We start from the raw sequence: 57671 nt of genomic DNA on the forward strand, positions 1-57671 counted from the left end.
ACGGAAAGCCACGTGATGCTCGTCGATCTGCGCGCCAAGAAGATCACCGGCAAAGCGGCGGAAGCGGCGCTCGGCGCCGCGCATATCACGGTCAACAAGAACGCGATCCCGAACGATCCGGAAAAGCCGTTCGTCACGAGCGGCATTCGTCTCGGTTCGCCCGCGATGACCACGCGCGGCTTCGGCGTGAAGGAAGCGGAGTTCGTCGGCAATCTGCTCGCCGACGTTCTGGAGGCGCCGGAAGACGCCGAGACCATCGCGCGCGTGCGCGAGCAGGTCGCGCAACTGACGAAGCGTTTCCCCGTGTACGGCTGACGCAGTCTCTCCGTCCTTGACGGAACGCGGCCCGCGACGCACTCGTCGCGGGCCGTTTTGTTTCGTGCGATGACGCAGTGCGCTTGCTTCCGTAATGCGCCTGAAAGCGCGATGGCTAGGGATGACCCGTAATTGCCGAAATGAGATAGTGCTCAAAAAAACGGCCTCCTACAGTGGCATCGACCTGCAACGGTAATCGAAGGCTCGATGCGTTCGGCCCCTTAGGAGACTGATCATGGATGTGGAAAAGCGCAGTATCGAATTCATTCCGCTCAACGAGCGATACGGCACGCCCAAACGCCTGTTCACCATCTGGTTCAGCGCGAACATGCAGGTGACGGCGCTGGTCATCGGCACGCTGGGCATCGTCGCCGGACTGGACCTGTTCTGGACCATCGTCGGGCTGGTGCTCGGCAATGTGATCGGCACCGTGTTCATGGCCGCTCATTCGGCGCAAGGGCCGCATCTCGGCATTCCGCAGATGATCCAGAGCCGCGCGCAGTTCGGCGTGTTCGGCGCCGCGTTGCCGCTCGCGATCGTCGTGCTCGCCTACATTCTTTTTGTGGCTGCAGGCGGCGTCGTGATGCGCGACTCGATCAAGGCCATCTATCCGATGAGCGACAACGCGGCCATCATCCTGTTCGGCGTTCTCACGTTCGTCATCAGCTATATCGGCTATGAGCTGATCCACAAGATGGGCGCGTACATGACGCTGCTCTCGTGCGTCATCTTCTTCGCATCGGCGGCGCTCGTGTTCTCGCAGCCCGACATGCTGACGAAGATTCATCATGCGAAGCACGGCTTTTCGGCTGGCGCCTTCAATCTCGTCGTGGCGCAGGCAGCTTCGTGGACGCTAGGCTTCGGCCCGTATGTCGCGGATTATTCGCGTTATCTGCCCGTCAGCGTGAAGACGAAGCACACGTTCTGGTACACGTATCTCGGCGGGCTGCTCGGCTCGCTGCTCGTGATGATGCTGGGCGCGCTGCTCGCCACGGTCACGCCTTCCATCGCCAACGATCCGGGCACGGGCATCGCCTCGATGTTCGGCGGCTGGTCGCGTCCGGCGCTCGTCATCATCGTGCTCGGCGTGCTGGAATTCAACGTGTTGAGCCTTTACAGCGCGTATATGTCCACCGTGACCATCTTCAGCGGCTTTCGCAAGATGACGCGCGTGGGCAAGCTCACGAAGTTCTCCGTGCTCGCGGTGACGGCCGCGATCGCAACGGTCATCGGCATCGGCACGCAATACCACTTCAACGACTACTTCGCCGATATCCTCAACGCGCAGATCTATGTGCTCGTGCCCTGGAGTTCGATCAATCTCGTCGATTACTACCTCGTTCGACGCGGCGACTATTCGGTCACGGAGATGTACGACTCGCGCGGTCAGTACGGCAAGTTCAATCTGTCGACCATCGCGATCTACTGCCTGGGCATTGCCAGCACGCTGCCGTTCATGGACCTCTCGTTCTATCACAGCTACTTCGCGAAGATAATCGGCGCGGACGTGAGCTGGATCCCGAGCCTGCTCGTGCCCGGCATTCTCTACTACGTCGCGAATCGCGGCGTCTCCATGGAATCGCAGGCGCTGACCAGCTGAGCTTTGCATGACACGAGCGGTCGCGTCGCCGCCTTGCGGCGCGACCGCTCTCTCACTCGACACCGCCGCGAAAATGCTAGCATCGGCGAAATCGCAAGCTCGCAAAGTGGTCGGACCAGTGAGAGACGCCATGCATGAAGACAGTACGGAAGACGCGCAGCAGATCGCGGATGTCGTGGCCGGACGCATCGAAAGCCTGATCGTCGACGGCGTGCTGAAGCCCGGCCAGGCTCTGCCTTCGGAGCGGCGGCTCACGGCAAAGCTCGGTGCGTCGCGCTCCGCGGTGCGCGAGGGGCTCAAGGTGCTGCGTACGCGCGGCATCATTGAAACCTCGCACGGGCGCGGCTCCTTCGTCGCCTCGCTGACCGCGCAACCCGCCCTCACTCCGATGATGCATCTGCTCGGCTCGCAACCGCGCACGCTCTACGACATCTTCGAAGTGCGCGAGATGCTCGAAGCCGAATCGGCGCGTCTGGCCGCGCTGCGCGGCACGCAGGCGGATTTCGCGCTGATCACGCGCCGTTACGAGGAAATGCTCGCCGCGAACGAAAGCGAGGTGGGCGAATCGACCCGCGCGCGGCTCGACTACGCGTTTCATCTCTCGATCAGCGAGGCTTCGCACAATCCGGTGCTCGTGCACACGTTGAGTTCGCTCACTGACCTGCTGTTGAGCTCCGTTTTCGCATCGGTGAACAACCTCTACCATCGCGCAGCGGAAAAGCGCGTGATCGATACGCAGCACGCGCGTCTCTACAAGGCCGTGCTGGGCAAACAGCCGGAGCAGGCGCGGAAAGCCGCGAGCGCGCATATCGCCAGAACGACCGCGTGCCTGCGGGAAATCGAGGCGGAAGAGCAACGTCTCGTGCGCGCGACCCTGCGACTCAAGGGCTGGACGTGATGCAGAACGCCCGTGCCGGTACGGGCGTGCGGAATCCTGTGCAGCCGCGCGGGCGTTGACCGACGCGCTCAACGCCTTCTGGCACGGCATCAAGAAGTGGTAGGACCAGTGGTTCGGCGTCTCGACAGGCTCCTGCTGTCGGGGAACAATGCGCTCCAGCAAAGCCAGTTGCCGGCGCAAAAGCCGCACATGAATCAGGAGACTTTCGATGAATCCGCACAGCCCATCGGGCGCATCCGCCGCCCGCACCCCCACCGACACGACCGCCTTCGAAAACGCCATTTACGCGAAAGTGACCTGGCGTCTGCTGCCGTTTCTTTTCATCTGCTATGTCGCGGCGTATCTGGATCGCGTCAATGTCGGCTTCGCGAAACTGCAGATGTTGAACGACCTGAAGTTCAGCGAGTCGGTGTACGGGCTCGGCGCGGGCATCTTCTTCATCGGCTATTTCGTGTTCGAGGTGCCGAGCAATATCCTGCTGCATCGCGTGGGCGCGCGTGTGTGGATCAGCCGCATCATGGTGACGTGGGCCGTCGTCTCGGCGCTGTCGCTGTTCGTCAAGACGCCCGCGATGTTCTACACGCTGCGCTTTCTGCTGGGCGTGGCGGAAGCCGGATTCTTTCCGGGCATCGTGCTTTATCTGACGTACTGGTATCCGTCCTCGCGACGCGGCCGCATCAACGCGCTGTTCATGATGGGCATTCCGGTCGCGGGCGTGCTCGGCGGTCCGCTGTCGGGCTGGATCATGCAGGCGTTCAACGGCGTTCACGGTTTGTCGAACTGGCAATGGCTCTTCCTTATCGAAGCCGTTCCGTCACTGGTGCTCGGCGTCCTTACGCTCTTCATGCTGCCGAACGGCATTCGCGTCGCGAAGTGGCTCGATGACAGCGAAAAGCAGCTTCTCGAAGAGAACATCGCACGTGACGAACCGGCGGGCGCGGATCATTCGCTCAAAGCCGTCGTCGCGAACGGCCGCGTATGGAAGCTCGCGGCGATCTACTTCTGCTGCATGATGGGCCTCTATGGCGTGAGCTTCTATCTGCCCACGCTGATCAAGGCGGCGGGCGTGAAGGATGCGCTCGATGTCGGCCTCCTGACCGCCGTGCCCTACGCATTCGCGATCGTTTCGATGATCCTCGTCGCGCGCAGCTCTGACCGTCGCAACGAACGCCGCCGCCATCTGGCGCTCGCGGCAGTGGCCGCAGCCGTGGGCTTCTATGCGAGCACGCTGCATACGGGCAATCTCGTTATCGCGATGATCACGCTGTCCGTCGGCACGGCGGGCGTGTTGTCGATGATGCCGGTCTTCTGGACCTATCCGAGCAGCGTGCTGACCGGCACGGCCGCCGCCGCCGGCATCGCGATGATCAACTCCATCGGCAATCTCGCCGGCTTCGTCAGTCCTTCGATCATCGGCTGGATGAAGGACGTGACGCACAGCACGAACGCGGGTCTCGTCGTCGTCGCGGCGGCGCTGCTGCTCGGGGCTGTCCTTACGCTGACGCAACGCGCGGGCGCGTCAGGCGCTGCGGATGCGCCGGCTTCGGAACCGCATCGCGCGTGAGGCCGCCATCATGTCCGATGCTGCTCAAGCTTCGATTGCGCTCGATGGCACGGCCACGACGCTGATCGCCTCGCTCGGCGAGATCGTCGGCGCTCGCAACGTGCTCACCGGCGATGCGCAAACGCGCCGCTATCGCACCGGCTACCGCTTCGGCGCGGGCCGCGTGCTGGCGGTGGTGCGCCCCGGCACACTGGTCGAGCAATGGCGCACGCTCGTCGCGTGCGTGGCGGCGCGCGTGATCGTCATCACGCAGGCGTCGAACACCGGGCTCACCGGCGGCTCGACGCCCGATGGCAACGACTACGACCGCGATGTCGTCATCGTCAGCACGACGCGCATCCGGCGCGTCCATCTGATCGGCGGCGGACGGCAAGTGGTCTGCATAGGGGGCACGACGCTCGATCAGCTCGAACGCGCGTTGAAGCCGCTCGGCCGCGAGCCGCATTCGGTGATCGGTTCATCGTGCATCGGCGCTTCGGTGCTGGGCGGCATCAGCAACAACTCGGGCGGCTCGCTCGTGCGTCGCGGACCGGCCTATACGGAGATGGCGCTGTTCGCCGCCGTCGATTCATGCGGCGTGCCGCGCCTCGTGAATCATCTGGGCATCGAGCTCGGCGGCGCGCCCGAGGAGATTCTGTCGCGCATGGAAAGCGGCGCCTTCACCGATGCCGATGTGCGCGAAGGTGCGGCGGCTTCCGATCATGAATACGCGACGCACGTGCGCGACATCGACGCGCCCACGCCCGCGCGCTTCAACGCCGACCCGCGCCGCCTGTTCGAAGCATCCGGCTCGGCCGGCAAGGTGATGACGTTCGCGGTGCGGCTCGACACGTTCGAGACGGAGAAAGGCGCGAAGGTGTTCTACATCGGCACGAACGATACGAGCGCGCTCACCGATATCCGCCGTCACGCGCTCGCGAACTTCACGCATTTGCCGCTCGCGGGCGAGTATCTGCATCGCGATGCGTTCGATGTCGCGCGCAAGTATGGCAAGGACCTGTTCGTGATCATCGACAGGTTCGGCACGGACCGTCTGCCGCTGTTCTTCAGCCTGAAGACGCGCTGCGATGCGTGGTTCGAACGTCTGGGCTTCATGCCGAAGCATCTCACCGATCGCATGCTCCAGTTCGTGAGCGAGCTTCTGCCCGATCATCTGCCTGCGCGATTGAAGGAATATCGCGAGCGGTACGAGCATCATCTGATGCTGAAGGTGCCGGCCGCGGGCGTCGAGGAAGCGCGCGCGTATCTTTCGGCGCGATTCGCGGATTCAGGCGGCGCGTACTTCGAATGCACCGAAGACGAAGGGCGCAAGGCGTTCCTGCATCGCTTCGCGGCGGCGAGCGCGGCGGTGCGATATCGCGCGGTGCATCATCGCGAAGTGGAGGATATCGTCGCGCTGGATATCGCGCTGCGGCGCAACGATCGCGACTGGTTCGAGCGGCTGCCTGAGAGGATCGAAGCGCCCGTGATCTTGAAGCTGTATTACGGGCACTTCCTGTGTCACGTATTCCATCAGGACTACATCGTCGTCAAGGGCAACGACTGCATGGCGCTGGAGCACGAGATGCTCGAATTGCTCGACGAACGCGGCGCCGAATATCCCGCCGAGCATAACGTCGGGCATTTGTACGAAGCGAAGCCGCAGCTCGCCGCGTTTTACAAGGAGCTCGATCCTTGCAACTGCTTCAATCCGGGAATCGGGAAGACGTCGAAGTTCGCGGCGTATCGCGAGTAAGGCAAGCGACGCTACCCCGCCTTTAACACCCGCAGCGGCGCTCCGCCCGCCGCCTCGCTTTCCGCGGTCTGCTTCGCTTCGCGCATCGACAGATAGCGCAGGCAGCACACGCGCAAGAACGATGCGAAGTTGGTCGGAACCTCGCCACGCAGCGCGATGAGTTCGTCGTAGAGCTTGACGGCGAACTGGCTGGTGGTCAGATTCTCGCGACCGGCGATTTCCTGCAGCACGTCCCAGAACAGATTTTCCAGCCGGACCGTGGTGATCACGCCATGAATGCGCAGCGAACGCGTGCGCGATTCATACAGGATCGGATCGGCGTTGATGTACACCCGACACATGAGCTCAGCCTCCAGGAAACGGGCCGTCGTGCTTGTGCACGAATACGCACGACGGCCAACCAAAGAAACTACTCCGCACGCTTCATAACGGCAATTGCATCAAACCCTGTGCTGCTTCATCTGGCCCGCAATGTAATCGGCCTGACGAATCGCCAGCGTGACAATGGTGAGCGTCGGGTTTTCGGCGGCGCCGGTGGTGAACTGGCTGCCATCGGAGATGAACAGGTTCGCCACTTCGTGCGTCTGACCGTGCGCGTTGCACACGCCGTCGTCGGCTTTCGCGCTCATGCGCGCGGTGCCGAGATTGTGCGTCGACGGATAAGGCGGCACGAGATACGTCGCCTTCGCGCCTGCCGCTTCGTACACCGCGCTGCCCTGCCTGTAGGCGTGCGCGCGCATCGCTTCGTCGTTCGGGTGATCGTCGAAGTGGACGTTCGGCACCGGCATGCCGTACTGGTCTTTCACCTGGCTGTTGAGCGTGATGCGATTCGATTCGCGCGGCATGTCCTCGCCGACGATCCACATGCCCGCCGTGTACTGATAGTGATCCATCGCCGCCGCGAAGTTGGGGCCCCACGCGCCCGGATCGAGGAACGCGGCATAGAACGGCAGGCCGAGCGAGACCGTCTCCATGTGATAGCCGCCTGCGAACCCGCGCGAAGGATCGAACTTCGCCTCATCCTCGATGATGCCCGCCATCGTGGTGCCCTTGAACATCTCGACCTTGTCGTTGAACACGCCGTACACGGAACCGGTCGTGTGCCGCATATAGTTGCGCCCGACCTGTCCCGAGCCGTTCGCGAGGCCATCGGGGAACTTGCTCGAGTTCGAGTTGAGCAACAGGCGCGGCGTTTCGATCGAATTGCCGGCCACCGCGACCACGCGCGCCTTCTGCCGCTGGATCTTGCCGTCCTTGTCGAAATAGACGACGCCCGTCACCTTGCCGCGCGCGTCATGCTCGATCTTCACGACATGCGACTGCGGACGCAATTCCATGTGCCCGGTCATCTGCGCGTGCGGAATCTCGGTATAGAGCGTCGACCACTTCGCGCCCATGCGGCAGCCCTGAAAACAGAAGCCGCGCTGGAAGCAGTGCGTGCGGTCGTCGCGCACCGTGCTGTTGATCGCCATGTGGCCGGTGTTGCATTCCTTGTAGCCGACCTTCATCGCGCCCGCGGACATCACCTTGAAGTTGTTGTTGCCCGGAAGTCCCGGCAAGCCATTGGTGCGCGTCACGCCCATCTTCTTCTCGGCGCGGTCGTAGTACGGGTCGAGATCCGCGCGCGTGACCGGCCAGTCGAGCAGATTGGCGTCCTTGATGTCGCCGTATGTGGTTTTCGCCTTGAACTCGTACGGCTGAATGCGCAGGCTCGCGCCCGCCCAGTGGACGGTCGTGCCGCCCACGGTCTTGCAGATCCACGCGGGCAGATTCGGAAAGTCCTTCGCGACGCGCCACGTACCCGATGTCGTGCGGTTGTCGAGCCATGAGAGCTGCTTGAAAGCGCTCCACTCCTCCGTCGAAAAATCGCCTTGCGTGTGCATCGCGCCCGCTTCGAGCACGACCACGTCGATGCCCTTCTGCGCGAGTTCGTTGGCCAGCGTCCCGCCGCCCGCGCCCGATCCGATGACCACCACGACGTGTGCGTCGTTGTGTTTGAACTGCACCTTGTTGTCCGTGTACATGTCTGTCTCCGTTTTCCGTCAGATCGCTCGATTGGGTCAGCCGTCTTTCGGAATCGGGCCGCTGTCGGCCGCGGGCGGATCGGGCAGCCAGGAGAGATTGTTGAAGCCCTGATAGAGATAGCCGCCATCGCCCTGAGCCGCGCCGTAGCCGAAGTGCGTGTAAGCCATCGCGTTGCTGTACAGGGAAACCACGGCGGTGCTTCGAACCGTGTTGAAGAACGGCGTGCCCGCGAGCGCGGCGACATCCTGCGCGCGGTCGTGTTCACTGCGTTTGGTCCAGTCGGAGCCGGTTTTGGCGTCGAGCTGCTTGACGCCGTCGGCGAGTTGCTGACGCACGGCGGGATCGGCTTTCGCCTTGGCGTCGAGGTCTTTCACGACCAGCGCGTACACGGCGTCGTCGAGCGTGGCGTGCGGATAGATCTGTCGCGTGACCTGCAGCAGAACCTCGCCCTGATGCGTGTCGAGCCCCTGCATTTCCAGCGCCCAGACGCGGCTCGGCGCGAGGCTCGCGAAGATCGACGTCGCGGCGATCGTGCCCACCAGCACGCCGGTGCCGCGCAGGAATTCGCGTCGCGTGAGCGCGATCTTTGGGGGTGTGGCGGCAACTTCATCGTGGTCGTGATGATGCCCGCCATCGTGCGCGCGCCGCTGCGCGACGATCGGGATGATCGTGTCTCGCATGTCTCTCTCCTTGTGGGGTGCTTCAACCGCTTATGTGTGTAGTGCCGCCCTACCGCATTACCGCCGTGCCACCGTGCTGCGCGGATTGCCTATTCGTAATGTCCGTGTCGTTCGAGCACTTCTATCTTGTATCCGTCCGGGTCGAGGATGAAGAAGAAGCGCGCGATCAACTGGCCGTCGTCGCCCTTGAACTCCTTCAGGTCGAGCGGCGCGAGACCGAGCGAGATCATGCGCTCGCGATCCTTCTTCGCATCCTCGACGCTCACCGCGACGTGGCCGTAGCCATCGCCATGCGTGTACGGCTCGGCGCGTCCCTTGTTCCAGGTGAGCTCCAGCTCGGCGTGGGTTTCGTCGTTGCGCAGATAAGCGAGCGTGAAGTCCGGAAAGTCGAGCCGGTGCGCCACGCCCAGGTTGAACGCCTTCTGATAGAAGTCGAGCGAGCGCTGCAGGTCCTGCACGCGAATCATCGTGTGAATCAGCTTGGCCATGGGTGCCTCCTCCTTTTGAAACAAGTTTAGGAAGGAGCCGGGGCAAAGGGTAATGGCCGGTTAAATCCTAGGAGTTCTCCTGAGAGAGGAATTACCGACCAGCGGCCGATGCGCGCAAACGAACAATATCGAGCGAGAACGAAACTATTTGTCGCATGAATCGCTCGCGTTCGCGTGTAGTAGTACGATTAATTCCGCATTTTCGATATCGAATGTTCGAATTCGATCAACACATAAGACAGGGCGCGCGCACGGCCGCGCTTCGCGCCCGCCATGAGACGGAGACTCAATCTTGAAAAAAGTCATCGGCTTGCGCTGGTGGATCATCGCGCTCGTCTGCGCGGGCACGATCGTCAACTACCTTTCGCGCAATGCGCTCGGCGTAATGGCCGCCGAGCTGAAGACGCTCATGAACATGAGCACCCAGCAATACTCGTATGTCGTCGGCGCCTTTCAGATCGGCTACACGATCATGCAGCCCGTGTGCGGGCTGATCATCGACCTGATCGGGCTGCGGCTCGGCTTCGCGCTGTTCGCGTGTCTCTGGTCGGCCACCGGCATGGCGCACGCGCTCGCCACCGGCTGGATATCGCTCGCGGCGCTGCGCGGGCTCATGGGTCTTTCGGAAGCCGTCGCCATTCCCGCCGGCATGAAGGTCGTCGCGGAGTGGTTTCCGAACCGCGAGAAATCCGTCGCGGTCGGCTATTTCAATGCGGGCACGTCGCTCGGTTCGTTGTTCGCGCCGCCGCTCGTCGTCTTTCTTTCGCTGCGCTACGGCTGGCAGAGCGCCTTCGTCGTGACTGGCGCGATGGGCTTCGTCTGGGCCGCGTCCTGGTACTGGCTCTATCGCGCGCCGGGAGCGCATCCGCGCATCGGTGAGGAGGAACGCCGCGCGATCGCCGAAGGGCAGACGCCCGTGGCGCAGCATCCGCGCACCCGGCGGCGCATTCGCGAAGTGCTCGGCACGCGGCGCTTCTGGGCCATCGCGCAGGCGCGCTTCTTCGCCGAACCCGCGTGGCAGACATTCAGCTTCTGGATTCCGCTCTATCTCGCCACCGAGCGGCACATGGACCTCAAGCAGATCGCCATGTTCGCGTGGCTGCCGTTTCTCGCCGCCGATCTGGGAGGGCTCTTCGGCGGCTATCTGTCGCCCTTCCTGATGAAGCGGCTGCGCATGCCGCTGGTCGCATCGCGCATCACGGGCGTGGTGCTCGGCGCGTTCATGATGATCGGCCCGGCGTGCATCGGGCTGGTCGCGTCGCCTTACGAAGCCATTGCGCTGTTCTGCGTGGGCGGCTTCGCGCATCAGATGATCTCCGCGCTCGTCAACACGCTCGCCGCCGATGTCTTCGAGCCCGGCGACGTCGGCACTGCCGCCGGCTTCGCGGGCATGGCGGCGTGGATCGGCGGCCTCGGCTTCTCGCTGATGGTCGGCGCGCTGGCCGATACCGTCGGCTTCACGCCGCTGTTCGGCGCGCTCGGCGCGTTCGATCTGATCGGCGCGGCGCTGCTCGTCGTACTGATGCGCGGCGTGAAGGTCGATGCCAAACCGCCTGAATCCGCGCTGCGCGCGTGAGACCGAACAACCCGGGTACATATCATGGCCAACCTCAAGAATCGTCCGCTCTTCAGCCTCTCGCACGCGGAGCCGCATCGGCTCACGCTCACGTCGGCGGAGGGCTGCCGCATCGAAATCTTCCATCTCGCCGACGACATCGTCCGCGTGCTGGTGCTGCCGCATGGCGAATTGCGCGGGCCGCGCACCTGGTCGATCGCGCCCGGCGCCGAAGACGCGCCGCTCGAAGGACGCGAGCGCCTCGACATGAGCGGCTTCGAGCCGCCTCCCGCGCGCGTGCTTGAGCATGAGCACGAGATCGTCCTCGAAACGCCGATGCTGCGCCTCACGATCACGCTCGACGGCGGCTTCTGCGCGTGGGACATCAGGCGCGACGGTCACTGGCGCAACGTGATGAACGACCGGAGGACGCAGGCGTACAACTTCGGCTGGTGGGACGCGCGCGTGTATCACTACATCGAGCGCAAGCCGGATGAGATGTATGTCGGCCTCGGCGAACGCGCCGGCACGCTCGACCGCGCCCATCAGAGCTACGAGATGCGCAACATCGACGCGATGGGCTACAGCGCGCGCACGACCGATCCGCTCTACAAGCACATTCCGTTCTACGTGACGTGGCAGCCGCACGCATCGACGGGCTTCGGGCTTTTCTACGACACGCTCGCCGACTGCCGCTTCGACATGGGCCGCGAGCTCGACAACTATCACGGGCACTATCGGCACTTCGTCGCGGAGCATGGCGATCTCGACTACTACTTCATCGCGTCGCCCGACACGCCGCTGCACGCCGTGCGCCGCTTCACCTGGCTGACCGGCCGCCCCGCATGGATGCCGAAGTGGGGCCTGGGCTACTCCGGCTCGACCATGAGCTACACCGACGCGCCCGACGCGCAGGCGCGCATGGGCGAATTCATCGCACGATGCCGCGAGCACGACATCCTGTGCGATTCGTTCCATCTGTCGTCGGGTTATACGTCGATCGACGGCAAGCGCTATGTGTTCAACTGGAATCGCGACAAGTTCCCCGACGTCGATGGCTTCGTCGCCGGCTATCTGCGCGAAGGCGTGCGCCTGTGCCCGAACATCAAGCCGTGTCTGCTGCAGGACCATCCGCTGTTCGACGCCGTGTCCGAAGCGCGCCTGCTCATCGAGACGGCCGGCGGCGAGCCGGCGTGGGTGCAGTTCTGGGACGAAGTCGGCGCGTATCTCGACTTCACGAATCCCGCGACCATCGATTGGTGGAAAGCGCGCGTGAAGGACAGCCTGCTGCGCCACGGCATTGCCGCGACCTGGAACGACAACAACGAGTTCGAGATCTGGAGCCCCGATGCGATCGCGCGCGGCTTCGGCAAGCCGTTTCCGGCGCGCGAAGCCAGGGTCCTGCAAACGCAACTGATGATGCGCGTCTCGCGCGACGCGCAGCGCGAGCACGCGCCCGGCGCGCGGCCGTTTCTCGTGTCGCGCTCGGGCGGCGTCGGCATGCATCGCTATGTGCAGACGTGGTCCGGCGACAACTACACGTCGTGGGAAACGCTGCGCTTCAATCTCAAGATGGGACTCGGTCTCGCGATGTCGGGCGTGTCGAACAGCGGTCACGACATCGGCGGTTTCGCGGGCCCCGCGCCCGGTCCCGAACTGCTCGCGCGCTGGGTGGCGTTCGGCATCTTCCTGCCGCGCTTCTCCATCCACTCGTGGAACGACGACGGCACCGTCAACGAGCCGTGGATGTATCCGGAAACGACCGGGATCATCGCCGGGCTGATCAAGCTGCGTTACCGGCTGATTCCGTACCTCTACGAGCTTTTGTGGCGCTCGCATCGCGACTATGAGCCAGTGCTGCGGCCGATGTTCGCCGAGTTCCCCGACGACCCGCGCTGCCTCGCCGATGGCGACGACATGATGATCGGCGCCGCGCTTTTGGCCGCGCCCGTCGTAGAGCCGGGCCGGAGCGCGCGCGAAGTCTATCTGCCGAAGGGCGCGCGCTGGGCGTCGTACTGGAGCGGCGAGGTTTTCGAAGGCGGCGCGACCGTGACGCTGCCCGCGCCGCACGAGCGCCCCGTCATGCTGATCCGCGAAGGTCATGTCATCGCGCTCAACATCGCGGAGCAGCACTTCGCGCAACCCGCCGACGAACGCGCGTTCATCGCGCTGCCGTGCGCGGGCGCGGGCGTCGCGAAGGGCGAATGCGTCGAGGACGACGGCGAGAGCGAAGCATGGCGGCACGGCGCGCAGGGACGCTGGCGCGTCGTCATCGAAAGCGATGCACAGAGTCTGCTTATCGCGATTCATCGCGACGAGCCGATCCCGCATGCGCAAAACGACGTACGCATCAGCGTGCCCGCATCCGATACGCGCCGCGCGGTCTGCGCGACGGGCGAGCTGGTCGCGGAGCGCATCGCCGACGGCTGGCGTCATCTCACGCTGCGCATGCTGCCCTGACGCCCCCGCTGCACGTCGCACATCGAACACACAAGGAAAACGACCAGCAATGAAGTCTTCGAAACGCGCCCGGACCGGCGCGGGGGCGCTCGCGTCCCTTTCTCTCGCCGCCGCGGCATTTTCCGGCACGGCCGCGGCGCAAGGCAGCGTCACGCTGTATGGCGTCGTCGATAACGCGTTCGCGTATGTCAACGATCAGCGCGGGCATTCCAGCATCTACATGAGCCAGGGCAATCTGCAGGCGAGCAAGTTCGGGCTGCTGGGAGCCGAGGATCTCGGCGGCGGCACGCGCGCGATCTTCCGGCTCGAAAGCGGCTTCAACTCACTGACGGGCGCGCAAAGCAGCCCGGGAACGATCTTCAACCGGCAGGCCTACATGGGCCTCGCCAACGACCGGTACGGCACGCTCACGCTCGGCCGCCAGTACACGCCTTATTTCAGCATGGTCGGCGCGCTCGGTCCGACGGGCGTGCTGACCGGCGCGACCGGCGCGCATCCAGGCGATGTCGATGCGCTCGACACCACGCTGCGCTTCAACAACTCGATCACGTATGCGTCGCCGGCCATCGGGGGTCTCGCGTTCAGCGCGCAATACGCGCTGGGCGGCGTGCCGGGCAGCGTCGCGAGCGGCGGCAACCTGAGCGCCGCGCTGCGCTACGACTATCGGCCGGTGTCGATCGCAGCGGGTTACGTGAAGCTGAAGGACATTTCGACGAGCCCCGCCCTGGGCACCTACGCGATCAATTCGCCCGTGAACAACGGCTATGCGAGCGCGCAAAGCGCGCAACTGATCGCGGCCGCCGCGCGCTACACGTACCGGAATCTGATGCTCGGCGTGAACTACTCGAACGTGCAGTACGCGCCCGGTTCAGGCTCGCGCTTCACCGACACGGCCGTGTTCAACAGCTACGGCTTCATCGCCACGTATCGCTTCACGCCGGCGGTGAATGTCGCGGCGGGGTACGGCTATACGCGCGCGAGCAAGGCGAACGGGATTGCCGACCCGGCGCAGTATCACCAGGTTTCGTTCGAGGAAACCTACGATCTGTCGAAGCGCACCACGTTCTATGCGCTGCAGGCGTATCAGCGGGCGCGCGGCAAGTCGCTCGTCGCGGGCGGCGGCGCGGGCGGCACGCTCATCGCGAATGCGGTGGCGGTCGTCGGAGACTCGCAAAACACGACGCCTTCGTCGGGGCCGTCGCAATTCGTCGCCATGTTCGGCATCCGCCACGCGTTCTGACTTCGCTGCGCGATGACACCGGCGACGTGCCTCTCACGCTTCGCCGATGTCACGACAGCATCCAGCGGCGCGCGAACGCGTCGAAGCGTTCGGCTTCGGCCGCCTGCCACTGCGCCGTCTTGCCCAGCTCCTCCGCCACGATCCGCGCGACTTCCGGCGCGGCGCGGCGCGCGGCGGCCGCATCCAGAAACAGCGCGCGATTGCGCCGCGCGAGCACATCCTCCACATCGCGCGCAAGCTCCGCGCGGACCGCGAAACGGACCTGCGCCTCGGTCAGGCCGCTCGCCGGGATCAGCACCTTGTCGGCGCCCGGCAGCCGCTCGATGAGCGCGGCGTCGGAACCGTACTGGCCGCGCTGCTCCGCTGTCGATCCGTGCAGCGCCAGCGTTGCCGTGCGGCACGGCGCGGCGGGCAGCAACTGCTTCGTCACGGCGAGATCGAGCACCTGTTGCGCCATCAGGCGATACGTCGTCCACTTGCCGCCGGTCACGGTGATCATGCCCGTCGCGTTCATGACGATCGTGTGCTCGCGCGAAAGCGCCGCCGTCGATGCGCTGCCCTCGTCCTTCACGAGCGGCCGAAGACCGGCCCAGACGCTCGACACGTCATCGCGCGTGGGCTTGTCGGACAGATAATCGGCCGCCGTCGCGAGAATGAAGTCGATGTCCTCGTCGCTCGCCTGCGGATCGAGCGGCAAGTCGCGGCGCGGCGTGTCCGTCGTGCCGACGATCGCGTGGCCGTGCCACGGCACGATGAACAGCACGCGGCCGTCCTTCGTCCGGGGCACGAGAATCGCGTCGCGGCTTTGCAGGAAGCGGCCGGGCAAGGTCAGATGCACGCCCTGGCTCGGCGCCACGATGGGACGCGCGCCCGGCTCGGCCATCGCGCGGATCGAATCCACCCACACGCCCGCCGCATTGACGAGACAGCGCGCGCTCACCGCGAAACGCGCGCCGGTTTCGGCGTCTTCCACCGCGAGCCGATGATGTCCCGCCGCGCGATCGAAGTCGATTCCGCGCACGGCCGCATTGTTCAGCGCGACCCCGCCGAGATCGAACAGCGTGCGCATCAGCGTGATGGCGAGACGCGCGTCGTCGAACTGGCCGTCGAAGTAGAGCGTGCCGCCGCGCAGCGCGCGTCCGTGCAGGCTCGCGGCGAGCATCGGCGAACGTTCGCGCGTTTCGGCCAGGCCGAGACTGCGGCTCGCGCGAAGGTTCAGCGAGCCGGCGAGCCAGTCATAGATCTTGAGGCCCGCGCCGTACACGAGCCTGTCGCCGCCCTTGTAGGCCGGGACGATGAAACCGAGCGCATGCACCAGATGCGGCGCGTTGCGCGCGAGCAGGCCACGCTCGCGCAGCGCCTCGCGCACCAGCGGAATATTGCCCTGCGCGAGATAGCGCACGCCGCCGTGCACGAGCTTGGTGGCTTTGCTGGAGGTGCCCTTGGCGAAGTCGCGCGCTTCCAGCAGCAAGGTCCGGTAGCCGCGCGATGCCGCATCGACCGCCGTGCCGAGGCCGCTCGCGCCGCCGCCGATCACGACGACGTCGAAAAGCGGGTTCTGGTCCAGTTCGCGCAGCAGCGATGCGCGGGTGTCGGGCGTTCTGGTTTGCATGTCAGTTCGTGCAGGCGGTGTGTTCGGCGGGGCGCTCCCACGCGCGGGCGCGGTCGATGGCGCGATGCCATCGCTCGATATGCGCCTCGCGTTCGTGGCGCGGCATGGCGGGTTCGAAGCGCCGCGCGGCGGGCCACGCGCCCGTGAGTTCGTCGCGGTGCGCCCAGAACCGCGCGCCGATGCCCGCGAGAATGGCCGCGCCCAGCGCCGTGGTTTCGGTGACCGCCGGACGCACGACGGGGCGATCGAGCAGGTCGGCCTGAATCTGCATCAGCAGATCGCTTTGCGATGCGCCGCCGTCCGCGCGCAACTCGCTCACCGCGATGCCGGCGTCGGCCTCCATGGCGACGAGCACATCGACCGTCTGCAAGGCGATGGCTTCGAGCGCCGCCCGTGCGACATGCGCGCGATTCGTGCCGCGCGTCATGCCGAGCAGCGTGCCGCGCGCCCACGGGTCCCAGTACGGCGCGCCCAGTCCGGCGAAAGCAGGCGCGAGCACCACGCCTTCGCTCGACGCGCATTGCGCCGCCAGCGTGCTCACCTGCGCCGCGCTCTCGATGATGCCGAGCCCATCGCGCAGCCACTGGACGATCGCACCGCCCATGAAGACCGCGCCTTCGAGCGCATAGGTCCGCGCGCCGTCGAGTTGCCAGCCGATGGTCGTCAGCAGATCGTGTGTCGACGCGACGGGGCGCGCGCCGGTGTTCATCAGCATGAAGAGGCCGGTGCCGTAGGTGTTCTTCACGAGCCCGGGTTCGACGCAGCCCTGACCGAACGTCGCGGCCTGCTGATCGCCGGCGACGCCGGTGATGGGTATCGGCGCGCCGAACAGCGCGGCATCGGTATGCGCGATCATGCCGCTCGAAGGCACGACTTCGGGCAGCACGGCGCGCGGGATGTCGAAGAGCGACAGCAGCTCGTCGTCCCATGCGCAGGCGTGGATGTCGAACAGCGCAGTGCGCGAGGCATTCGACACATCCGTGACGTGCCGGCGGCCGCCGCTCAGTTGCCACACGAGCCAGCTATCGACCGTGCCGAACGCCAGCTCGCCCCGCCGTGCGCGCATGCGAAGGTCCGGCGCGCTGTCCAGCAGCCATGCGAGCTTGGTCGCGGAGAAATACGGATCGGCGCGCAGGCCGGCCTTGCGCGCGATCAGCGCCTGCGCGCCGGATTCGATCAGCCGCGCGCAGTGCGCAGCGGTGCGGCGGTCCTGCCAGACGATCGCGGGCGCAACGGGCGCGCCCGTGCGCCGGTCCCACAGCAGCGTGGTTTCGCGCTGGTTCGCGATGCCGATCGCCGCGATATCCGCGGCCTGCGCGCCCGCCTCGCGCATCGCGTCACGCGCGACGGCCAGCTGCGATTGCCAGATGTCGGCGGGATCGTGCTCGACCCATCCGGGCTGCGGAAAATGCTGCGCGAACTCGCGTTGCGCGCTGGCGCTGACGCGGCCCGCGCGGTCGAAGAGAATCGCGCGGGAACTCGTCGTTCCCTGATCGAGCGCGAGAATAAAACGTGGGTGGCTCATGCCGCCGCTCCAGGCTGCCGGTTCATTTGATGTTCGAAAATGAATCTTCGAATTCGTTTTCAAACATCCTAGCATCGGGCGCGGAACGCGAAAAGTCCGCTGTTTCGCGGACAAAAGTGGCATATTGCGCGTCTTTCGTTGGTCTGTGGCGCGTTTCGTCGTACACTCGCCCCTCGATTATTTTCATTTTTTTTCGATTTTGCGCAAATCGATGACATCCGATCAAGCACTCAACGGCCGCCAGCGGGCCCTGCTCGACCGCGTCGCCCGCGACGGCTTCGCGACCATCGACGATCTCGCCGCGCAATTCCAGGTCACGCCGCAAACCATTCGCCGGGACGTCAACTGGCTGTCCGAGCGCAATCTGCTGCGCCGCTATCACGGCGGCGCGAGCGCGCTGACGAGTTCGGAGAACACCGCGTACACGGCGCGCCAGCAGATGTATCTCGACGAGAAGCGGCGCATCGCGAAGCGCGTCGCCTCCGAGATTCCGAATCACGCAACGCTTTTCATCAACCTCGGCACGACCACCGAGGAAGTCGCGCGGGCGCTATGTCAGCACACCGGCCTGCGCGTGATCACGAACAACCTGAATGTCGCGAACATTCTCGCGGACGAATCGGACGCCGAGTTGCTCGTCGCGGGCGGCAAGGTGCGCGCGCGGGACAAAGGCGTGGTCGGCGAACAGGCCGTCGATTTCATCCGGATGTTCAAGGTGGACTTCGGGATCATCGGTATTTCGGGCATCGACGAGGACGGCACGCTCAGGGACTTCGATATCGCCGAAGTGCGCGTCGCGCAGGCGATCATCGAACAGTCGCGCACGGTGTTTCTCGTCGCGGATCATTCCAAGTTCGGCCGCGCCGCGCTCGTGAAGCTCGGGCATCTGGATCAGATCGACGCGCTCTTCACCGATGCACCGCCGCCCGAATGGATCAGCGAGAGTCTGCTCGCCGCCGAGGTTGCGGTGCGTGTCGCGGAGTGAAGCGGAGGGTCAGGGCCGCTCGATCGGCGTCCCATCCTTGCGCACGAATCGGCCGTCGGCATTCGCGCTCATCATGTCGACATCGGAGCAGGTCGTGAGGTCCTCATACACGCGGCTGCCGACTTCCAGATACATCGCGGGCGCCCGCGACCGGTTCACCATGTGATGGCCATTGCCGGTTCCCTTCGGAAACGCCGCACAATCACCAGCGCGTAACGTCGTTTCGCCATCGTCCTCGATCAGCACCAGTTCGCCTGCCAGAACATAAACAAACTCGTCCTCGTGCGAATGCCAGTGACGTTGACTCGACCAGCCGCCCGGCGGCAGATGCATCAGATTGACGCCGAAGTCCGCGAGCCCGCCAGCCTCGCCTAAACGCTGGCGAATGCGTTCGGCGCAACGCGCATCGAAAGGCGGCGGATAGCCCGAGCCCTTCACCTCGGGCACGGCGCTGAGATCGATCTTGGGCATGACAGGCCTATGTATTCGCCATGAGCAGCTCTTCCGCATTGTCCGGCGGACGCAGCCCATCTGTTCTGTCGGTGAAGTAGCGTTGCGTCAGATCCGCAGCCGGGATGTGCCGAGCGTCCCTGAAGCCCGCGTCGAGCGCAAGCGCCTGAATCTCCGCGGGCCTGAAGAAGCTGATGAACGGCGTGCCGCTCGCACGCGCGCCCTTCTCCGCCATCTCCAGACCCGGGCGAACCTCGGCGTCCGCGAGTTCGAGCGGCAGCAGGAAGGTCATCGCGAACGTCGATCCCGGAGCGAAGCCCGCGACTTCGCGCAACGTGGCCGCGTTCGCTTCCTTCGTCAGATACATGCTGACGCCGGTCGACACGATCACCGCAGGCTTGTCCTGGTCGAAGCCGCTTGTCACGAGCTTCTCGCGCCACGACTCGCCCGCTTCGAAGTCCACGGGCACGAAGCGCAGCCAGTCCGGCACGCCAAAGCCCAGCTCGTTCAGACGCTGACGCTTCCACGCCTGCGGCCCCGGTTGATCGACTTCGAAGATCGTGAGACGCGACGCAATCTCGGGCCTGCGTTGCGCGAAGCTGTCGAGACCCGCGCCCAGGATCACATATTGCGTGACGCCATCACTCTGTTGCTGCACGACGAGATCATCGATGAAGCGCGCCCGCGCGACGATCGATGCGCGAAAGGGCCGCGTGAACTGCGGGTTCATATCGCCGCGCTCGCGCCAGTTCGCCTCGGGCGCGAGCATTGCAAGACCGATGGTGTCGTCGAGCACATGTGGCGGCGCGTCGGCCTCGACGTGCAGCGCGCGCCACATCGCGACGCGCGCCGCCGTGCTGTCGGGCGCCATGTCGAGCTTGTCGTTCATTGTTCTTCCCGTTTGATCCACCAGCGGAGAATGTCGCACACTTCGCCGTCGACGTCGCGAACACTACAATCGACAGGCACACAACCACGAGGACGCGAGACATGGCGCAGGCGCCGCAGGTCGATCGGGAACGGGGCACATCCAGCCAGCGCGAGCGCCGCTGGCTCACGACCTTCGGCCCCGTCATATTTCTGCTGCTCTGGTCGGCGGGATTTCCGATCGCGAAGACCGGCCTGCACTATGCGTCGCCGCTGACTTTCCTGTCGATACGCTTCGCGCTGAGCGTCGGCGTGCTGCTTGCCGTATGCATGTTCAAGCGCCCGCAATGGCCAGGCACCGCGCGCGCATGGACGCATCTCGTCGTCGTCGGCTTTCTCGTGCAGGTGATGTACTTCGGCCTGAGCTATCTGTCGATGACGGCGGGCATCGCGACTTCCGTGCTCGCGTTGATCGTGTCGTTGCAGCCGATCCTCGTCGGCGTGCTCGCGCCGAAGTTCGTGGGCGAACGCATTGGCGCGCGGCGTTGGGCCGGTCTGCTGCTCGGACTCGCTGGCGCGGCGGGCGTGATCGTCGCGCGCGGGCCCCTGCATGCCGAATCGCTCGGGCCCGTGTTGCTCGCGGTGGGCGCGCTCATCGGCATCACCGGCGCGATGCTCTATGAAAAGCGCCTCGGCACGGCGCAGGACCCGCTGACGTCGAATCTCGTGCAGTACAGCGTCGGCTTCGTGTTCTGCGCGCCCATGGCGCTCGCCTTCGAGCACACGCAAGTGCAATGGACGCCGACGCTCGTCGCAACGCTCGCGTATCTCGTGATCGGCAATTCGCTGATCGCCATCACGCTGCTGCTCGCGATGACGCGCGCGGGCAAGGTCTCGCAAGTGGCGTCGCTGTTCTTCTTCGTGCCGCCCGCCGCCGCCGTGCTCGCTTATTTCTTTCTCGGCGAAGTGCTTCCGTCAATGGCATGGTGGGCGATGGGCGTCGCGGTGCTCGGCGTCGCCATCGCCACATGGACACCGCGCAAGTAGCGGCTCAGTGCGAATGCTTCGGCACTTCCGCGCCACGGCAGCCGACGAGAAAGTCGAAGTCGCAGCCTTCGTCGGCTTGCAGCACGTGCTCGACATAGAGCTTGCGATAACCCGTCCGATCCTCCGGAATCTCCTCGCGTGACGCGGCCCACGCATCAAGACGCGCGCGGATTTCATCGTCGCCAATGTCGATGTGCAGCGTGCCGCTGTCGCAATCGAGCTCGATCCAGTCGCCGTCGCGCACGATGGCGAGCGGCCCGCCCGCCCGCGCTTCCGGCGCGACATGCAGCACCACGGTGCCATACGCGGTGCCGCTCATGCGCGCATCCGACACACGCACCATGTCCGTCACGCCCTGGGCCAGAAGCTTCGGCGGCAAGCCCATGTTGCCGACCTCCGCCATGCCCGGATAACCCTTCGGCCCGCAGTTTTTCATCACGAGCACGGAGTCGGCGGTGACATCGAGATCGGGATCGGCTATGCGGCGCTTGTAATCGTCGAAGTCTTCGAACACCACCGCGCGGCCGCGATGCTTGAGAAGCGCCGCCGTCGCCGCCGATGGCTTCAGCACCGCGCCGTTCGGCGCGAGATTGCCGCGCAGCACGCACAAGCCGCCATCGGCGACGAGCGGTTTCGCGATCGGGCGAATCACTTCGTCGTTATAGAGCGGTGCGTCCTTCACGTTTTCCCATAACGTGTGGCCATTCGCGGTGAGCGCATCGGGATGCGGAATCAGCTTCGCTTCGCCCAGACGCCGCAGCACGGCAGGCAAACCGCCCGCGTAATAAAACTCTTCCATCAGGAAGCGCCCCGAAGGCTGCAAGTCGACGAGCGTCGGCGTGCCGCGGCCAATGCGCGTCCAGTCGTCGAGTTCGAGCTTTACGCCGATGCGCCCCGCGATCGCCTTCAGATGGATCGCCGCATTGGTCGAACCGCCGATCGCCGCGTTGGTGCGGATCGCGTTCTCGAACGCTTCGCGTGTGAGCAGCTTCGAGAGCCGCAAGTCCTCGAGCGCCATCTCGACGATCCGCATGCCCGACAGATGCGCGAGCACGTAACGGCGCGAATCGACGGCGGGAATCGCGGCATTGTGCGGCAGCGTGACGCCGAGCGCTTCGGCCATGCACGCCATTGTCGATGCGGTGCCCATGGTGTTGCAGGTGCCCGTCGAACGCGACATGCCCGCTTCCGCCGACATGAATTCGTGAATCGAAATCTTGCCCGCCTTCACCTGCTCGCTCAATTGCCACACGACCGTGCCCGAGCCGATATCGCGCCCTTCGTGCTTGCCGTTCAACATCGGGCCGCCCGATACGACGATCGCCGGGACATCGCAGCTTGCCGCGCCCATCAGGAGCGCGGGCGTGGTCTTGTCGCAGCCCACGAGCAGCACGACCGCATCGACGGGATTGCCGCGTATCGCTTCCTCCACGTCCATGCTCGCGAGGTTGCGCGTGAACATCGCGGTGGGCCGCAGATTCGATTCGCCGTTGGAGAACACCGGAAACTCGACAGGAAAGCCGCCCGCCTCGAACACGCCGCGCTTCACGTGCTCGGCGAGCTTGCGAAAGTGCGAATTGCATGGCGTCAGTTCGGACCACGTATTGCATATGCCGATGATCGGCTTGCCCGCGAACTCGTGATCCGGAATGCCCTGATTCTTCATCCAGCTTCGATACATGAAGCCGTTCTTGTCGGCGGTGCCGAACCAGGCTGCCGAGCGAAGCTTGGGTTTCGATTCAGGGGCGCTCATGGTTTTGCTCACTCTGTGAGAAAGACCTATAAATAGCATGACTATATGGACAGCACGTACCGGGAAAACGCTAATCGAAACGTCAAAACACACTGCATATAGTTTGTCTATTGAAGTCGACGCGCGGGATACGCATATCCCAATTACTAGTTGAAAACGCGCGCTTCTCGAACCATCCTCTCGCACATTTGTTCGCATCGTCATCCGCGGCTGTTTCGCCTTTCGATCATGAAAGGCGCAGGCGGATGACGTGCCGTGAAAACCCAGTATCTGAACGCGATCGACGCATGAGTCGACCCATCGACCAACGAAGAAGAGACCGGAGGAACACATGGCGCAGAATCGGGATGACGACGCAAAGGACGGCAACAGCCTCATCAGTTCGGGCCGGCGCGGGCTCATGCAGGGCGCGGGCCTTGGCGCCGCGCTGTCGCTGCTCGGCGGCGTCGCGGGCACGGGCGGCCTGATCTCGTCCGCGCAGGCGGCCGAAGCGGCGTTTCCGCAGCACAAGAAATGGAAGATCGTGTTCGTCAATCACGTGACGACGAATCCGTTCTTCGTCCCCACGCAATATGGCATTCAGGACGCGTGCTCCATGTTCGGCATGGACTATCAGTGGACCGGCTCGGCCACGTCGGATGCGGGCGAAATGGTGCGCGCGGTGAACTCAGCGATCGCCGCGAAAGCCGATGCGATCGCGGTGCCTATCGTCGATCCGAATGCATTCGACAAGCCGATCCAGGCGGCGCTCGACGCAGGCATTCCCGTATTCGCTTACAACGCCGATGCGCCGCGCGGCAAGAGCAATCCGCGTCTCGCGTATATCGGCCAGGATCTGTATCTGTCTGGCTATCAGATGGGCGAGCGCATCGCGAGCCTGATCGACAGCGGCATGGTCGCGCTGTTCATCGCGACGCCGGGGCAGTTGAACATCCAGCCACGTCTGGATGGCGCGAGCGACGCGATCAAGAAGTCCGGCAAGAAGATCGACATTCAGACCGTGGCCACGGGCGCGACCGTCAACGAAGAGCTTTCGAAGATCAAGTCCTTCTATCTCGGCCATCAGGACCTGAAAGGCATGTTCGCGGTCGATGCGGGCAGCACGCAGGGTGTCGCGCAAGTGATGAAGGAATCGAACCTGCCGTCGAAGGGCGTGCACGGCGGCGGCTTCGACTTGCTGCCGCAGACCATCCAGCTCATTCACGAAGGCTTCCTCGATTTCACCATCGACCAGCAGCCGTATGTGCAGGGCTTCTATACCGTGATGGAAGCGTTCGTGTTCCTGGCATCCGGCGGTCTCGTGGGTCCCGCGAACATCAACACGGGTCTCAAGTTCGTGACGAAGGACACGGTCGAGCCGTACCTCAATACGTCGACGCGTTATGAAGGCAAGACCACCAAGCCGCAAATCGTCCCGATGAAAGGCGCGATCAAGTCGTAATGAATACAGCGAACGAACCTCGTAAAGCTGAAGCGCCCGCGCGGATCGAGCGTCCGCGCGGCGCGTGGATGTCACACTGGGCGCCCGAGTTGCGCATCCTGCTGGTCGCCGTGCTGCTCGCGGCGTATTTCCAGTTCGTCAATCACGACTTCCTGCTCTCCAACGCGAGCCTCGTCAATCTCTCGCAGTATGTTGCGCCGGTGGCGATCATCGCGTTCGGCGAAATCATGCTGATGATCGGCGGCGATATCGATCTTTCCGCGGGCATGGTGTTCGCGTTCGCGCCTTTCATGATGGTGTTCGCGAACGATGCGGGCGCGCCCATGTGGCTTTCGGTCATCGCAGGGCTCGTCGCCGCCGCGATCATCGGCTTCGTGAATGGGGCGGTCACCGTGTATCTGCGCCTGCCTTCGTTCGTGACCACGCTCGGCACGCTGTTTCTGATCAACGGCATCACGCTGACGGTTTCGCGCGGCACACCCGCCGCCACGCCCGGCTCGCCCGAATTCGCATCCGTCATGGGAGCGTGGGGTTACAGCGAGATCATCTGGACCGTGGCGATCGCGTTCGTCATGCACGTGCTGTTGCGGCACACGCGCTGGGGTCTGCATACGCAGGCGGCGGGCGCGAATCCGCTCGGCGCGAGCGAAGCGGGCATTCACGTGAACCGGCTGCGTCTCGGCAACTTCGTGCTCGCGGCCGTGCTCGCGGGCTTCACCGGCGTGCTCGAAAGCTTTCGCATCACATCCATCGATCCGCAGGCCGGCGGCAATCAGATCATGTTTCTCGCGGTCGCCGCTGCGGTAATCGGCGGCACGCCGTTGACGGGCGGCTCGGGCACGATCGTGGGCGGTCTGCTGGGCGCCGCGGTGCTCGGCATTCTGAGCGACGGCTTCACGCTCATCGGCATCAATGCGTTCACGTTCAACATCATTCTCGGAGCCGCGATTCTCGCCGCGATGATCTTCAATATTCACGTCGGCCGCATTCGCCGCAGGGGAGCACGGTGATGGCAGAACCGCAAACCGCTCCTGTTTCCACGGCGGATCTGGCGCTGCGCGGCGACAATCTCGTCAAGCGTTTCGGCGCGGTCACGGCGCTCGACGGCGTGTCGCTCACGCTCGGCAAAGGCGAGATTCTCGGCATTCTCGGCGACAACGGCGCGGGCAAATCGACGCTCGTGAAAATCCTCACGGGCTTTCATCAGCAGACCAGCGGCACGCTGCACATGCACGGCGAGGAAACGCTGCTCAAGTCGGTCGACCATGCGCGCACACTCGGCATCGAATGCGTGTATCAGGATCTCGCGCTCGCGAATTCGCTGTCGATCTACCACAACATGTTTCTCAATCGCGAGATCCTGCGGCGCGGACCGGCCAGTCTCCTGCGTCTCGTCGATCACAAGCAGATGCGCGAACGCGCGGCGCATCTGCTCGAAGATATCGGCGTGCACGTGCCTTCGGTCGATCTGCCCGTCGAGCGCTTGTCCGGCGGGCAACGGCAGGCCATCGCGGTGGCGCGCGCGGTGCATTCGAACGCGAAGATCCTGCTGCTCGACGAACCGCTTGCCGCGATGGGCGCACGCGAGGCCGCGCTTATCATCGATCTCGTCATGCGCCTGAAGGAGAAAGGCGGGCTCTCGATCATCATGATCATGCACAACTACGCGCAGACGCTCGATATCGCGGACCGTATCATGCTGATGCAGCGCGGCCGCGTGACCTACGAGCAGCGCAGCGCCAATACATCGGTCGCGGAGCTGATGGATATCGTGAGGCGGGAATATCGGGCGATGCGCGCAACCACGGCGCATTAGATATCTTTCAAGCCGCAGCGCATGGATTACCGCAATCCCAAGCAACGCAAGAGCATGCACGGACGCATCGTGCAGGAGCTCGGCATGCAGATCGTGAGTGGCGCCATCAGGCCTGGCGAGCGGCTGCCCGCCGAACCCACGCTGTGCGAAACCTATGGCGTGAGCCGTCCGGTGCTGCGCGAGGCGACGCGCGTGCTGGTCGCGAAGGGGCTGGTCGTGTCGAAACCGCGCGTGGGCAGCGTCGTGCGCGCGCGCGAAGAGTGGCACATGCTCGACCCCGACGTGCTGGTGTGGACCATCAGCCATCTTCCCGAAGGCGAATTCTTCCAGTCGCTCATGACGGTGCGGCAGATCATCGAGCCCGCCGCCGCCGCGCTCGCGGCCATCTCCGCCACTGACGAAGACATTGCGCGCATAGGCGCTGCGTTCGAGCGCATGGAACGCGCGCAGACCGCCGCCGAACTGCTCGATCCCGACCTCGCGTTTCATCGCGCGATCATGACGGCAACGCATAACGACATGCTCGGGTACATCGGCAACATGCTGTCGCTTGCGCTGACCGAGTCGATCAAGCTCACGAGCCGTCATCCGAACACGCATGCGCTGTCGTTGCCGCGTCACAAGGCGATCTTCACGGCGATCGCGAATCGCGACGCCCTCGCGGCGCGGCAGGCGAGCGTCGTGCAACTGGATAACGCGCGCGCCGACGCGAATTCCATTCTTGGCGGCGCGCCGCTCGGGGCCGATCGCACATCGTCCACGTAAGAACGACCGGATTTATTCCGTCGTAACGTTTTCGCGCGGAAGTTTTATCTCAAGATTTCCGCCTCCCCTCCGTAAACCCTATTGAGACCGGCTTGAATGCGGTCTCATCTTCGCCCCTTCCTTCCAGCAGCACCTCTCGTGGAACGGCTCTCAGGGGTTCTTTCGACGAGCATTCCACACGTCCTCGCGCCCGCGCGGGATGAAGGTCCATGACCGGTCCGTTCGCTTCAGGCTGACGACCCGGGAGACGTGCGCCTACTTCGTGGACAGCGATGTTGACCATTCAGTAGCGCGTGTTGCAATGACGACCTTCGTTCATACCGGTGATCCGGCTTTTCGTTTCATTCGATCTTTCAAGGCCGTGGCGATGGCCGCCGCGTTGAGCCTCGTGCTCGCAGCCTGCGGCGGCGGCGGCGGCAGTGACAGTGCAAGTACGAACGCCGCTTCGGCGTCGGACACCGCGCGCAGCGGCAGCGCGTCGGCATCGGCGTCGTCGGTTGCGGGCGTCCCTGCAACGGACACCGCATCCACGACCACGCCCGCAGCAGCCGACACGGGAACGTCTAAGTCCACGGCGAGCACGGCGGTCGTGGGCAACGCCGCGAACGCGCCATCGACGAACACGGGAGCCACGAGCGGCGCATCCACGCCCGCAGCAAGCGCGCCCGATGCGGCGTCCAGCGTCACCAGCACGCCGATACCCCCGCAGACCGCGCGCCTCTTCTACGGCGTCAACGGCCACAACAACGAGGGCGGAGCGTACGACATCTCCTCCACGGCGCTGCAGCTTGCGCAGTTGCAGGATCTGGGTGCGAAGTTTTATCGCAACGAGGTGTACAGCCCGGGCACCGCGAACAAGCTCGCGGGCATCGCGCAGATCATGGCGGCGGGCGGCGTGACGATCTATCCCGTCATGCTGATGGGCATCGATCTCGTCAACAACGAAGACGAGGCCTACAACGCGGGCTTCGCGCTCGGCCAGGCGACCGCGAATTCGCGCCGCTACCCATACTACGAAGTCACCAACGAACTCGGATCTGGGGCGCTCGTCGGCAATGTCGATGGCGTCTATCCGCAGCAATACGACATGGCCAAGTTCAGGATGATGCGCGGCGTCATTCGCGGCATGATCGCGGGCATCAGGTCCGTGGATACATCGGGCAAGATCGTCATGGGCGGCGAAACGTGGCTGCATTACGGCTTCAACAAAATGCTCGCGCAGGGCATGGAGCCGGATGGCAGCATCGGTCATCCCAAGGTCGACTGGGACATCACCGCGTGGCACTGGTACTCGGAAATGGGCGACATCACCAACGCGTGCGGTGGCACCGGCTGCCACAACGTGCTCGCCGAGCTGAAGAAGTTCGGCAAGCCCATCTGGATCAACGAATTCGGCGTGCGTCCGAACTTCGGCACGGATCAGCAGATCGCGGACTATCTCGTCGGCAACCGGATGATGGCGCAGTTCGTCGCGCTCGCGTCAACCTACGATATCGAATCGATCCAGAGCTACGAGCTCTACGACGATCCGCCGACCGGCGAAGGTCCGTTCGGCTTGCTGAAGAACGACGGCGTCACGCAAAAACCCGCTTATAGCGCATACAAGAACTTCGTAGCGACCCATCCTATGTGATGGATTCGTCATCGATCACGACGCGCCCGTCTTCGATTCGAATCGCGACGCGTTCGAGACGCGCACCGAGACACGGCCCGTCGATGCACTCGCCGTCCTCGAAGCGGAACATCGCGCTGTGATGCGCGCACATGAGCAAGCCGCCGCCGTAGGTCCAGAACGCGTCCGGCTCGTAGTTGAGCGGAATCGAGAAATGCGGGCAGACGTTGCGATACGCCCACGCTTCATCGCCGCGACGCAGCACGAGAATCGCGGGCGCGGCTTCATGGCCGCCGCCATCGGGCACCTCGTGCAGCGCGCAGATGGCATGCTTCGACGCGTTCACATCCGCTCCTTCGCGATCAGCGTGAAATCGCGCGCGACCTCGAAGCCGCCGTCCTTCGGCACGTAATCGATCACGAGCGAAGGCTTCACGCCGAACACCGCGTCGGACTTCACGTAGGGATCGTCGGCGGAATAGAGCGCGGTCGTCAGTGGATCGTAGCCGGACGCGTCTATGCGAAAGTGAATATGCGCCGGACGCATCGGATGACGGCCCGTCGCGACCAGCATCTGACCCACTGGTCCGTCCGTCGGAATGGGATAGCTCGTCGGCTTGATCGAATGAAACGCGTACGCGCCCCGTGCATTCGTGCGGAATCGACCGCGCAGGTTGCCTTCCGGCTGCTCCGGGTCCTGGCCTTCATACATACCATTCGGCGCGGTCTGCCACACTTCGATCAGCGCGCCTTCGACCGCCTCGCCATTCACGCCGCGCACGACGCCATGAAAGAACGTGGGCTCGCCGTCGCTTTGCGCGATGTTCGCGCCGAACGCCGACTCCCTCACGCCGTCGCGCCAGAACGGTCCGAGCAGGCTGCTTTCGGTAGCCGCATCGTCGTGATGCCGGTTGATGTCGTCGAGCACGATGGAAAGCCCGAGCGTATCCGACAGCAAGATGAACTCCTGCCGGATGCCATCGCACTTCTTGCCGGTGGCGGTCAGAAACTCGATGCCGCGCCGCCATTCATCGTGCGTCAGATTCACTTCGCGCGCGAACGCGTGAAGATGGCGCACGAGCGCGGTGAGCACGTCCTTCGTGCGCGCATCGGCGCAATCGCCGAAGGATTCGGTCACGGATTGCGTAAGAGACTCGTTCATCTTCATCGCTCTCAGTTGGGGCTACGGCCTTCGTATGCGGCTTCGAGCAGCGCACGCAACGGCGCGCGCTCGATCGGACGCGGATTCCAGTACGGGCTTTTCAACGCGACATCCACCGCGATATCGATATCGCTCTCCTTCATGCCGATGTCCTTTAGCGCCGTGGGCGCGCCGTTCTTGCGCGCGAGCTCGAACGCGCCTTGCGCCGCATCGTCGGACCCGAGCGCGCGTGCGATTCGTTGCATCGCTTCAGGCGCGGCCTCGCGGTTATACGCAAGCGCGTGCGGCAAAACGATGGTGTGCGTTTCCGCATGCGGCAGATTGAAGGTGCCGCCGAGCGTGTGACACAGCTTGTGATGCAGCGCCATGCCGACGCTGCCCAGCACCGCGCCGCATAGCCACGCGCCATACAGGCACTCGCTTCTCGCTTCGAGATCGACGGGGCACGCGCTCACTCTTCCGACGCCCTCCGCCAGCGCGCGGATGCCTTCCTCCGCCATCAGGCTCACAACGGGATTCGCGTCCTGCGCATACAAGCCTTCCGCCGCGTGCGCGATCGCGTTGATGCCGCTCGTCACCGACAGCGCGGCGGGCAAGCTGATCGTGAGCTCCGGGTCGTAGATCACGGTCTTCGGCAACACGCGCATGTCGCGGCCCGTCTTCTTCAGGCCCGCTTCGGTGAGGCCGTAGATGGGCGTCATCTCCGAGCCGGCGTAAGTGGTGGGCACGGCGAGTATCGGCAGCGACGATGTCAGCGCGATGGCCTTGCCGAGACCGGTCGTCGATCCGCCACCGATGGCGATCGCGCAATCCGCGCCGATGCGTTCCGCATAGTCGCGCGCCTCGCGTGCGGTTTCGACGGGCACATGCATCACCGCTTTCGCAAACACGCCCGCCGCGCGCAGCCCGATGCGTTCGGCGAGCGCTTCAGCCTGGTCGCGCTGTTGCGGCGTTGCGAGGATGAGTGCGCGTTGCGCGCCCAGAAGATCGATTTCGCGTTCGAGATGTTCGATGCTCCCCGCACCGAACACCACACGCGACGGCATGCCCTGATAGACGAACGATTGCATGGTTTTGTATGCGCTTGACGCGCTCAGCGTGGATAGTAAGGCGGAATGTTGGCGTCGACGTTCACCCACACCGACTTGGCCTGAGTATATTCGCGCATCACTTCGAAGCCCATTTCGCGGCCATAACCGCTCGCGCCGACGCCACCGAACGGCGAGCCCGGACTCACGCGCTTGTAGCAGTTGATCCACACCATGCCGCTCTTCAGTTGCCGCGCGAAGAGATGCGCGCGTTGCAGGTCGCGCGTCCAGAGTCCCGCGCCGAGGCCGTATTCCGTGCCGTTGGCGATCGCGAGTCCTTCCTCATCGCTCTTGAACGTGCTGACCGTGACGAACGGACCGAACACTTCTTCCTGCGCGACGCGATCGGTCGGCTTTGCCTGCACGATGGTCGGCTCGACATAGCAACCCTTCGCGAGCGCGGCGGCATCCGGCGCCTTGCCGCCCGAGAGCACGCGTCCGCCCTGCTCGCGCGCGATATCGACATACGAGAGCACGCGATCGCGATGCATCTGCGACGTGAGCGGCCCCATCTCCGTCGAAGGATCGAGCGGATCGCCGATGCGGATCGAGCGCGCGAGCGACGTGAAGCGCTCCAGCAGATCATCGGCGATGGATTCATGCACGATCAATCGCGATGCCGCGATGCACGCCTGCCCCTGGTTATGGAAGATGCCGAACGCGGAGCCTTGCACGACGGCGTCGAGATTGGCGTCGCTGAACACGACGTTCGCGCCCTTGCCGCCAAGCTCGAGCTGAACCTTCTTCAGATTGCCGCTCGATGCCTGCACGATCTTGCGCCCCACCGCCGTCGATCCGGTGAACGCGACCTTGCCGATCTCCGGATGCTCCGCGATGTATTGCCCGGCCACATGCCCCAGTCCCGGCAGCACGTTCACCACGCCCGGAGGAAAGCCGACCTCCGCCATCAGTTCGGCAATCGCGAGGCTCGATAACGGCGTGAGTTCGGCGGGCTTCATGATGACGCAGTTGCCCGCCGCGAGCGCTGGCGCCATTTTCCAGCTCGTGAACATCAGCGGAAAATTCCACGGCACCACTTGCCCGACGACGCCCACCGGCTCGCGCGTCAGATAGTTCAAAAAGCCCGCTTCGACCGGAATCACCGAGCCTTCGAACTTGTCGGCCATGCCGCCGAAATAGCGGAACGTCGCGGCGGTGCGCGGCACGTCGAGATTGCGCGTGTCGCGAACCGGATGACCCGTGTCCATCGATTCGAGGCGCGCGAGCCGGTCGGCGTTCGCTTCGATCGCATCTGCGAGCTTGAGCAGCAGGCGTCCGCGATCCGCGGCCGCCATCGCGCTCCAGGCGGGAAATGCCTTTTTCGCGGCCGCCACCGCGCGGTCGATATCCTCGCGGCCGGCCATCGAGACTTGCGCAATCTCGCTGTTGTCGTGCGGATTCAGGGTCGCGAGCGTTTCGCCGGACAGGGCGGGCACGAAGCGGCCGTCGATGAAGAGTTGCGTTTGCATGTCTTGCTCGTGTCGAAGATTGAAGACGAAGCCCTCCCCGCGACGCCTGTGTGCAAGGCGCCGTCGTGAAGCGGCACAACGTGAAGGTTTAGAACGCGACCGGATACGGCGGCAGCTCACCGCTTTCGTAGCGCTTCGGCAAATCGGGCGTGGCGTTCTCCCAGACGAGCAGCATCGAGCGCTTCTGCGAGTAGCCCTTGTGGCGAATGTCGGCGGGCATCGCGGCGATATCGCCGGCGTTCATCGTGATGCGCGCGCGCGGCTCGCCGGTGTCCTTGTCGGCCACGTCCCAGATGATCTGATCCGACAGTTGCAGGAACCATTCGACGCGATCGTTGCCATGAAAAACCGGCAGCACGAATTCTTCAGTGGTCGGGCAGAAGAGGCTTTGCTTGCACACGGACGTCACCGACGGATTCCACGTCACGTCCGAGCGCGACAGATATTTGAAGAGGCTGAACGCGTGCAACTGGCCTTCGAATCCAGGCTCCGCGTGAATCTCGGGTTCGTCCTGCGATACATCCGCGAACTGGCGATTCACCGGCAAGTCGTCGCGCAGCGGCGAGTCGCCTTCGAGGCCCGGCATGCGCTTCGTCGCGATGCGAATGCGGTCGATCGCCGCGATGTTGTCGCCGTGCTTCGCGCCGAATGCCGAGCCGGTTTCCTCGGGCGCCGCGAACGGATCGAAGCCTTCGTTGACCCAGTCCTTCAGGATCGCCTTGAAGGTCGCCATGATGACCGGCGTTTCGAACTGCTGCGTGTAATCGACGCCGGCATCGCGGAAGCTCGCGTTATAGGCGCCCGCATACATGTCGACCTTGCCGTAATGATTGCGCGTGCCGATCACTTCGTCGAAATTGACCCAGCCGTAGAAGAAGCCCCACGCGACGTCGCGCATCATCGCGCGCAGGAAGTCGTCGGCGTGCATCTGATGCGAGCGCGTCTGGCCTTGCGCCGGCCACTTGACGGTGACGAAGTACGCGTCGCGGCTGAATTCGAAATCGCCGAGCTTGAAGGTGCGATAGCCGGTGGTCGCGTCGGGGTCGGTGGCAACGACGCTTTGCAGGAATGCGGCCTGATCCATGATGGTGTGCTCCGTAGTCTGGAAGTAGGTGATGTTCAGTGGATGCAGATATCGGCCCATTTCTCGACTGACGCCGCACCGGCGATCGTCTGCACGAGCAGCACGCCAGTCTTGCGCGCTTCGAAGCGGTACGCCGCGCCTGCCGGAAGCAATGCCTGATGACCACGACGCAGACGCACGAAGCCCATCTTCTGACCCGACGGCTCGCCTTCGAGGATCACCGTGCCTTCCGTCTGTTCGCCGACGAGCGGGCCATCGGAGGGCTTGATGAAGTGCACGTCGATTTCGCCGTCGAGCGCGACCACGAATTCATCGTGCGAGGCGCTGAACCACGACGACACGCCTTCCGCGCGAAGCGTCTCGATCACGTACTTGAGGTTCTTGCCGACCACTACTTTTTCATACGGCGCCGAATGGCTCGCCACTTCGAACACGTTGGACATCACATAGTGTTCAGCACGTCCCTTGATGATTTCAATGCTGCCTTTGCGATAGTTCTCGAGGCTGCCGAGTTGAGTCTGTTGCATGTCTGTCTCCATGTCTGCGTTCACGTTCGCGGTGTCGCGTCGGAATCAAGATTAGGGCTGCGAGGGTCGCGTGGCAATGAATCGAGGTTCGCGTTTTCCGAACGTCGCGTGCTCGATCGCGACCCTAGGGAAAGTACTTAGTTTTGCGCGTGTTTTTGCGCGTTTTCTTTCGCCAGCCACGGATAGCGTTGCGTGTCCGCGCCTTCGTAGTCGGGGTCGAGATAGATGAAACAGCGCTGGATCTTGAAGTCGCGAATTTCGAAGACATCGGTCCAGCGGCCCGCATGCGTGACGCCCGCGCGCCACTCCACACCGCGCTTCGTCGCGCCGTAGCTCGTGCCTTCGACGACCACGGTGTCGCCCTGCTGGATCACGTTGAGATACGCGAGATCGTGCTTGAACTTCGCGACGATCGAGCCCAGGTCCGCGAAGAGTTTCTCGAAGGCCGCGCGGCCTGTCGCGATGCCCCACTTCGGGAAATAGACTTCGGCGTGGTCGTCGAACAGATCGAAGAAGGATTCGCCGCGGTCGAGTCTGCGCAGATATTCGAGCGCGATGATCTTGCGCTGTTCGTCGGTCATCGTGATGGGGTTCATGTTGGTCTCCTGAGGTTCAGCCGTTCAATTCAATGCAGTGTGCGCAGATAGGCGATGATCTTCTGACGTCTCGCTTCATCGCCTTCGAAATAGGTCATCGCGTTGCCGGGCGCGACGGATTGCGTGTCGGTGAGCCACGCATCGAGAAGCTTTTCGTCCCATACCTTGCCCGTCGCGGCCGCCTTCATGCCCGCCGAGTACTTGAAGCCCGACTCGGATGCCAGTGGCCTGCCGATGATCCCGAAGAGGTTCGGCCCCTGCCCGTTCGGCTCGCCTTTGCCGAAGGTGTGGCACACCGCGCAGTTGTTGGTCGTGAGCTTCTTCCCGAGTTCGACGGGATCCTGTTGGGCGTGCGCCGCGCCGGTCACGAAAGCAAGCATTGCGACCAACTTTGTCATGCGAATCATGCTTGACCTCCATTGGCGGATCGCGCCGCGCGATAAGCAAACGCGATGATCGGCCCGAGCGTGCCGCCGCCCGCCCAGTAGGCCCGCGCGGATGCCGACGCCACGCAATTGCCCACGCCGTACAGACCCTTGATCGGCGTGCCACGCGTGTCGAGCACTTGTCCGTGTGAGTTCGTTTTCGGACCGCCCTTGGTATCGAGATTGCCGGCGACGATCAGCGCCGCGTAATACGGTCCCTTCGCCGCAAACGGATACATCGTCTCGTTCTTCTGATCCGCTTTCTTGCTTACCGGCCCGTTGAACAGTTTCTCGACGATGCGCTCGCCACGATGAAAGTCCTGATCGACGCCCGTCTTCGCGAAGCCGTTGAAGCGCTTGATGGTCGCGTCGAGATTGCGCGTGAAGTCATCGGAGAGATTGGCGCTGCCGAGCGCGCTCTGGTACTTCGTCATGCGTTCGCGGATCGCGCTCGCCAGTTCCGCGAGCGTATTGCCGCGAAGCACATGCCGGTCGTTCGATCCCTTCGGCACGATGAGACTGCCGTAGTCATCGCTCGCGCAATGGTCCTGCGCCTGCTGATCCCAGATGGAGATGAGCGTGAGATTCGGATACTCGCCCTTCGCGCCGTCCCATTGCGAGAAGGTCGCGCAGACCTCGTTGTACGCGAGCTTTTCGTTGACCACGCGCTTGCCGTACTTGTTCACGTAGATCATGGAGTCGCCCGTCGGCGTGAAGATGCCGGAGAGCGAGCCATCCTTCGCAATGGCCTTGTCGAGCGAGATGGGCGCCATCCACGAGTAGTTCATGTTGCGCAACTGCACGTCCAGCGCGCTGGAAATGCGCACGAAATCGCCTTCGTTCGTGGGCGCGGCGCAGCCGCCGTAGACCGCGCCGTGCAGGAAGTTCTTGCGCAACTCGGGGTCGTGCGTGAAACCGCCCGTCGCGAACATCACCGCTTTCTTCGCCCGCACGCGATACAGCGTGCCCTCTTCCGTCAGCGCTTCTACGCCGATCACCGCGCCCGCTTCATCGACCAGCACCTTCTGCACGCGATAGCCCGTCTTGATGTCGATGCCGTCGCGTCGCGCCGCCGCGCTCATGGTGCGGATCGCGACGCGCCCGCCATCGGACATGCTCGGCAAGCCCTCTTTCGGAAACAGCACGCGGCCGCGCGGCGCCTTGTCTTCGGGAAGCTCGGCCCAATAGTCCGGCACCGCCGCCTCATGCCGGTACACCAGCGCGCCCTTGCTCGCGAGCAGTTCGGCGGCAGGCGAGGCGCTGTCGTAGATCGCCTCGCACATCTCGTACTCCCAGTCGGAGAGGCCGAGCTTCGGCAAGCTCGGGTCGTATTGCTCGGGCCGCGACAGACGCGCGACGTAGCGCATGTAGTCCGCTTTCGGATCGGCGATGCCGGCGCGACGCATCGGTTCGTTGTTCGGCACCCAGTACCAGAACGCGGCCTTGGCCGCCGTGCCGCCGACGCTGCCGGCCTTCTCCAGAATCGCGACGCGATTGCCGAGCCAGCGCGAGAACAGCGCGCATGGCAATCCGCCGCCGCCACCGCCGCACACGACGATGTCGTACTCCGCGTCGAACTTGATATCGCTCGCGGCGCGCGCCGTCAGCGACACCGCGCCGAATGCGGCTGCCGCCGTGCCCGCGCCCGCTGCCTTGATGAAGTTGCGCCGCGAAGCGGTAGGTTGAATCGTCTCGCTCATGTTCGTCTCCATTAATTCGAAATGCTTACCAGTAATGCCAGGCCTGCACGAGAATGCCGTTCGTGAGCGCGGTGTTGCGTCCCGAAAGCGAGTGCTGGTACTGGATGGAAAGCTGGTCGTACATCTTCTGGTGCAGGAACGGCAGGCTGTTCGGCTTGAACTGGAACAGCACGCCGAGTCCCACGGTCGTTTCGCGGCTCGCGCTGTTGGCGACCGGGATCGATGCGGTCTGATTGAACGTGCCGCCGCTCGTCTGGTAATCGAGCCCGACGAACGGAATCGCGAAAGGGCTGTCCGGCGGCGAGATGCTGTAGCCGACGCGCAGATTCAGATGGAAGGTGTTGCCGGGACTGAGATCGTCCTGGCCCGAGCGCAGCGTGCGCCCGCGCAGGATGCCGCCCATGAGCAAGTCGACATTCACGTGCCCGTACCAGTCGTCGTAGAACACGGACGGCCAGAACGACCACGTGTTCGTCGATACTTCGTTTTGCCCGATCGGCACCTGCACGTAGGCCTGGAATCCGAGCGTCGTCGCGGGCGCGGGGTTGTACCAGACGAGCCCGCCCACGAGCGGATCGCCGATTCCGCTCGCCGAGTATTGCGATCCCTGCGTGCGGATAGCGGGCAGCGTGATGCTCGCATTGAAGCCGACATGCGGCAGCGACGGGACTTTCCAGTAGTGAATGAACGTCGACAGTCCGACGAAGGTGTTCGTGCCCGGCCCCGCCACCTGATTGCCGTGCGCGTCGAAGGCGCGGTTGTCGTGATTCCATTCGAGGTTCTGGCCGAACGAATCGTAGGTGCCTTCGAAGTCGGAGCTGAACTGCCAGGTTTGCGGGCGGTCCGTCGCGAAAGGCATGCCGGAAGCGAGCGCATCGGCTGCGGGGTTCATCGAGCAGAGCGCGCCCAGCATGGCGAGCGCGCGGACGTTGCGTCGAGGTCGTCGTATCTTCTGGTTGGGGTGTCGCAGGTTCATCGTCGTCTCCGGTTATTCGTGTCGTGGGACGAACGTTAAGGAGACGCGGCGCGCGGGTCTTTCAGGTTTCGCGGATTACAGATTCCGGGCGATTCGGCCCACGGATGACACGCAGGTTCGGGTAAACACCGGTGAGCGAATCACGCACACAGCGTTCGCAAACCGCGACCCATCGCGCGCACGAGACGCATCTATACTCGCGTGAACAGCGGCGCCTGCCCGAGCCGCGAAGACAAGCACAGCAAACGGAGACGATGAACATGAGCGCCCTCGCCGCGCCCAGTGCGCCCGCAATGCCGACCGTGCCCGGCGCGGCCATTCGCATCGATCGCTTCAGCGCGGTCGCCGGTGCTCCGGGACTCGAATACTGCATCTCGGGCCCGAAGCCCTATTCGCTCGAACTGAGCAATTCATCGGACATGATCTGCCTGCTGCTCGGCACGATCGTCTCCGATACGCGCTACGACGACGGCCCCGCCGCACCCTTCACGTTTCGCGCCGAGACGGCCGCGTATCATCCGCGCGGCGAGCGCATTCGCATCGATGCGCACGACGTGCGGCACGGCTTCATCGCGTTTCGTTACGCGGAAGCTTTCGTGGACCGCATTGCCGCGCACGGCACGGAGCCGGTGCGGCGCGCGGGCAGCCGCAGCAACCTGGGCGCGGATTCGATCCGGCATCTGGTGCGCTATGCGCGCCAGAAGGCGCCCGGGCGGCAGGGCCGCGTCGATCCGTGGGAAATGCAGTGCGTCGCCACGCTCGCGTGGATAGAAACGACGCGGCATCTCGGGCGTCCCGCGCGCGAGCGCAAATCCACACTCACCGACGCCGGATTCGCGCGGCTCGAAGCCTATGTGGCGGATAACATCGAGCAGAGTCTTTCCTGCGCCGATATCGCCGCCGAACTGAATCTTCCCGTGCGCGCCGTCTTCGATGGCGTGAAGGCGCGCACCGGTCATTCGCTCTATCGCTTCGTGCTGGAAAAGCGCATCGGTGTCGCCGCGCAGATGTTGCGCTCGGGCGATGCGCCGCTCGTCGAGGTCGCCGCCGCGTGCGGATTCTCGTCGCAGCAACACATGACCGCGCTCTTTTCCGGGCGGCTCGGCGTGACGCCGCTGCGCTATCGCAACGGCGCCGCGTAGCGCAGGAAACAGGAGACAGCATGGACCTCTTCATGTCGATGGAGGCGTTCGTCCGCGCAGCCGAAGCGCAGAGTTTCGCGAGCGCGGCGCGACAGCTCGGCGTGGCCAAGTCGGTGGTCACTTCGCGCGTGAAGCAACTGGAGGAACATTTTGGCGTGGCGCTGTTTCATCGCTCAACGCGCGCGGTGCGTCTTTCGGAGGTCGGCGAGTCTTACTATCGCGATTGCCTCCTGCTCGTCTCCAAGGTGCACGAACTGACGGGGCGCGAGAGCGCGGAAACGCAATCGCTCAGCGGCACGCTCAATGTTCACGTCCTGCCCGGCTTCGCGCTCGGGCACTTCTCGCAGGCGCTGATCGCGTTTCGCGAGGCGCATCCGCGCATCGAGTTCGTCGTCACGGTGAACGATCGGGTGATCGATCCCGTGCAGGAAGGCTTCGATCTCGCGCTGCAGATCTATCCGCCCGCCTCGAACCTGCTCGTGGAGCGCAAGCTCTTTCCGGTGCGCGGCGTGCTGTGCGCGACGCCCGCGTATCTCAAGGACGAGCCCGCCATCGAGACGCCGCTCGATTTGCTGCGCCATGATTTCGCGCGTTACGCCCACTATCCGTGGGGCGACAACTGGCCGCTCATGAAGGGCAACGAGTGCTACGAGATCGCGCTCAGTCCTGTGCTCAAGACCAACAGCGTGCATCTGCTGCTCGAATTCGCGCGCGCGGGCGCGGGCGTCGTCTATCTGCCGACGATGGTCGCCGCGAGCGATCTGCTCGAACGCCGTCTCGTGCGCGTGCTGCCCGAATACGCCGCGCCGCCGCTGTGGCTGTCGGCGGTGTATCCCACCTCGCATCGCTCGACGACCAAGGTGAAGGCGTTCGTCGACTTCCTGCGCGAGCGTTATCTGAGCGAGCCGCAATGGGACAAGGCGCTCGGTATTTCGCCGCCCGACGACGAAGAGCGCAACGTCGACGAAGAACTCGGCGACGTGTGAGCGCGAGCGCTACAGAATGTAGAGCCACGCGAGCAAGGTGACGATGGAAAAGAGCGTGGTCATCGAGATGACCGCGCCCACCGTGGTCTTTTCGATGTCGTATTCGACGGCGAGCACATAGGCGCTTTTCGCCGTCGGCACGGCTGCGCACACGACCGCCGCGATGGTCGCGGTGCGGTTCAGCCCGGTTGCGAGACAGAGCGCGTACACGACCAGAGGCATGATCGCGAGCTTGAGCGCCATCAGCAACGCGTAGAGATTCAGCCGTCCGCGCAGTTCGTCGAGCGTGAGATCGAGTCCGATCGCGAACAGCGCGCAGGGTGTCAGCGCCTCGCCGAGAATGTGCAAAAACGAGGCGACGGGTTGCGGCAGCGTCATGCCGACGAGCGACCACAGCAAGCCGCAGATCGTCGCGAGTATCACCGGGTTGGTGCCGATCTGCCTGATCAGCGCGGCCGTGTCGATCTTGCGCTCGCCGTCGTATCGGCCGATTTCGAGCAACACCACCAGCACCGGAAACATGATCGCGCCGACGAACACGGTCGCGACCGCCGCCGAAAGCACGCCGGGCTGGCCGTACAGCGTCTTGAGGATCGGCAGCGCGACGAAGCCGGTGTTGGTCATCGAGACGGCGGCGGCGAGCATCGCGCTGCTGGCGAGGCTCGCGCCGCGCACGGTCCGCCCGAAAAACAGCACGGCCGCGAAGCACAGCAGCGAGCCGCCGCCGAACGCCGCGAGAAAGCGCCACTCCAGCAGCGAGTGGAGCGATTCCTCGGCAATGGTCAGAAAAACGAGCGCGGGCATCGCGACGTAGTATGCGAAGCGCATCAGCGACGGCGCCAGCGCGTGCGGCATGTAGCCGGAGACGCGCGCCGCCCATCCGGTGAGGATGATCGCAAAGATCGGAAGGATCATGCCGGCGAGATGCATGCAAAGCCCCGATATCGATGGCGCGCGCAGACCCGCAGGCCCGTCGCCGAATGCGCATCATTATCGGAGAAAAGCGGCGCGCGACGCGCGGAATTGCGCAGTCGCGCGTGGCTCGATGCTCAGCGCGTCAGCAGCAGCGCGCGCGCCTGGTCGCTCGACAAGAGACCGCGGCCCCTGCGGTTCGCGGCGCTCGCCGCATAGACCTCCCGGCGCGCGTGCGTGATGCCGAGCGGCATGAATCCGTTGGCCGGATTAAAGGCCATCATGTCGATGTTCGCCTCGTCCTCGCGCGAAGGCTGCGCTGCGATTTCCAGCTCGCCGATCTGAATGACCGGCGACTTCCACGCGACCGACGCGTCGTTCACCGGCGTCGTGGCTTCATCCACGAAAAGCTGCACGCCGAGCCACCAGCCAACCGGACCTTGTTCCAGACGATTGAACAAGTCGGCGCGCAGATAGTTTTCGCCCTCGCCCGTGGCCTGCGTGCCCGAGGGCGTCGAATCGAAATGATGCAGCGAGTATTTGATCGCCGCCGGGCCGAGCTGCACGACCGAGCCCCAGAAATCCTCCAGGGTCACGCTCGCGACCGGATGCAGGCCCACCTGTTTGACGAGAATCGCGACACTGTCCACGCCTTCGCCGAGATGGAGCTCGCCGGTCCGCAGTTCGTGCAAGGTCTGCTTGAGACCGCCGGTGACACCGTCGGCCAGTTTCGCGACGATGATGTCGGATACGGCCATGAACTGTTTCGCGTCGCGCGCATGCGAGCGTCCGCCTTCGTTGGTCATCAGCAGATCGGTTTCGACGCCGTCGCCGGTGAAGAACTTGATCGCGATGCCGCGTACATCGGATTCGGTATCGGCCTGCGGACACGGCTGACCGTTCGAAATCCTGCACGCGACGCGATACAGGATCGGATCGGCCGACGCATCGCGCTTCGCGAAGGGTCCGAATTTCAGGCAATCGGGAATTTCGTCTGTAATGCGAAGTGTTCCGAAAGCACCGAGCACCTGTTTCTGATGCTGTGCGCGATCGACCTGCCCGCCGAGACTCGTGTGCCGGCTGCTGGCGAGCTTCGCCTGCTGCTCGCCGATCTTCGTGACCAGTCTCGTGATGGTGGTCGCGTCGTCCGGTTTGTCTATCCAACCTGTTCCGTCATTGCCTGCGCTCATGATCGACCTCCGTTGCGCGCCATGAAGGAAATCCTGCAATTCAAGTCTAGTCGCGTTCCTGAAGATGCCAAGCGCTCGTTGACGAAGCGCTCACTGGCCATGCGGCGCCACGCCGGCTGCGATGCTGGCGTCGGCGCGGCCGGCGAAATAACGGTAGATCGCGTCGATGCGATCGGCGATCAGCGATCAGCGGCGCGCCGTGATAGGCGGGCATGCCCATCGGCGGATTGCCGTCGAGCACGGCGACGAGTAAGCGCTCGCGGGGCTGCGTGCGCGCAAAGCCGACGATCGACGGCGCCGCCAGTCCTTCGTGATCCCTGCCGTGACAACGGGCGCAATCGGCGATGCGCACCGCGCGCCAGCGATCTCCGTATCGCGATCACGACGCGCGCCCGCACTCAGTGCTTGCGATCGGAAAGACGACCGACGAACTTCCATCCCTGATCGCGCATCCACACATAGGTGAAGCCCGTGGGACCGTCGATGAACACGGTCATCGGCCGTTCGGCGCCCGACGTCGCCTTTTGCGGCTCAACCGACGCGGGCGTGATGCGCGCTTCGGTCGGCTTGAGGCTCGCGTCGCGGTCTTCGAGTCGCCAGCCGTCTTCATCGGCGTAAGTCAGGCGCGAGGTGCCGCCCGCCGGCGTTTGCAGCGTGAGCGTGAGCGGCCCGCCGTCGACGGCGATCGGGCGGGCGTCGGCATTGTCCACGGCAGTCGCGGCGGCGCTGAGCGCGCACGTCGCGCCGAACGCGAGGATGGTGAGCGCGAGGAGCATCGCGCGCTTCTTTTGATGGGCTTTCATTTCGAGTACCTCCTTCCAGGCCGCGTGGAGGCGGCCGTCCATGTGTGCTGACACGTCAGGCGCAGCGGCGCCCGCGTGGTCATGTCAGAGAGAGAGCGTTGCCTCGACGAATGTGAGGCCAAAGAGATCCGCGGGCGCTGGCTTTGATGTTGTCGTTGGCCTGTTCGTCGCGGACAAGAGCTTGTCGTGTGGATCACCGCCACGCGTGGCCGTATAAAGGCCGTCTTGTGATGGGCTTCACTATGGAGCGAACGGTCGTTGGAAAAAACCACGCATTCGCGGGGAGGACGCCCCGCCAAAGGAGGACTGCGCGATGGACGGCGCGCTTATATGGAGGTCGTCGAATCTGGGAGACAAGTGACCGAAGGCGTCCTCGCCGCCTTCGTCACTAAGCCTACGACAGCGTGCTTCACTGGCCTTGATAGATGTTGCAGCTGAGTCCCGGCGTGCAAAGCTGAGACGTGCCGGTCCACGCATCGCGCGAGGCGCCGCTCGCCTTGGTCGTCGGCATCGCGCCACCGTAGCTGGTGGTGTCGGCATTCGGCGTCGCGACGCCCTGCGCGCCTTGCTGGGTTGGATCGGCCTGTGCCGGGGCCATCTTCATGTCCTGCGCCTGAACGGAGGCGCTCATCGCGAGAACGGCGGACGTCACCGCCAATACAAGAGTTGCTCTCATCGCCATTACCTCTCTGATCGAGTCATCAATTGAGGATTGCAAGCTTTCCATCCGCTTGCACATACGCGTTTGCAGCGACCTGGTTGCCGGCGCGAGAGCGCCTTCCGGGCTTCTGACTAATGCAAGGTCGAGAAATGCGGGGTCGATCTGCTCGGACAGCCGATTGTCCGCACAGGGGCCTTTCGGCTCCGAAAGCGCGTGGCTCGTGGCACGCACTCTCACCGTATACCGCCCGCGCGAAAAGTAAATTCCCGATCGACGAGCGTCTTTGCCGGCGCGTGTCGCCGCGATATTGCGAACGATCTTGCTTAAGCAGGCTATGACTTCTTCACGATGCTTTCTGGCCGTCCGCGAGTGCCCGAGCCGGTTTTGTTATATTGGATTTCCCGCCCGGGAGTTTCTGGCAATGCGTATCGGCCGACCTGTCAAACCTCTGCCCCATCCGAACTGCGACTACTGCGGCGCGCCTGCCACGCTCGCGCGCGCGGGCGACGAAGCGTATCCGTACCGCGACGACCACGGTCCGCTCTGGGTCTGCGCGCCGTGTCAGGCCTGGATCGGCACGTTCTCGCGCAGCACGCGCAATGTTCCGCTCGGCCGCCTCGCCGATGCCCGGCTGCGCGATCTGAAAGCCAGGCTGCATGCCGCGCTCGAGCCGCTGGTTCAGGCCAAGGTCCGGCGCGACGGCTGCAATGTCTTCGAGGCGCGCTCGAAGGGCATGAAATGGCTCGCGCAGACAATCGGCGTCGAGCCGGAAAAGTGCAGCATTCACACGCTCGACGCGGATCAATGCGAGCGCGCGATCGCGGTGGTCGAACATTTCGAACAAGAGCGCGGACAACACCCTTCAGATTCTGCGATCGATGAACGTTAACCTGAAAAGGTCAACCATCGATCCTCGCATGTCACGCACTCTTCCCTTCCAGCGCTCGCCCCAGGCGACGCGCGCGCGGCTCAGCAAGGCGCAGCTGCTTCCCATTCCGCGTCCCGTGGCGAACGAACTCGCGCTCGCCGCGCATCTTTCGCTTACCGCGCTGCGCTCGGGCGCGGCAGATGTCGGGCCCGCGCAGCAGGTCACCGAGGCGATGTATCTCGCCAAGTTCCTGTCCGAAGCGGGACACGGCGACTTCTCGCACGAGGAACTGATCCGCGCCGATCAGGCGATGGCCACCGTGTTCGACGCGGGCCGCGCCTCCGGCTCGTGGACGCTTCCCGCCGATGAGTGCGATCGTCTCGAAGCGATCATCTCGCTCTACGACCATCAACTGCGGCGCGCGACGCTCGGCGCGTTGTCGGCCGCGAGCGATCGGCTGGAACGCTTCAAGGCCGGCGAGCCTTATCAGCCGATGCCCGCTCGCAAGTCGGCGCCGCTCTGACGCGAGCGCCGCGCGCTCAGAAGGTGGTGCGCAAGCCGACCATCACGCTGCGGCCGCCTTCCGGCGCGATATCGCGTACGACCGAGCTCGCGTAACGCACCTCCTGATTGGTCAGGTTCTGGCCGCGCACGTAGGCGAGCCAGTGCGTCGCGCCGAGGCGGAACTTGTACGTCAGGATGACGCCGAGCGTGGTGTAGCTGCCGGTGGGCAAGTCGTTGTCCGGCACGCGATGCTGCGCCCACGCGTGGATCATCTCCGCGCGCGCGCCATACGGACCGTAAGCGTAGTCGAGCGCGAGCGTCGCCCGCAAAGGCGAGATGCGCGGCAGCGCTTCGCCCGTGTCGAGATTGCGCGCGTGCGTGTAGTCCGCGACGAATTCGACGTCGAGTCGTTGCGCGCCGTGATCGAAGACGCGCCATGCGCCGTCCAGCTCGATGCCATAAAACTCCGCGCGCACGCCGCGATAGACCGCTTCGTTGAGGGCGTCATCGGTGCCGGGCGCGACGGGTCCGTCGTCGTCGTTCACGAGGCGGCCGGTGTTGAACTCGGTCAGATAGTTGCGGAAGCGGCTGTAGAAGACGCCCGCACTCGCCTTGTTCGGGCCGCTGGCGAAACGCAGCGAGAGATCCGTCGAGATCGCCTTCTCTTTCTGCGCATCCGGATTGCCGATCAGATACTGGCCGGTCGCGTCGTGCGGACCGTTCGAGTAGAGCTCGTAGTAGGTCGGCGCGCGCTCCGTGTACGCGACGTTGCCTACCACGCTCCACGCCGGATTCAGTCTGAACAGCGCGCCCGCCGAAACGCTGCCGGCGTTGAAATCGCGCTGCGGCGAGTTCGCGAATTTTTCGTTTCCGCCTGACGCGGGATCGATGCGAACGTGCTCGTAGCGCGCCCCGAGACTGAGCTTCAGCGCATCGGTCACGGACCATTCTTCCAGACCGAAGAGCGCTGCGTTCGTCGTCTGCGATGTCGGCACGAGCGCTTCCTCGCCCAGCGCCGAAAACGTATTCTGGCTCAACTGGACGCCGATCGCGCCGTCGAGCGGACCGATTTTCCGATGCCGAGCCTCGATGCGCGCCTCGTAACCATGGTTGCGGAAGGTCGTGCCGGTCTCGCCGTTGTCGATTTCCTTGTGTTCGTAGTCGGTGTAGGCGAAGTTGAACTTCAGCTGGCTGAACGGCCCCTGCAGATTGCGTATCTCCGATGCCGCCGCGATGTGATCCTGATGCATGCGCAGGCGCACGTCGTCCTCGGCGACCGAGCCGTAATTCGATTCAAAGCCGTTGTAGCTGATGCCGGCGTAGCCGTCCGCCCATGTATAGGACGAACCGACAGCACCGCCGTGCGATCGACCATCGCTGTTCGGGATTCTGCCGTAGGGCTGCGGGACGTCGGGGCCGTCGAGCGCGCGCTGACCGGCCGAGCGTGCAAAGCCCGGGATGCGCTCCGTGCTGGTCTCACGATCGAAGGCGTCGACATGAAAGGCGAAGCGGCCATTGCCGCCTTCGACTTGCGCGGCGCCAGCGCGCGCGTTGTTGGCGCCGCCGTAACTGGCGTCGACTTGTCCGGAGACGCCATCGAGGGGATCGCGAGGAATGCGGTTGTCGATTGTGTTCACCACGCCGCCGATGGCATTTCCACCGTAGAGCAACGCGGCAGGCCCGCGCACGATCTCGATGCGCTCCACCGACAACGTGTCTTGCGGCACGGCATGGTCGTATGACAACGACGACGCGTCGAAAGCCGCGACGCCGTTTTGAAGCAGGCGGATGCGGTCGCCATCCATGCCGCGGATGATCGGGCGGCCGACCATCGGACCGTAGGTGGTGGTCGATACGCCGGGCAGGCCGTTGAGCGTTTCACCGAGCGAGTCGGCGCGACGTAGCGCAAGGGCGTTACCGTCGAGTTCGCTCGATGGCGATTGCAGGTTGGAAGATCTGAGCGGGTTCGCGGTGACGAACACCGGCTTGAAGGGGGCGTCTTCGATTTCGGGCGTGGGTGGAGGCGTGGGCTGGCTGCGTGCGATGGTGGTGAATAGGGCGAGCGTCCAGGGAAGCAGTCGGTACGTTCGGCGAGCGGTTGATGGATTTGGCTGGATCACTTTATTTGAGATGTTATATCGTTTCGCTGTGTGCGAAGACGCGTGGCGGATCGGGTCGGGTTCCAGAATAACGACGCGATGATATAACGTATCACTTCGAATAAATACCTTTTTGCGGTTTTTTTGGGGATATCGAGGGGATCGGCTGTCGAAGGAGATTGATACGGAAACTGTATTGTTCGGTACGAATCGGTCCCCGGGGCGTGAACCCAATGCCGCTTTCTGCGACTCGGACTCGGGCCACCCTGTTCGTGGACGAATCATCCGTGAAACATGTTTATGTTTTTACTATAAATAACTGATTATTAAGCGTTTTATCTGCTCGTCTAATTTTCTAAAGTGTTTCACAGGGAGAGAATTGGTCCAACGCGGCGGAAGGCTTCTCACCATCCTCCGCGCAGGCAGACCTCCGGTGGTTTGATTCGAGATCAGCGTCTCCGCGTCTTTATGGATGGCGCCCGAACATAAGATCCGCTCCGGTTTGTGTCCGGCCTTCTCGCTGCAGTCGTGTGGTGTCGGAAGACAGTCGCTATATGCCCCGCGTGTTTTCCGCTCGTTTGCCAACGCGATTCAGCTGTCCTCCTGTCCGAGCCTACGGCGGAGCCATCTTTAATTTGGCCAGCTCGCACTAGCGCAGAATCAAGTCGCGAAAGTAGGCCCATCGCGATCCACAGATGGGTTGGCCGAATTGGGATATTTGGCGTTGGCGGTAACGAGAATCTGTTCCTCGAGCGTTCCGTGCGTCCTTTCCGTGCCTCCGCTTCGCGGTGAGTTTTGATTGCAATTTCCCCCATCGCATCTACGGCGTGCTCTTGTCCCGTGATGCGAACCTTTAGGGTTGGGGGCGAATCGCTGGTGTCAGCGGTCATACCCGGCTTTCCTCTATAGTCGTGCTAGACCGTGCGTTCGCGTAAGTGTCCGAATTCGGACACTTACGCGAACGGTTTGTTATTGGCGTTAATCAGGGCGAGTCACCGCGGGGCCAAGACGATTGATTCGTCCTTCGGCCTGGCGGAAAAGTGGAATTCGACAGCGGATCGAAGGTGTCCGAATTCGGACGGTCTCGGCAAGCTTCTTGATGGCAGCACAGGATACGTGTGAGTGCACAACAAGCGCGCAGAGGAATCGTTCCCCACGATTAGCGGTAGGTCGGCCTGCAAACCCGGAGTGCTTTCGCGGCGAGCGGTAGAAGCGGCAATACCTATAATGCGACCGCTTCGCTTCCCGAAGCGGGCACTAGGATTCCGCGAAGGGTCCAGCAAGTCTGCGAAGCTTGTGCGTGTTGAGCGTGACGATCGTTGCGGCAGATTGAGATCGGTAGCCGATGGCGTCTCACAAGAAGATCGGTCCGACATCAATTCCGAACGCGGGCAGATTCGTGTCAATGCAGTTCCGTCGACCACAATTAAAACCCGATGGCCATTTCGGTCGAGTAAAAGCTTTGGCGTCCGCATATTTCGGCCACGTCAATGGGCACGCTCACGCTTCTGCGCTGTGTTCGACATTCGGCTGAGGTGTTTGAATTCGCGGATTTGGTTGCTCGCGCTGTCATCCATCGCCCTTGCCGTCGACCTCAACGGCGATCGCCAACTATTTCTCGAAAACACCGGATGCTTGTAAGCCACACGCTTTACATATGGCCGAAGGTGTCCGAATTCGGACACCCTGTCCGTACAGATCACAGCGGGCTCGCAAGACGGCCGATAAGGCTATCCGTCCGTCGCATATCGGTTTGATCAGACCGCGCGCGAAGCCCGCAGCGCGGCGCGAGTGTCCGAATTCGGACAGTGACCGCCCAATTCAAAAAAATGAAAAGCCAATCCGAAGTTCAGGGCGCAAAAAAACCCGCCGCAGCGGGTTTCAATCGTCGATCATTCTGACCGTATCGAGAACATCTTTCCAATGTGCTCTCTCAGTTGACTCTCCTGGTCCTCCGTCATAACGCCCGCCTTGAATTTGAAGGTCAAACCCTTGACGTCCTTCGTGATGCTGCCCGCCTGTACCTTACCCGCGAAAATCTTGAGAATACTTCTTCCGCCAGCGTCTGTCGCAGACTCTCCGCGAGTCGCCTGAGCGCTCAAACTTGCTGCGACCTTCGTCTGTACCAGATCACCCGCAACCACCTGGGGCCAAAGTTCCTGAAGCACCTTGAGTCCCTGCTCTCCGGTTTTCTTGAGCGCATTCGCGATATCCTGTGCCGACGAGGCGCCAAGAATCGACGGATTCAAATCGAGATCGCGCTTGACAAAGTCCGGCAGCGCGTCGAATGCCAGGAACCGGTAAAGGTCGCTCCGCGAGATACCCATCGCCTCAGCGAGACGAGTTCGATTAGGGAATTCCGATTCCGCCCGTCGAATCGCGATTGCGATCTCATAGTCCGAGAGATCATCGCGCGTGACGTTCTCCATCAACGCCAATGCAGCCATATCCTGATCGGAACAATCGATCACAACCGCGCGCACTGTCTCCTTATTGATAAGCTTATGGGCGCGCCAACGACGCTCACCGGCGACAAGCTGGAACGACTCTCCGATTCGACGAACGGTCACCGCCTGCAAGAGCCCAACCTCGCCGATCGAGCGCGCCAACTCAGCAAGCTTGCTCTCACTGAATTGGCGGCGCGGTTGCCACGGATTCGGCACAATGGAATCGACGGGAATTTCCGTCTCCACGCCCCGCGCCTCCAGTTCCTGAATCCGAAGTTGAGCGACGGCCAGCGCGCTCGTGATACCCGGCATGGTCTGTGGACCGCGGTTCCCTTTGTCCTTCTTTTCTCCCTTGAAATCGGCAGGCTTCGGCAAGTTGGCCGTTTTGGCCATGAGTTGTTCTCGGATGTTGTTACTCATGCCGGCTCCCTCCAGGATTTGACGAACATATCATCCAGCCATTTGGCATATTGCATCATGGGCTGACGCACCCGCTGAAGCGACTTGGCTGTGGAGTGTGTGCTGACCACGTCGAGTGCTGTCGAGAAAGAAAGCGCGCCACCGCTCATTACCGAGCTGGACGGAATCTCGAACGGGTCGAGCCAACGACCATAAGCACTCTGAGCCCATTGTCGAACGACCGGCGCGGACGATGTCTTTCCATAGTCCACCTTCGACAGCAGGATCGAGATGAAGTCATAGACCTTGTCTTCCTCGTACGGAAGAAAATCTTCTGCTACATCGGAGAACAGACGCCAGAATGCAAGCGAGCTGATGAAATCGAGATTCTCGGGAATCATAGGCATGACCAACGCGTCGGCCGCGAGCAGCGCGTTCAGGTTCATGTACGACAGCGACGGCGACGTATCGATCAATATGTAATCGTATTGAGACCGCAGAGGCTCAAGACCTTCGCGCAGCACTGACCAGAAACGATAACCTTGAATCGTCTTCTGCCGCGCCGGCAACAGAAACTCCGCGCCATAGAGGAACGTGTGTCCGGGGATGATGTCGAGGCCATCCCAATACGTCGACTGAACGCTGGCGCCAAGTCCGCCTTCCACGTTTTGGTCATAGATATAGGGCAGCACTGTATCGTCGCCGGAGATTTCCTTTTCCGCGTACAGACCGCACAATTCCGACGCCGACGCTTGCGGGTCAAGATCGATTAAAAGCACCTTCCGGCCGAGAAGCGTCAACGCCTGTGCCAGACATACCGTCGTGGTCGTCTTGGCCGAACCGCCCTTTAACTGGGCCGTCGTCAGAACCTTGCCGCGGAATTCGGCTTCACCATCTTCAAGGCGAGTCTGATAAATGTCGGACGCCATCTTCACCCAGAGGCGCACCTCGGGCAAAGTAAACGTTCGACTACGGCCGCTGCCGTTGAGCGTGCCGGTTGGCAAACCGCCTTCACCTTTGGTCACCAGATATTGAATCTGCTGTCGCGTGAGGTTACACATCTCAGCCAGTTCGCTGATCGTGTAGAACGGAGCCACCTTGCGTGGCCGAGGAGCCAGAATTTGCTCCCGAAGATTGTCGGAAAACGGCTCGAGGTTATCAGCGAACTCCGCAACTTCGCGAAGGGAAACCTTGCGATCTTCCATCGGTAGGGTGCCTACGTTTGCCATTCTGCGCTTTCTCCATGTATTGACGTCGAAGCGCAGAATACACGAATATGCGTAAACAAGGTTGTATTGCGCGGCGATTTAACCATTCGGACAATTACCACGTCGCTAACTCGCTGATTCAACGCGTGATTTAATGTCACGCTGCACTTCCGAGAATCGACCTACTTGCAATAAGAAGGCTAATCCCTACGCGCAATTGAGCGAAGCGTGTTCTCCGCACAAAAACCACCCCAGGGACGCTTTTTGTGCACGTGGATGCAATGGAATTTTCCTCATGGTTTTCAATGACTTGCCCTCATCACCTCAACAGATCGAAGAAATCGCATGGCAGGGTTTGTTTAGTCTTTTTGTAAACCTGAAACTCACCAACCTACAAACAGAAGAGAAATTTTCCTTTTAAATCAACGAAACTGCCTGTGGATAGGGACGCTTTTTGGGAAGGACAGGTCGGTTTTTGTGATGACGAAAGCGCAATTTGGGCGGTTGCCGGCGGAAATTGTGAGCACCGGGGCGAAAATTGTGACCGTCGCCGAGACTTCGGGGCGGTTTTTGTGCGCGCTCCGTCGGAAAATGGAGGGGTGGTTTTTGTGTTGACACCCTTCACTCGCCTGTTAGAGTGCCGGGGATCGCAGCCGAAACGGAAGCATGGAAAATCAAGACCTCACTGTCACCCCGCAGCAATTGGCGCTGGACATTTATGAAGACATGTCCGCCCAAGGCTCGTCCATCTGCGAATCGACAAGGGACATTGGCTTCCTGCGCAATAACATCTTCACTCGGGTCGGCGGGCTCGGCATTGCCGCGCGGCGCGTGCTCGACGCGGCCTACTTCATCGTCGCCACGAAGTCGCCGGAAGAGTTGATCGACGATAAGGTCTACACCTTCACGACCGACATCAACTATTTCAAGTGGCTGATGCGTTACGACAGCCGTAACCATAGCCATCTCATCGCTCAGATGAGGGCCGCAGCCCGTGCGCGTGTCGAAATCATGACGGCGCCGTCCATCGAGGAACTGACCGAGAAAGACTCGTGGGGCACCATTAGCCTGCTCGGCGACTGCTACATCGAGCGCAATATCGTCTGCATCCTGCTCGCCGGACGCGTCATCAAGTATCTCATCAGCCCGTATAAGGCCCATTGGCTGAGCCTGCGCGCTTCGACCGCGTTTTCGCTTTCGCTCGCCCGCGCGATCTACGATCGCCTCATTCCGTGTGAAGGTCATGGCGTCACCGAGTGGTTCGCCTTCGAGGAGGTGCTGGAGTGGCCGGGAAAGGTCGGCGAATCGCGCAAGGAAGTGAAGGAGTTCAAGAAACGCTTTCTCGAGCCCGCCATCGACCAGCTCAATGAAGTCTCGGACTTCGATGTCAGCTGGGAGCCGAATGCCGAGCGTGTGGCGCCCGAGAAGCTCAAGATCCGCTTTCGCTTTACGAAGAAGCAGGGCGCGGATGCGGCGCGCGCCGGCATTCAGGATTCGATGTACCTCCTGCTGCACAACGAATTCGCCTTCGATACCCCCGACTTCGAGCGCCTGGCCAAACGCCGCGATGTCTGGACGGACGAGCGGCTCGAGCAGGCTATCGAGTACACGCGGCACAAGCTCAACGAAGGCAAGGTAACCGTCAGTCCGCGCGGCTACCTGTTCAAGGCGCTCGAGGGCAATTACCGTATCGGCGAAGCCGACCGGAGGATGGCCTCGATCAAGGCGAAGCAACTCGAGGATGACAAGAAGGAACGCCGCACGCGCGACACTGCGCAGGCGCATCTCGAAGCCAGCATTCAGGTTCAGAGCGACACGGCCAAAGCCAAGATGAGCGAAGAGATCCGCGCAGGTCGCGAGTACTTCGAGTCCGGCGATGTGCAGGCTCGCAAGGATCTGTGCCAGTCGTTCCTGAGCCAGCTGATCCCGCAACGGCTGATCGAGAAGCAGGGCATCGCGCGCGGCACGCTGAGCGCGGACAACATTCTCACCGTCAATCGCGTCGTTGCCGACGCGTTCTGCTCGCACGTTTTCTCGAAGATGAAGAAGGCGCGCGCGGGCAGCCGGATATGATCTTCCGGCTAGAGAGGAATTCGTTCGGAATCCTGAATACCTGAGATTCTTTCCCTGACTAAAGCCGGTTCGGATCGGTAGCATTCAACGGCTTCTGGCAGGCTGCGAGAACTGCGCCTGCCGCCAGCACCAGCGCCGAATAGACGAGCCCGCGCGTCAGTCCCGCGCTGTCGGATACGCGGCCGATCACCACCGGTCCGACGATCTGCCCGAACGCGAACACGATCGTGAATGCATTGATGCCGCCGGGCCACTGGCTCGACGGCAGATTGTGGCGCACGAACGCCGTCGTCGATGCCACCGCCGACAGGAACGTCGCGCCAAACAATGCGCCCGACACGAACGCAGCCACCGGATGCGCGATCAGCGCCGGAATCACCGTCGCGGCCGCGAGCAGGGCGTTGAGAATCGCCAGCGCCTGCCCGCCGCGCATGCGATCGAGCAGCCTCGACCACATCCGCGCCGAAACCACCGTCGCCACTCCCAGCAGAACATAGAAGCCGATGACGACCGTTGCGCTCATGCCCGCATTACGCAGCAGCGCGATGATGAACGTCATGTAGCCTATATAGCCGATGCCGAAGCATCCGTATCCCACGAGCGCGAGCGCGAAGCGTCGCCGCCGCATCGGCGCGCGGGAAGTGGACGCGGCGCCGTGACCTGCCGCCGCGCCTGGCTCAGCCGATTCAATCCGCCGCGCGGCCCACACGGCGACCACGGAGAACGCGGCGCAGCCGAGCGCGAGCGCGAACCACGCGAAGCGCCAGCCGTGCGCGACCGGGAGCACCGCATAGGGCACGAGTATCGACGAGATCACTATGCCCCAGCCGGTGCCGCCATAATAGAGCCCGATTACGAAGCCCGCGTCGCGCGGTGACAGCGACGCGAGCCGCGCCGCCAGCACGCCCCCGCTCACGAAGATGAACGCGCTGCCGATTCCTGTGGCGACGCGCAATGCAAGCAGCGTGTCGGTGTCGGTGGTGACGCCGCTCGCCGCCATCAGAAGCGCTGTCAGTACACAGCCCACGACGAACAGCGCCCGCGTCGGAAAGCGCTTCGACAAGCGCGCGAACGCGAGCGCGCCGAGCAGATAGCCGAGCGCGTTCGCCGTGTTCATCGCGCCGGCTTGTGCGAAGTTCCAGGCGAGGTCGACGCGCATCGGCGGAAGTAGCAGCGCGTAGGAGAAGCGCGCAAGCCCCAGCGCGATGGCGCTGCCGAGCGATAACGCCATCGCGAGCAAGAGCGCCTGCTTGCGATCGGTTTCATGGGCGCTTGCCGCGAAGATCGCGTGCGCGTCGGACGCCGCGCTTCTCGTACGTGCATCGTCAGGCTGTATCACGCTCTCTTCTTCCCCTTGATGGCGAGTTCATTCTCCGACGTATGGTATCGCGCGTCGGACACATTGCTTACAAAGGCACTGGCTAAGCTGCGCAGCGCTGCGTCGATCCCGTACGAGACTCTGCCGGAGATTCTTCATGTCGACTGTTCCGGACCGCCAACGCTTCATGGCGCGCTTCATCATCTGCGTTTGCGCAATCGTTTGCGCATGTGGCAAGCCGGAGTCGGCCGACCTGAGTGCGCCGGCATCGGCCGCCGCCGCGGCAAGCGAGCCGTTCGCATGCCCTACGAGTTGTTCGTACGAACGCGGGCGGACGGGCCGAAGGACACAGTCTCGTTCGACTTCGTGAATACCGGCAGTGCGAGCGCGGTGTTTTTGCTCTATCGCCACGCGAGCGCCGATGCGCCCCGCACATACACCGGCGAGGCGCGCAAGCGTCTCGCCGATCGCATCCCCGTGAACGCGGATGGCAGCTTCGATTTCGTCGTGCACGGGCCGAACGGCTTTCTGCGCAGGATCGCGGGCAAAGCGGGCGTGCCGCATGGCGGGTGGTCGCGGGAGCAGGCAGCGCCCGAAGTCGCGGAAGGCTACGACGTCGCCAACGGCAACCTGCAACTGCGGCTCGAGAATCGCGGCACGGCTTCGTGCACATTCACCATGACGAATGCACACGATGCATCGAAGAGCATCGCGCGGCATGGCGCGGTAGCGATGCGGCACAGGTCTATCTCGACTTGCGCCATGCGCACGGCTCGTACGACGCCGAAGTGAAGGTCGATCCCGATTCCCGCATTTCTGCGCCGAGTGGCGGGTCATGTCGAAACCGGACGCGACAGCATGAGCGACCCGGCCTTCGGCGCTTGACCACGAGCGGGCGAACGCGACACGTCTTGCATCTGTTGCAGTAATCATTACCGGCGGCGTGTTCGGATGCGAACATGCCGCCGCATCGCGTTTATCTTCTGTGCCCTCGCAGCAGGCATCATTGAGGCGCGGGCGCATCAAGGCTCGCAGTCCCTTTCCATTCACGACATTCAATGCGAGTTGCCTGTTTCCGGGGAACTCGTGCGGCCGCATTCGTTCGGACAACATCGAATGTCGAGATTAATTGGAAGGATAATGAAAGGATAATGATTAACGCGGTCCTCGTAATTGCATGCTCACATGGGACATGCACGCATTGCGCAGCAAGATGAGGACGGTGAAGATCAACCACACACACGCCCGATCCGCACGAGATCAAAACCAAGGGCGAGAGCAACAAAACGAACGCGTGGGCGTCGTCAAGCACCATCAGTTGAAAAACAATCTGGGTGCAACACGGAGAGACGGGGATGAGGATAAGAGCAACAGTGCTGGTGATACGTCAGCAGGCAGTGCTTCTGGTGAGAGAGCGCGGCGGTCCGTGGCTGCTGCCTGGCGAGACGGTCGAGCCGGACGAATTGACCATGGTCGTCGCGATCCGAGCGCTATACGAGGGGACTGGCGTCGAAGCGAATGCCGCCGCGTTTCTGTTTCAGCAGGTGTCGGCGCATCACCTGCATCATGTTTTTCGCATCGCGATACCGGACGACCTGCATCCGCGAGCGGCCTTCGGCAGCGGACTCGACGATCTGTGCTGGGTCGATGCATCGCAGCTCGCCAATGTCCACACCACGCCCGGCACGCGATCGATCCTGAATCGCGCGCTCGGAGTGAGCCACGACACGACGAAGTCCACATGGCGTGAAAATGGCGCGCGCGTTGGCATAGGCAAGCGCTGGCGCGGCACGCCTTGAAGGACTTATCGAATCACGCGCTGTAGCGACGCGTGAATATCGCGGCACAAGAACCCTTGACGAACGCTTCGCCCGTCAGGGGTTTTTGCTTTTGAAATCCCGCGGAGCCCTGAAAAACAAGGCAAAAAGTCGCCGTCAATTTTCCTATCCTCATAGCACGGCCCGGAAAGACGAATCGCCGATTCGCTCATATCCGGCTCCATGACGGAGGACGACGATGACCTGGCTCGACGATTCGATCATGATGCAGCGCGGAGTCGGCGCGCATCGCGAACCGGTGCAGCACCATCTCACTGAAGAATTGCAGAAGACGTTCCACTACACGATTGGTCCGTATTCGCAGCCCGTGCTGCATGTGAAGCCAGGCGACCGCATCGTCGTCGATACGCGCGATGCGTTCGGTGGCAAGATCAGGGAAGAAACCGACAAGCCCTCGCAAGTGCTGCAGATGCCGTTCGTCAATCCGCAGAACGGTCCGATCATGATCGAGGGCGCGGAGAAGGGCGACGTGGTCGCCGTGCACATCGAAAAGATGTCGCCGCGCGGCGCGGACCCCCACGGCTACTGTTGCATGATCCCGAACTTCGGCGCGCTGACCGGCACGGACTTCACCGCGCTGCTCAACGAACCTTTGCCGGAGGTCGTGCGCAAGATCAAGATCGATGAAGAAAACGTCTACTGGAGCCGGCGCAATACGCTGCCGTATCGCCCGCACATCGGCACCCTGAGCCTCTCTCCCGAGCTCGACTCGATCAATTCGCTCACGCCCGACCAGCACGGCGGCAACATGGACGTGCCCGACATGGGACCGGGGAGCATCACTTATTTACCGGTGCGCTCGCCGGGCGGGCGGCTCTTCATCGGCGATGCGCACGCGTGTCAGGGCGATGGTGAAGTGTGCGGCACGGCTGTCGAATACGCGAGCAGGACAACCGTGCGCGTCGATCTGATCAAGCAGTGGAATTTCGCCTGGCCGCGCCTCGAGAACGAGGATGCGCTGATGAGCATCGGCAGCGCGCGCCCGCTCGAAGACGCAACGCGCATTGCGTTTCGCGAACTCGTGCTGTGGATGGTCGCCGAGTACGGCTTCGAGAAATGGGACGCCTACATGATGCTGAGTCAGGCGGCCAAGGTGCGGCTCGGCAATTTCGTGGACCCGAAATACACGGTTGGCGCGATGGTGGCCAAACGCTATCTCAAGTAACGCACATAGTTGCATCTGCAACTACCCGCATCGAAACCTCAAGAGGGCGACGAACATGGACTTGCAACTCAAGGGATTGAAGGCGATGGTCACCGGCGGGACCAAGGGCATTGGTCTTGCCATCGCTCAGACGTTGGCGAAAGAGGGCGCGGAAGTCGCGATCTGCGCGCGCGATGCGGCCGCAGTGTCGAACACGGCGAACGAGCTGGCGAAGCTGAGCAATGCGCGGGCGCTGGGCGCGGCGGTTGATGTCTCGAATGGCGCCGCATTGAAGGATTGGGTCGGGCGCGTCGCGCAGGACTGGGGCGGCATCGATATCCTCGTCGCGAACGTCAGCGCGCTCGCGATCGGCAACGACATCGAGTCGTGGCGCAAGGAGTTCGAGACGGACCTGCTGGGTACGGTCAATCTCGTCGACGCGGCAATGCCGTATCTCGAAGCGAGCAAGGCGGCGTCGATTGTCGCGATCTCGAGCGTCTCGGGTCGCGAGATCGATTTCGCCGCAGGGCCGTATGGCGTGTTCAAGGCGGCGCTCGTGCATTACATGCAAGGACTCGCAAACCAGCTTGCGGCGAAGGGCATTCGCGCCAACACGGTGT

At 63.2% G+C, this 57671-nt stretch carries 51 protein-coding genes and 1 pseudogene (1 of these 52 running past the window's edge); 24 read left to right on the plus strand and 28 right to left on the minus strand.

Features of this window, described 5'->3' with window-relative positions:
• The 5 genes and pseudogenes from glyA to dld all read left to right on the plus strand — a co-directional run.
• Positions 1–315 (plus strand): annotated as a pseudogene (gene glyA / locus AWB79_RS25520) (serine hydroxymethyltransferase); the annotation flags it as partial.
• Positions 316–550: 235 nt separating this feature from the next.
• Positions 551–1915, plus strand: a complete 1365-nt coding sequence (locus AWB79_RS25525) for a purine-cytosine permease family protein (RefSeq protein ID WP_063963545.1) — start codon at positions 551–553, stop codon at positions 1913–1915.
• Positions 1916–2045: 130 nt separating this feature from the next.
• Entirely contained in the window at positions 2046–2813 is a 768-nt protein-coding gene (gene glcC, locus AWB79_RS25530) for a transcriptional regulator GlcC (protein WP_061170228.1), read from the plus strand.
• A 208-nt stretch (positions 2814–3021) separates the two neighbouring features.
• Positions 3022–4377: an MFS transporter gene (locus AWB79_RS25535; RefSeq protein WP_061170229.1), complete on the plus strand. Its 1356-nt coding sequence runs from the start codon at positions 3022–3024 to the stop codon at positions 4375–4377.
• A gap of 10 nt (positions 4378–4387) precedes the next feature.
• Positions 4388–6112: a D-lactate dehydrogenase gene (gene dld / locus AWB79_RS25540; RefSeq protein WP_061170331.1), complete on the plus strand. Its 1725-nt coding sequence runs from the start codon at positions 4388–4390 to the stop codon at positions 6110–6112.
• A gap of 11 nt (positions 6113–6123) precedes the next feature.
• Here dld and AWB79_RS25545 read toward each other — a convergent pair whose 3' ends face one another.
• The 4 genes from AWB79_RS25545 to AWB79_RS25560 all read right to left on the minus strand — a co-directional run bounded on the left by AWB79_RS25545 (position 6124) and on the right by AWB79_RS25560 (position 9305).
• Complete coding sequence (locus tag AWB79_RS25545; RefSeq protein WP_061170230.1) at positions 6124–6453, minus strand: ribbon-helix-helix domain-containing protein; 330 nt, start codon at positions 6451–6453, stop codon at positions 6124–6126.
• A gap of 99 nt (positions 6454–6552) precedes the next feature.
• Positions 6553–8136 carry a GMC family oxidoreductase gene (locus tag AWB79_RS25550; protein ID WP_061170231.1) on the minus strand — a complete coding sequence of 528 codons (1584 nt, stop codon included), beginning with the start codon at positions 8134–8136 and terminating at the stop codon, positions 6553–6555.
• 36 nt (positions 8137–8172) lie between these two features.
• Positions 8173–8817 carry a twin-arginine translocation signal domain-containing protein gene (locus AWB79_RS25555; RefSeq protein WP_061170232.1) on the minus strand — a complete coding sequence of 215 codons (645 nt, stop codon included), beginning with the start codon at positions 8815–8817 and terminating at the stop codon, positions 8173–8175.
• 89 nt (positions 8818–8906) lie between these two features.
• Entirely contained in the window at positions 8907–9305 is a 399-nt protein-coding gene (locus AWB79_RS25560; RefSeq protein ID WP_061170233.1) for a VOC family protein, read from the minus strand.
• Positions 9306–9597: 292 nt separating this feature from the next.
• Here AWB79_RS25560 and AWB79_RS25565 point away from each other — a divergent pair, with 292 nt between their 5' ends.
• Genes AWB79_RS25565 through AWB79_RS25575 form a run of 3 tightly spaced genes read left to right on the plus strand, consistent with a single transcriptional unit; the run spans position 9598 to position 14560 of the window.
• Positions 9598–10881, plus strand: coding sequence for an MFS transporter (locus AWB79_RS25565; RefSeq protein WP_061170234.1), 1284 nt, complete (start codon positions 9598–9600; stop codon positions 10879–10881).
• 24 nt (positions 10882–10905) lie between these two features.
• Complete coding sequence (locus tag AWB79_RS25570) at positions 10906–13320, plus strand: glycoside hydrolase family 31 protein (protein ID WP_061170235.1); 2415 nt, start codon at positions 10906–10908, stop codon at positions 13318–13320.
• A gap of 49 nt (positions 13321–13369) precedes the next feature.
• Entirely contained in the window at positions 13370–14560 is a 1191-nt protein-coding gene (locus AWB79_RS25575; protein WP_061170236.1) for a porin, read from the plus strand.
• Between the two features lie 49 nt (positions 14561–14609).
• On the opposite strand, the gene AWB79_RS25580 is transcribed toward AWB79_RS25575, so the two are convergent.
• Both AWB79_RS25580 and glpK read right to left on the minus strand, forming a co-directional pair.
• Positions 14610–16172, minus strand: coding sequence for a glycerol-3-phosphate dehydrogenase/oxidase (locus tag AWB79_RS25580; protein ID WP_061170237.1), 1563 nt, complete (start codon positions 16170–16172; stop codon positions 14610–14612).
• 1 nt (position 16173) lies between these two features.
• Positions 16174–17697 carry a glycerol kinase GlpK gene (gene glpK, locus AWB79_RS25585; protein WP_061170238.1) on the minus strand — a complete coding sequence of 508 codons (1524 nt, stop codon included), beginning with the start codon at positions 17695–17697 and terminating at the stop codon, positions 16174–16176.
• Positions 17698–17908: 211 nt separating this feature from the next.
• Here glpK and AWB79_RS25590 point away from each other — a divergent pair, with 211 nt between their 5' ends.
• Complete coding sequence (locus tag AWB79_RS25590) at positions 17909–18682, plus strand: DeoR/GlpR family DNA-binding transcription regulator (protein WP_061170332.1); 774 nt, start codon at positions 17909–17911, stop codon at positions 18680–18682.
• Between the two features lie 9 nt (positions 18683–18691).
• On the opposite strand, the gene AWB79_RS25595 is transcribed toward AWB79_RS25590, so the two are convergent.
• Positions 18692–19153: a cupin domain-containing protein gene (locus tag AWB79_RS25595; RefSeq protein WP_061170239.1), complete on the minus strand. Its 462-nt coding sequence runs from the start codon at positions 19151–19153 to the stop codon at positions 18692–18694.
• 7 nt (positions 19154–19160) lie between these two features.
• Positions 19161–20021, minus strand: a complete 861-nt coding sequence (locus AWB79_RS25600) for a class I SAM-dependent methyltransferase (protein ID WP_061170240.1) — start codon at positions 20019–20021, stop codon at positions 19161–19163.
• 101 nt (positions 20022–20122) lie between these two features.
• Here AWB79_RS25600 and AWB79_RS25605 point away from each other — a divergent pair, with 101 nt between their 5' ends.
• On the plus strand, positions 20123–21046 hold the full coding sequence (locus AWB79_RS25605; protein ID WP_061170241.1) for a DMT family transporter: 924 nt from the start codon (positions 20123–20125) through the stop codon (positions 21044–21046).
• A 4-nt stretch (positions 21047–21050) separates the two neighbouring features.
• On the opposite strand, the gene AWB79_RS25610 is transcribed toward AWB79_RS25605, so the two are convergent.
• Positions 21051–22799, minus strand: coding sequence for an IlvD/Edd family dehydratase (locus AWB79_RS25610; RefSeq protein ID WP_061170242.1), 1749 nt, complete (start codon positions 22797–22799; stop codon positions 21051–21053).
• Between the two features lie 331 nt (positions 22800–23130).
• On the opposite strand from AWB79_RS25610, the gene AWB79_RS25615 reads away from it, so the two are divergent.
• The 5 genes from AWB79_RS25615 to AWB79_RS25635 all read left to right on the plus strand — a co-directional run bounded on the left by AWB79_RS25615 (position 23131) and on the right by AWB79_RS25635 (position 28454).
• Complete coding sequence (locus AWB79_RS25615) at positions 23131–24240, plus strand: sugar ABC transporter substrate-binding protein (RefSeq protein WP_061170243.1); 1110 nt, start codon at positions 23131–23133, stop codon at positions 24238–24240.
• Positions 24240–25250, plus strand: a complete 1011-nt coding sequence (locus tag AWB79_RS25620) for an ABC transporter permease (protein WP_061170244.1) — start codon at positions 24240–24242, stop codon at positions 25248–25250. Before AWB79_RS25615 ends, AWB79_RS25620 begins: the two co-directional genes overlap by 1 nt.
• Positions 25250–26056 carry an ATP-binding cassette domain-containing protein gene (locus AWB79_RS25625; protein WP_061170245.1) on the plus strand — a complete coding sequence of 269 codons (807 nt, stop codon included), beginning with the start codon at positions 25250–25252 and terminating at the stop codon, positions 26054–26056. The genes AWB79_RS25620 and AWB79_RS25625 overlap by 1 nt, the downstream gene beginning before the upstream one ends.
• A 21-nt stretch (positions 26057–26077) precedes the next feature.
• Positions 26078–26821, plus strand: coding sequence for a FadR/GntR family transcriptional regulator (locus AWB79_RS25630; RefSeq protein ID WP_061170246.1), 744 nt, complete (start codon positions 26078–26080; stop codon positions 26819–26821).
• 301 nt (positions 26822–27122) lie between these two features.
• Complete coding sequence (locus AWB79_RS25635; protein WP_232471011.1) at positions 27123–28454, plus strand: glycoside hydrolase family protein; 1332 nt, start codon at positions 27123–27125, stop codon at positions 28452–28454.
• On the opposite strand, the gene AWB79_RS25640 is transcribed toward AWB79_RS25635, so the two are convergent.
• From AWB79_RS25640 to AWB79_RS25685, 10 genes are all read right to left on the minus strand, one after another.
• Complete coding sequence (locus AWB79_RS25640) at positions 28447–28779, minus strand: Rieske (2Fe-2S) protein (protein ID WP_061170247.1); 333 nt, start codon at positions 28777–28779, stop codon at positions 28447–28449. The two genes, AWB79_RS25635 and AWB79_RS25640, sit on opposite strands and share 8 nt — an antisense overlap.
• Positions 28776–29594, minus strand: coding sequence for an intradiol ring-cleavage dioxygenase (locus tag AWB79_RS25645; protein ID WP_061170333.1), 819 nt, complete (start codon positions 29592–29594; stop codon positions 28776–28778). The genes AWB79_RS25640 and AWB79_RS25645 overlap by 4 nt, the downstream gene beginning before the upstream one ends.
• A gap of 11 nt (positions 29595–29605) precedes the next feature.
• Positions 29606–30664 (minus strand): maleylacetate reductase, encoded by a 1059-nt coding sequence (locus AWB79_RS25650; protein ID WP_061170248.1) that lies wholly within the window; start codon positions 30662–30664, stop codon positions 29606–29608.
• Positions 30665–30687: 23 nt separating this feature from the next.
• Positions 30688–32151 (minus strand): aldehyde dehydrogenase family protein, encoded by a 1464-nt coding sequence (locus AWB79_RS25655; protein ID WP_061170249.1) that lies wholly within the window; start codon positions 32149–32151, stop codon positions 30688–30690.
• Between the two features lie 88 nt (positions 32152–32239).
• Entirely contained in the window at positions 32240–33235 is a 996-nt protein-coding gene (locus tag AWB79_RS25660) for a hypothetical protein (protein ID WP_061170335.1), read from the minus strand.
• 35 nt (positions 33236–33270) lie between these two features.
• Entirely contained in the window at positions 33271–33762 is a 492-nt protein-coding gene (locus AWB79_RS25665) for a cupin domain-containing protein (protein ID WP_061170336.1), read from the minus strand.
• A gap of 137 nt (positions 33763–33899) precedes the next feature.
• On the minus strand, positions 33900–34358 hold the full coding sequence (locus tag AWB79_RS25670) for a nuclear transport factor 2 family protein (RefSeq protein WP_061170250.1): 459 nt from the start codon (positions 34356–34358) through the stop codon (positions 33900–33902).
• 29 nt (positions 34359–34387) lie between these two features.
• Positions 34388–34756 carry a c-type cytochrome gene (locus AWB79_RS25675; RefSeq protein WP_232471012.1) on the minus strand — a complete coding sequence of 123 codons (369 nt, stop codon included), beginning with the start codon at positions 34754–34756 and terminating at the stop codon, positions 34388–34390.
• 5 nt (positions 34757–34761) lie between these two features.
• Positions 34762–36483, minus strand: a complete 1722-nt coding sequence (locus AWB79_RS25680; RefSeq protein ID WP_061170337.1) for an FAD-dependent oxidoreductase — start codon at positions 36481–36483, stop codon at positions 34762–34764.
• 25 nt (positions 36484–36508) lie between these two features.
• Positions 36509–37459, minus strand: coding sequence for a transporter (locus tag AWB79_RS25685; protein ID WP_232471013.1), 951 nt, complete (start codon positions 37457–37459; stop codon positions 36509–36511).
• Positions 37460–37719: 260 nt separating this feature from the next.
• Between AWB79_RS25685 and AWB79_RS25690 the strand changes: the two genes are divergently transcribed.
• Positions 37720–38601, plus strand: a complete 882-nt coding sequence (locus AWB79_RS25690) for an AraC family transcriptional regulator (RefSeq protein WP_061170338.1) — start codon at positions 37720–37722, stop codon at positions 38599–38601.
• 20 nt (positions 38602–38621) lie between these two features.
• Positions 38622–39587 (plus strand): LysR family transcriptional regulator, encoded by a 966-nt coding sequence (locus AWB79_RS25695; RefSeq protein WP_061170253.1) that lies wholly within the window; start codon positions 38622–38624, stop codon positions 39585–39587.
• A 9-nt stretch (positions 39588–39596) separates the two neighbouring features.
• Here the strand turns inward: AWB79_RS25695 and AWB79_RS25700 are convergent, their stop codons facing one another.
• The 5 genes from AWB79_RS25700 to AWB79_RS25720 all read right to left on the minus strand — a co-directional run bounded on the left by AWB79_RS25700 (position 39597) and on the right by AWB79_RS25720 (position 43168).
• On the minus strand, positions 39597–40517 hold the full coding sequence (locus AWB79_RS25700; RefSeq protein WP_061170254.1) for an AEC family transporter: 921 nt from the start codon (positions 40515–40517) through the stop codon (positions 39597–39599).
• Between the two features lie 119 nt (positions 40518–40636).
• Entirely contained in the window at positions 40637–41689 is a 1053-nt protein-coding gene (locus tag AWB79_RS25705; RefSeq protein ID WP_061170255.1) for a catalase, read from the minus strand.
• Between the two features lie 46 nt (positions 41690–41735).
• Complete coding sequence (locus AWB79_RS25710) at positions 41736–42041, minus strand: c-type cytochrome (RefSeq protein WP_061170256.1); 306 nt, start codon at positions 42039–42041, stop codon at positions 41736–41738.
• Positions 42042–42087: 46 nt separating this feature from the next.
• The gene (locus AWB79_RS25715) at positions 42088–42492 is read right to left on the minus strand and encodes a hypothetical protein (RefSeq protein ID WP_061170339.1); all 405 of its coding nucleotides are present in this window, start codon (positions 42490–42492) and stop codon (positions 42088–42090) included.
• A gap of 409 nt (positions 42493–42901) precedes the next feature.
• Complete coding sequence (locus AWB79_RS25720) at positions 42902–43168, minus strand: hypothetical protein (RefSeq protein ID WP_232471014.1); 267 nt, start codon at positions 43166–43168, stop codon at positions 42902–42904.
• A 406-nt stretch (positions 43169–43574) separates the two neighbouring features.
• Between AWB79_RS25720 and AWB79_RS25725 the strand changes: the two genes are divergently transcribed.
• The gene (locus AWB79_RS25725) at positions 43575–44042 is read left to right on the plus strand and encodes a zinc-finger-containing protein (RefSeq protein WP_061170257.1); all 468 of its coding nucleotides are present in this window, start codon (positions 43575–43577) and stop codon (positions 44040–44042) included.
• 28 nt (positions 44043–44070) lie between these two features.
• The gene (locus tag AWB79_RS25730) at positions 44071–44544 is read left to right on the plus strand and encodes a hypothetical protein (RefSeq protein WP_061170258.1); all 474 of its coding nucleotides are present in this window, start codon (positions 44071–44073) and stop codon (positions 44542–44544) included.
• A 16-nt stretch (positions 44545–44560) separates the two neighbouring features.
• Here AWB79_RS25730 and AWB79_RS25735 read toward each other — a convergent pair whose 3' ends face one another.
• From AWB79_RS25735 to AWB79_RS25745, 3 genes are all read right to left on the minus strand, one after another.
• The gene (locus tag AWB79_RS25735; protein ID WP_232471022.1) at positions 44561–46570 is read right to left on the minus strand and encodes a TonB-dependent receptor; all 2010 of its coding nucleotides are present in this window, start codon (positions 46568–46570) and stop codon (positions 44561–44563) included.
• Between the two features lie 1946 nt (positions 46571–48516).
• Positions 48517–49491 carry a ParB/RepB/Spo0J family partition protein gene (locus AWB79_RS25740; RefSeq protein WP_061170259.1) on the minus strand — a complete coding sequence of 325 codons (975 nt, stop codon included), beginning with the start codon at positions 49489–49491 and terminating at the stop codon, positions 48517–48519.
• Positions 49488–50699 (minus strand): ParA family protein, encoded by a 1212-nt coding sequence (locus AWB79_RS25745; RefSeq protein ID WP_061170260.1) that lies wholly within the window; start codon positions 50697–50699, stop codon positions 49488–49490. The genes AWB79_RS25740 and AWB79_RS25745 overlap by 4 nt, the downstream gene beginning before the upstream one ends.
• 645 nt (positions 50700–51344) lie before the next feature.
• Between AWB79_RS25745 and AWB79_RS25750 the strand changes: the two genes are divergently transcribed.
• Positions 51345–52751 (plus strand): replication initiation protein, encoded by a 1407-nt coding sequence (locus tag AWB79_RS25750; RefSeq protein WP_061170261.1) that lies wholly within the window; start codon positions 51345–51347, stop codon positions 52749–52751.
• 58 nt (positions 52752–52809) lie between these two features.
• Here AWB79_RS25750 and AWB79_RS25755 read toward each other — a convergent pair whose 3' ends face one another.
• Positions 52810–53982, minus strand: a complete 1173-nt coding sequence (locus AWB79_RS25755; protein ID WP_096031610.1) for a YbfB/YjiJ family MFS transporter — start codon at positions 53980–53982, stop codon at positions 52810–52812.
• Positions 53983–54369: 387 nt separating this feature from the next.
• On the opposite strand from AWB79_RS25755, the gene AWB79_RS40605 reads away from it, so the two are divergent.
• From AWB79_RS40605 to AWB79_RS25775, 4 genes are all read left to right on the plus strand, one after another.
• Complete coding sequence (locus AWB79_RS40605; RefSeq protein ID WP_332459675.1) at positions 54370–54861, plus strand: phospholipase domain-containing protein; 492 nt, start codon at positions 54370–54372, stop codon at positions 54859–54861.
• A 563-nt stretch (positions 54862–55424) separates the two neighbouring features.
• Positions 55425–55868, plus strand: coding sequence for an NUDIX domain-containing protein (locus AWB79_RS25765; RefSeq protein WP_061170264.1), 444 nt, complete (start codon positions 55425–55427; stop codon positions 55866–55868).
• A gap of 217 nt (positions 55869–56085) precedes the next feature.
• On the plus strand, positions 56086–57072 hold the full coding sequence (locus tag AWB79_RS25770; protein ID WP_061170265.1) for an acetamidase/formamidase family protein: 987 nt from the start codon (positions 56086–56088) through the stop codon (positions 57070–57072).
• Between the two features lie 55 nt (positions 57073–57127).
• Positions 57128–57671 carry the 5' portion of an SDR family NAD(P)-dependent oxidoreductase gene (locus tag AWB79_RS25775; protein WP_061170266.1) on the plus strand. The gene runs 221 nt beyond the window's last position, so the window shows 544 of its 765 coding nt (coding positions 1–544); it begins with the start codon at positions 57128–57130; the stop codon falls past the right edge of the window.

This window comes from Caballeronia hypogeia, assembly GCF_001544875.2.
GTDB classification, from domain to species: domain Bacteria; phylum Pseudomonadota; class Gammaproteobacteria; order Burkholderiales; family Burkholderiaceae; genus Caballeronia; species Caballeronia hypogeia.

Coding starts and splice junctions, on each gene's coding strand:
- AWB79_RS25525 (WP_063963545.1), top strand. CDS start 551: ATGGATGTGGAAAAGCGCAGTATCGAATTCATTCCGCTCAACGAGCGA.
- glcC (WP_061170228.1), top strand. CDS start 2,046: ATGCATGAAGACAGTACGGAAGACGCGCAGCAGATCGCGGATGTCGTG.
- AWB79_RS25535 (WP_061170229.1), top strand. CDS start 3,022: ATGAATCCGCACAGCCCATCGGGCGCATCCGCCGCCCGCACCCCCACC.
- dld (WP_061170331.1), top strand. CDS start 4,388: ATGTCCGATGCTGCTCAAGCTTCGATTGCGCTCGATGGCACGGCCACG.
- AWB79_RS25545 (WP_061170230.1), bottom strand. CDS start 6,453: ATGTGTCGGGTGTACATCAACGCCGATCCGATCCTGTATGAATCGCGC.
- AWB79_RS25550 (WP_061170231.1), bottom strand. CDS start 8,136: ATGTACACGGACAACAAGGTGCAGTTCAAACACAACGACGCACACGTC.
- AWB79_RS25555 (WP_061170232.1), bottom strand. CDS start 8,817: ATGCGAGACACGATCATCCCGATCGTCGCGCAGCGGCGCGCGCACGAT.
- AWB79_RS25560 (WP_061170233.1), bottom strand. CDS start 9,305: ATGGCCAAGCTGATTCACACGATGATTCGCGTGCAGGACCTGCAGCGC.
- AWB79_RS25570 (WP_061170235.1), top strand. CDS start 10,906: ATGGCCAACCTCAAGAATCGTCCGCTCTTCAGCCTCTCGCACGCGGAG.
- AWB79_RS25575 (WP_061170236.1), top strand. CDS start 13,370: ATGAAGTCTTCGAAACGCGCCCGGACCGGCGCGGGGGCGCTCGCGTCC.
- AWB79_RS25580 (WP_061170237.1), bottom strand. CDS start 16,172: ATGCAAACCAGAACGCCCGACACCCGCGCATCGCTGCTGCGCGAACTG.
- glpK (WP_061170238.1), bottom strand. CDS start 17,697: ATGAGCCACCCACGTTTTATTCTCGCGCTCGATCAGGGAACGACGAGT.
- AWB79_RS25590 (WP_061170332.1), top strand. CDS start 17,909: ATGACATCCGATCAAGCACTCAACGGCCGCCAGCGGGCCCTGCTCGAC.
- AWB79_RS25595 (WP_061170239.1), bottom strand. CDS start 19,153: ATGCCCAAGATCGATCTCAGCGCCGTGCCCGAGGTGAAGGGCTCGGGC.
- AWB79_RS25600 (WP_061170240.1), bottom strand. CDS start 20,021: ATGAACGACAAGCTCGACATGGCGCCCGACAGCACGGCGGCGCGCGTC.
- AWB79_RS25605 (WP_061170241.1), top strand. CDS start 20,123: ATGGCGCAGGCGCCGCAGGTCGATCGGGAACGGGGCACATCCAGCCAG.
- AWB79_RS25610 (WP_061170242.1), bottom strand. CDS start 22,799: ATGAGCGCCCCTGAATCGAAACCCAAGCTTCGCTCGGCAGCCTGGTTC.
- AWB79_RS25615 (WP_061170243.1), top strand. CDS start 23,131: ATGGCGCAGAATCGGGATGACGACGCAAAGGACGGCAACAGCCTCATC.
- AWB79_RS25620 (WP_061170244.1), top strand. CDS start 24,240: ATGAATACAGCGAACGAACCTCGTAAAGCTGAAGCGCCCGCGCGGATC.
- AWB79_RS25625 (WP_061170245.1), top strand. CDS start 25,250: ATGGCAGAACCGCAAACCGCTCCTGTTTCCACGGCGGATCTGGCGCTG.
- AWB79_RS25630 (WP_061170246.1), top strand. CDS start 26,078: ATGGATTACCGCAATCCCAAGCAACGCAAGAGCATGCACGGACGCATC.
- AWB79_RS25635 (WP_232471011.1), top strand. CDS start 27,123: ATGACGACCTTCGTTCATACCGGTGATCCGGCTTTTCGTTTCATTCGA.
- AWB79_RS25645 (WP_061170333.1), bottom strand. CDS start 29,594: ATGAACGAGTCTCTTACGCAATCCGTGACCGAATCCTTCGGCGATTGC.
- AWB79_RS25650 (WP_061170248.1), bottom strand. CDS start 30,664: ATGCAATCGTTCGTCTATCAGGGCATGCCGTCGCGTGTGGTGTTCGGT.
- AWB79_RS25655 (WP_061170249.1), bottom strand. CDS start 32,151: ATGCAAACGCAACTCTTCATCGACGGCCGCTTCGTGCCCGCCCTGTCC.
- AWB79_RS25660 (WP_061170335.1), bottom strand. CDS start 33,235: ATGGATCAGGCCGCATTCCTGCAAAGCGTCGTTGCCACCGACCCCGAC.
- AWB79_RS25665 (WP_061170336.1), bottom strand. CDS start 33,762: ATGCAACAGACTCAACTCGGCAGCCTCGAGAACTATCGCAAAGGCAGC.
- AWB79_RS25670 (WP_061170250.1), bottom strand. CDS start 34,358: ATGAACCCCATCACGATGACCGACGAACAGCGCAAGATCATCGCGCTC.
- AWB79_RS25675 (WP_232471012.1), bottom strand. CDS start 34,756: ATGACAAAGTTGGTCGCAATGCTTGCTTTCGTGACCGGCGCGGCGCAC.
- AWB79_RS25680 (WP_061170337.1), bottom strand. CDS start 36,483: ATGAGCGAGACGATTCAACCTACCGCTTCGCGGCGCAACTTCATCAAG.
- AWB79_RS25685 (WP_232471013.1), bottom strand. CDS start 37,459: ATGAACCTGCGACACCCCAACCAGAAGATACGACGACCTCGACGCAAC.
- AWB79_RS25690 (WP_061170338.1), top strand. CDS start 37,720: ATGAGCGCCCTCGCCGCGCCCAGTGCGCCCGCAATGCCGACCGTGCCC.
- AWB79_RS25695 (WP_061170253.1), top strand. CDS start 38,622: ATGGACCTCTTCATGTCGATGGAGGCGTTCGTCCGCGCAGCCGAAGCG.
- AWB79_RS25700 (WP_061170254.1), bottom strand. CDS start 40,517: ATGCATCTCGCCGGCATGATCCTTCCGATCTTTGCGATCATCCTCACC.
- AWB79_RS25705 (WP_061170255.1), bottom strand. CDS start 41,689: ATGAGCGCAGGCAATGACGGAACAGGTTGGATAGACAAACCGGACGAC.
- AWB79_RS25715 (WP_061170339.1), bottom strand. CDS start 42,492: ATGAAAGCCCATCAAAAGAAGCGCGCGATGCTCCTCGCGCTCACCATC.
- AWB79_RS25720 (WP_232471014.1), bottom strand. CDS start 43,168: ATGAGAGCAACTCTTGTATTGGCGGTGACGTCCGCCGTTCTCGCGATG.
- AWB79_RS25725 (WP_061170257.1), top strand. CDS start 43,575: ATGCGTATCGGCCGACCTGTCAAACCTCTGCCCCATCCGAACTGCGAC.
- AWB79_RS25730 (WP_061170258.1), top strand. CDS start 44,071: ATGTCACGCACTCTTCCCTTCCAGCGCTCGCCCCAGGCGACGCGCGCG.
- AWB79_RS25740 (WP_061170259.1), bottom strand. CDS start 49,491: ATGAGTAACAACATCCGAGAACAACTCATGGCCAAAACGGCCAACTTG.
- AWB79_RS25745 (WP_061170260.1), bottom strand. CDS start 50,699: ATGGCAAACGTAGGCACCCTACCGATGGAAGATCGCAAGGTTTCCCTT.
- AWB79_RS25750 (WP_061170261.1), top strand. CDS start 51,345: ATGGAAAATCAAGACCTCACTGTCACCCCGCAGCAATTGGCGCTGGAC.
- AWB79_RS25755 (WP_096031610.1), bottom strand. CDS start 53,982: ATGGCGTTATCGCTCGGCAGCGCCATCGCGCTGGGGCTTGCGCGCTTC.
- AWB79_RS40605 (WP_332459675.1), top strand. CDS start 54,370: ATGCCCTACGAGTTGTTCGTACGAACGCGGGCGGACGGGCCGAAGGAC.
- AWB79_RS25765 (WP_061170264.1), top strand. CDS start 55,425: ATGAGGATAAGAGCAACAGTGCTGGTGATACGTCAGCAGGCAGTGCTT.
- AWB79_RS25770 (WP_061170265.1), top strand. CDS start 56,086: ATGACCTGGCTCGACGATTCGATCATGATGCAGCGCGGAGTCGGCGCG.